The 56086-nt window shown below is 67.9% G+C and carries 57 protein-coding genes and 2 pseudogenes (2 of these 59 running past the window's edge); 21 read left to right on the top strand and 38 right to left on the bottom strand.

All coding sequences use genetic code 11. The features are described 5' to 3' along the window. Positions 1-71 carry the 3' end of a hypothetical protein gene (locus ACFQBT_RS19085; protein ID WP_377825182.1) on the top strand. 1039 nt of this gene lie to the left of the window's left edge, so the window shows 71 of its 1110 coding nt (coding positions 1040-1110); its start codon lies beyond the left edge, outside the window; its stop codon occupies positions 69-71. Between the two features lie 11 nt (positions 72-82). Here ACFQBT_RS19085 and ACFQBT_RS19080 read toward each other — a convergent pair whose 3' ends face one another. Genes ACFQBT_RS19080 through ACFQBT_RS19070 form a run of 3 tightly spaced genes read right to left on the bottom strand, consistent with a single transcriptional unit; the run spans position 83 to position 2894 of the window. After that, complete coding sequence (locus tag ACFQBT_RS19080) at positions 83-673, bottom strand: hypothetical protein (RefSeq protein ID WP_377825180.1); 591 nt, start codon at positions 671-673, stop codon at positions 83-85. Next, complete coding sequence (locus tag ACFQBT_RS19075) at positions 670-1266, bottom strand: hypothetical protein (RefSeq protein ID WP_377825178.1); 597 nt, start codon at positions 1264-1266, stop codon at positions 670-672. The genes ACFQBT_RS19080 and ACFQBT_RS19075 overlap by 4 nt, the downstream gene beginning before the upstream one ends. Positions 1267-1319: 53 nt before the next feature. Beyond that, positions 1320-2894 carry an alpha/beta hydrolase family protein gene (locus ACFQBT_RS19070; RefSeq protein WP_377825176.1) on the bottom strand — a complete coding sequence of 525 codons (1575 nt, stop codon included), beginning with the start codon at positions 2892-2894 and terminating at the stop codon, positions 1320-1322. Between the two features lie 199 nt (positions 2895-3093). On the opposite strand from ACFQBT_RS19070, the gene ACFQBT_RS19065 reads away from it, so the two are divergent. Further along, complete coding sequence (locus tag ACFQBT_RS19065; protein ID WP_377825174.1) at positions 3094-3870, top strand: hypothetical protein; 777 nt, start codon at positions 3094-3096, stop codon at positions 3868-3870. 93 nt (positions 3871-3963) lie between these two features. On the opposite strand, the gene ACFQBT_RS19060 is transcribed toward ACFQBT_RS19065, so the two are convergent. Both ACFQBT_RS19060 and ACFQBT_RS19055 read right to left on the bottom strand, forming a co-directional pair. Further along, positions 3964-4233, bottom strand: a complete 270-nt coding sequence (locus tag ACFQBT_RS19060; RefSeq protein ID WP_377825172.1) for a hypothetical protein — start codon at positions 4231-4233, stop codon at positions 3964-3966. Between the two features lie 389 nt (positions 4234-4622). Further along, positions 4623-5810 (bottom strand): ATP-binding protein, encoded by a 1188-nt coding sequence (locus tag ACFQBT_RS19055; protein WP_377825171.1) that lies wholly within the window; start codon positions 5808-5810, stop codon positions 4623-4625. Between the two features lie 111 nt (positions 5811-5921). Between ACFQBT_RS19055 and ACFQBT_RS19050 the strand changes: the two genes are divergently transcribed. Both ACFQBT_RS19050 and ACFQBT_RS19045 read left to right on the top strand, forming a co-directional pair. Next, a complete protein-coding gene (locus ACFQBT_RS19050) occupies positions 5922-6122 on the top strand; it encodes a DNA-binding protein (RefSeq protein ID WP_377825169.1) in 201 nt (66 codons plus the stop codon). 4 nt (positions 6123-6126) lie between these two features. Then, complete coding sequence (locus ACFQBT_RS19045) at positions 6127-6513, top strand: type II toxin-antitoxin system death-on-curing family toxin (protein WP_377825167.1); 387 nt, start codon at positions 6127-6129, stop codon at positions 6511-6513. A gap of 357 nt (positions 6514-6870) precedes the next feature. Here the strand turns inward: ACFQBT_RS19045 and ACFQBT_RS19040 are convergent, their stop codons facing one another. Next, complete coding sequence (locus ACFQBT_RS19040; RefSeq protein WP_377825165.1) at positions 6871-7236, bottom strand: hypothetical protein; 366 nt, start codon at positions 7234-7236, stop codon at positions 6871-6873. Between the two features lie 57 nt (positions 7237-7293). Between ACFQBT_RS19040 and ACFQBT_RS19035 the strand changes: the two genes are divergently transcribed. Together ACFQBT_RS19035 and ppk2 are read left to right on the top strand one after the other, a co-directional pair. Then, positions 7294-8043 carry a VC0807 family protein gene (locus ACFQBT_RS19035; protein ID WP_377825163.1) on the top strand — a complete coding sequence of 250 codons (750 nt, stop codon included), beginning with the start codon at positions 7294-7296 and terminating at the stop codon, positions 8041-8043. A gap of 130 nt (positions 8044-8173) precedes the next feature. Beyond that, positions 8174-9025 (top strand): polyphosphate kinase 2, encoded by an 852-nt coding sequence (gene ppk2 / locus ACFQBT_RS19030; RefSeq protein WP_377825562.1) that lies wholly within the window; start codon positions 8174-8176, stop codon positions 9023-9025. Between the two features lie 3 nt (positions 9026-9028). On the opposite strand, the gene pdxY is transcribed toward ppk2, so the two are convergent. Further along, positions 9029-9877, bottom strand: coding sequence for a pyridoxal kinase PdxY (pdxY, locus tag ACFQBT_RS19025; protein WP_377825161.1), 849 nt, complete (start codon positions 9875-9877; stop codon positions 9029-9031). Positions 9878-9974: 97 nt separating this feature from the next. Between pdxY and ACFQBT_RS19020 the strand changes: the two genes are divergently transcribed. Together ACFQBT_RS19020 and ACFQBT_RS19015 are read left to right on the top strand one after the other, a co-directional pair. Further along, a complete protein-coding gene (locus tag ACFQBT_RS19020) occupies positions 9975-10550 on the top strand; it encodes a TetR/AcrR family transcriptional regulator (protein WP_377825160.1) in 576 nt (191 codons plus the stop codon). Then, on the top strand, positions 10547-11929 hold the full coding sequence (locus tag ACFQBT_RS19015) for a CapA family protein (protein ID WP_377825159.1): 1383 nt from the start codon (positions 10547-10549) through the stop codon (positions 11927-11929). The genes ACFQBT_RS19020 and ACFQBT_RS19015 overlap by 4 nt, the downstream gene beginning before the upstream one ends. A 13-nt stretch (positions 11930-11942) precedes the next feature. Here ACFQBT_RS19015 and ACFQBT_RS19010 read toward each other — a convergent pair whose 3' ends face one another. Both ACFQBT_RS19010 and ACFQBT_RS19005 read right to left on the bottom strand, forming a co-directional pair. Further along, the gene (locus ACFQBT_RS19010) at positions 11943-12413 is read right to left on the bottom strand and encodes a YbaK/EbsC family protein (protein ID WP_377825158.1); all 471 of its coding nucleotides are present in this window, start codon (positions 12411-12413) and stop codon (positions 11943-11945) included. A 90-nt stretch (positions 12414-12503) separates the two neighbouring features. After that, complete coding sequence (locus tag ACFQBT_RS19005) at positions 12504-13103, bottom strand: DUF1269 domain-containing protein (RefSeq protein ID WP_377825156.1); 600 nt, start codon at positions 13101-13103, stop codon at positions 12504-12506. Positions 13104-13299: 196 nt separating this feature from the next. Between ACFQBT_RS19005 and ACFQBT_RS19000 the strand changes: the two genes are divergently transcribed. Beyond that, positions 13300-13608: a rhodanese-like domain-containing protein gene (locus ACFQBT_RS19000; protein WP_377825155.1), complete on the top strand. Its 309-nt coding sequence runs from the start codon at positions 13300-13302 to the stop codon at positions 13606-13608. A gap of 3 nt (positions 13609-13611) precedes the next feature. Then, a complete protein-coding gene (locus ACFQBT_RS18995; RefSeq protein WP_377825153.1) occupies positions 13612-14238 on the top strand; it encodes a DUF1345 domain-containing protein in 627 nt (208 codons plus the stop codon). On the opposite strand, the gene ACFQBT_RS18990 is transcribed toward ACFQBT_RS18995, so the two are convergent. Further along, positions 14216-15328: an MFS transporter gene (locus tag ACFQBT_RS18990; protein ID WP_377825151.1), complete on the bottom strand. Its 1113-nt coding sequence runs from the start codon at positions 15326-15328 to the stop codon at positions 14216-14218. The genes ACFQBT_RS18995 and ACFQBT_RS18990 overlap by 23 nt on opposite strands. Before the next feature lie 74 nt (positions 15329-15402). Then, a pseudogene (locus tag ACFQBT_RS18985) lies at positions 15403-16169 on the bottom strand (isocitrate lyase/PEP mutase family protein). A 36-nt stretch (positions 16170-16205) separates the two neighbouring features. On the opposite strand from ACFQBT_RS18985, the gene ACFQBT_RS18980 reads away from it, so the two are divergent. Then, positions 16206-17213, top strand: coding sequence for an LLM class flavin-dependent oxidoreductase (locus ACFQBT_RS18980; protein ID WP_377825149.1), 1008 nt, complete (start codon positions 16206-16208; stop codon positions 17211-17213). Here the strand turns inward: ACFQBT_RS18980 and ACFQBT_RS18975 are convergent. After that, positions 17206-18060, bottom strand: a complete 855-nt coding sequence (locus ACFQBT_RS18975) for an Fpg/Nei family DNA glycosylase (RefSeq protein WP_377825147.1) — start codon at positions 18058-18060, stop codon at positions 17206-17208. The genes ACFQBT_RS18980 and ACFQBT_RS18975 overlap by 8 nt on opposite strands. Next, on the bottom strand, positions 18053-19162 hold the full coding sequence (locus ACFQBT_RS18970) for an App1 family protein (protein ID WP_377825146.1): 1110 nt from the start codon (positions 19160-19162) through the stop codon (positions 18053-18055). The genes ACFQBT_RS18975 and ACFQBT_RS18970 overlap by 8 nt, the downstream gene beginning before the upstream one ends. Positions 19163-19213: 51 nt before the next feature. On the opposite strand from ACFQBT_RS18970, the gene ACFQBT_RS18965 reads away from it, so the two are divergent. Continuing rightward, the gene (locus ACFQBT_RS18965) at positions 19214-20494 is read left to right on the top strand and encodes a glycoside hydrolase family 15 protein (protein WP_377825145.1); all 1281 of its coding nucleotides are present in this window, start codon (positions 19214-19216) and stop codon (positions 20492-20494) included. Positions 20495-20496: 2 nt separating this feature from the next. Here ACFQBT_RS18965 and ACFQBT_RS18960 read toward each other — a convergent pair whose 3' ends face one another. The 6 genes from ACFQBT_RS18960 to ACFQBT_RS18935 all read right to left on the bottom strand — a co-directional run bounded on the left by ACFQBT_RS18960 (position 20497) and on the right by ACFQBT_RS18935 (position 26295). Further along, on the bottom strand, positions 20497-21747 hold the full coding sequence (locus ACFQBT_RS18960) for an MFS transporter (RefSeq protein WP_377825143.1): 1251 nt from the start codon (positions 21745-21747) through the stop codon (positions 20497-20499). 100 nt (positions 21748-21847) lie between these two features. Beyond that, complete coding sequence (locus ACFQBT_RS18955; RefSeq protein ID WP_377825141.1) at positions 21848-22309, bottom strand: MarR family winged helix-turn-helix transcriptional regulator; 462 nt, start codon at positions 22307-22309, stop codon at positions 21848-21850. Positions 22310-22418: 109 nt separating this feature from the next. Further along, positions 22419-23942, bottom strand: coding sequence for a long-chain-fatty-acid--CoA ligase (locus tag ACFQBT_RS18950; protein ID WP_377825139.1), 1524 nt, complete (start codon positions 23940-23942; stop codon positions 22419-22421). A 31-nt stretch (positions 23943-23973) separates the two neighbouring features. Next, the gene (locus ACFQBT_RS18945) at positions 23974-24396 is read right to left on the bottom strand and encodes a DUF2568 domain-containing protein (RefSeq protein WP_377825137.1); all 423 of its coding nucleotides are present in this window, start codon (positions 24394-24396) and stop codon (positions 23974-23976) included. 25 nt (positions 24397-24421) lie between these two features. Beyond that, a complete protein-coding gene (gene murQ / locus ACFQBT_RS18940; RefSeq protein WP_377825136.1) occupies positions 24422-25333 on the bottom strand; it encodes an N-acetylmuramic acid 6-phosphate etherase in 912 nt (303 codons plus the stop codon). Beyond that, on the bottom strand, positions 25330-26295 hold the full coding sequence (locus ACFQBT_RS18935; RefSeq protein WP_377825134.1) for a MurR/RpiR family transcriptional regulator: 966 nt from the start codon (positions 26293-26295) through the stop codon (positions 25330-25332). Before ACFQBT_RS18935 ends, murQ begins: the two co-directional genes overlap by 4 nt. 125 nt (positions 26296-26420) lie before the next feature. Between ACFQBT_RS18935 and ACFQBT_RS18930 the strand changes: the two genes are divergently transcribed. Then, positions 26421-27233 (top strand): hypothetical protein, encoded by an 813-nt coding sequence (locus ACFQBT_RS18930; protein ID WP_377825132.1) that lies wholly within the window; start codon positions 26421-26423, stop codon positions 27231-27233. 96 nt (positions 27234-27329) lie between these two features. Continuing rightward, the gene (locus tag ACFQBT_RS18925) at positions 27330-28487 is read left to right on the top strand and encodes an anhydro-N-acetylmuramic acid kinase (protein ID WP_377825130.1); all 1158 of its coding nucleotides are present in this window, start codon (positions 27330-27332) and stop codon (positions 28485-28487) included. A gap of 118 nt (positions 28488-28605) precedes the next feature. On the opposite strand, the gene ACFQBT_RS18920 is transcribed toward ACFQBT_RS18925, so the two are convergent. From ACFQBT_RS18920 to ACFQBT_RS18910, 3 genes are read right to left on the bottom strand one after another with little or no spacing between them, the layout of a single operon-like run. After that, on the bottom strand, positions 28606-30024 hold the full coding sequence (locus ACFQBT_RS18920) for a hypothetical protein (RefSeq protein ID WP_377825128.1): 1419 nt from the start codon (positions 30022-30024) through the stop codon (positions 28606-28608). After that, positions 30021-30788 carry an ABC transporter ATP-binding protein gene (locus tag ACFQBT_RS18915; protein WP_377825126.1) on the bottom strand — a complete coding sequence of 256 codons (768 nt, stop codon included), beginning with the start codon at positions 30786-30788 and terminating at the stop codon, positions 30021-30023. The genes ACFQBT_RS18920 and ACFQBT_RS18915 overlap by 4 nt, the downstream gene beginning before the upstream one ends. Further along, positions 30789-31616 carry a CPBP family intramembrane glutamic endopeptidase gene (locus ACFQBT_RS18910; protein WP_377825124.1) on the bottom strand — a complete coding sequence of 276 codons (828 nt, stop codon included), beginning with the start codon at positions 31614-31616 and terminating at the stop codon, positions 30789-30791. Positions 31617-31914: 298 nt separating this feature from the next. On the opposite strand from ACFQBT_RS18910, the gene ACFQBT_RS18905 reads away from it, so the two are divergent. After that, positions 31915-32346 (top strand): TA system VapC family ribonuclease toxin, encoded by a 432-nt coding sequence (locus tag ACFQBT_RS18905; protein ID WP_377825122.1) that lies wholly within the window; start codon positions 31915-31917, stop codon positions 32344-32346. Here the strand turns inward: ACFQBT_RS18905 and ACFQBT_RS18900 are convergent. Both ACFQBT_RS18900 and ACFQBT_RS18895 read right to left on the bottom strand, forming a co-directional pair. Then, positions 32327-33106, bottom strand: a complete 780-nt coding sequence (locus tag ACFQBT_RS18900) for an SDR family NAD(P)-dependent oxidoreductase (protein ID WP_377825120.1) — start codon at positions 33104-33106, stop codon at positions 32327-32329. The two genes, ACFQBT_RS18905 and ACFQBT_RS18900, sit on opposite strands and share 20 nt — an antisense overlap. Before the next feature lie 67 nt (positions 33107-33173). Next, positions 33174-33788 (bottom strand): TetR family transcriptional regulator, encoded by a 615-nt coding sequence (locus ACFQBT_RS18895; protein WP_377825118.1) that lies wholly within the window; start codon positions 33786-33788, stop codon positions 33174-33176. Positions 33789-33873: 85 nt separating this feature from the next. On the opposite strand from ACFQBT_RS18895, the gene ACFQBT_RS18890 reads away from it, so the two are divergent. Both ACFQBT_RS18890 and ACFQBT_RS18885 read left to right on the top strand, forming a co-directional pair. Continuing rightward, positions 33874-35454: an amidohydrolase gene (locus tag ACFQBT_RS18890; protein ID WP_377825116.1), complete on the top strand. Its 1581-nt coding sequence runs from the start codon at positions 33874-33876 to the stop codon at positions 35452-35454. A 9-nt stretch (positions 35455-35463) separates the two neighbouring features. Beyond that, entirely contained in the window at positions 35464-36333 is an 870-nt protein-coding gene (locus tag ACFQBT_RS18885; protein ID WP_377825114.1) for a polysaccharide deacetylase family protein, read from the top strand. Here ACFQBT_RS18885 and ACFQBT_RS18880 read toward each other — a convergent pair. After that, a complete protein-coding gene (locus ACFQBT_RS18880) occupies positions 36317-36883 on the bottom strand; it encodes an ArsR/SmtB family transcription factor (RefSeq protein ID WP_377825112.1) in 567 nt (188 codons plus the stop codon). The two genes, ACFQBT_RS18885 and ACFQBT_RS18880, sit on opposite strands and share 17 nt — an antisense overlap. Before the next feature lie 57 nt (positions 36884-36940). Between ACFQBT_RS18880 and ACFQBT_RS18875 the strand changes: the two genes are divergently transcribed. After that, positions 36941-38128, top strand: coding sequence for an MFS transporter (locus tag ACFQBT_RS18875; RefSeq protein WP_377825110.1), 1188 nt, complete (start codon positions 36941-36943; stop codon positions 38126-38128). Here ACFQBT_RS18875 and ACFQBT_RS18870 read toward each other — a convergent pair. From ACFQBT_RS18870 to ACFQBT_RS18845, 6 genes are all read right to left on the bottom strand, one after another. Next, positions 38125-39225: a DUF475 domain-containing protein gene (locus ACFQBT_RS18870; RefSeq protein WP_377825108.1), complete on the bottom strand. Its 1101-nt coding sequence runs from the start codon at positions 39223-39225 to the stop codon at positions 38125-38127. The genes ACFQBT_RS18875 and ACFQBT_RS18870 overlap by 4 nt on opposite strands. Further along, positions 39222-40097, bottom strand: coding sequence for a toxic anion resistance protein (locus tag ACFQBT_RS18865; protein ID WP_465252300.1), 876 nt, complete (start codon positions 40095-40097; stop codon positions 39222-39224). The genes ACFQBT_RS18870 and ACFQBT_RS18865 overlap by 4 nt, the downstream gene beginning before the upstream one ends. Next, the gene (locus tag ACFQBT_RS18860; RefSeq protein WP_377825615.1) at positions 40052-40576 is read right to left on the bottom strand and encodes a hypothetical protein; all 525 of its coding nucleotides are present in this window, start codon (positions 40574-40576) and stop codon (positions 40052-40054) included. Before ACFQBT_RS18860 ends, ACFQBT_RS18865 begins: the two co-directional genes overlap by 46 nt. A gap of 85 nt (positions 40577-40661) precedes the next feature. Then, complete coding sequence (locus tag ACFQBT_RS18855; protein WP_377825107.1) at positions 40662-41801, bottom strand: AI-2E family transporter; 1140 nt, start codon at positions 41799-41801, stop codon at positions 40662-40664. A 16-nt stretch (positions 41802-41817) separates the two neighbouring features. Then, positions 41818-43251, bottom strand: a complete 1434-nt coding sequence (locus ACFQBT_RS18850; RefSeq protein ID WP_377825105.1) for a dihydrolipoyl dehydrogenase family protein — start codon at positions 43249-43251, stop codon at positions 41818-41820. A gap of 27 nt (positions 43252-43278) precedes the next feature. Then, positions 43279-43446, bottom strand: a complete 168-nt coding sequence (locus ACFQBT_RS18845; RefSeq protein ID WP_377825103.1) for a hypothetical protein — start codon at positions 43444-43446, stop codon at positions 43279-43281. 81 nt (positions 43447-43527) lie between these two features. Here ACFQBT_RS18845 and ACFQBT_RS18840 point away from each other — a divergent pair, with 81 nt between their 5' ends. Continuing rightward, positions 43528-44415, top strand: a complete 888-nt coding sequence (locus ACFQBT_RS18840; protein ID WP_377825101.1) for a LysR family transcriptional regulator — start codon at positions 43528-43530, stop codon at positions 44413-44415. A 55-nt stretch (positions 44416-44470) separates the two neighbouring features. Here the strand turns inward: ACFQBT_RS18840 and ACFQBT_RS18835 are convergent, their stop codons facing one another. Genes ACFQBT_RS18835 through ACFQBT_RS18820 form a run of 4 tightly spaced genes read right to left on the bottom strand, consistent with a single transcriptional unit; the run spans position 44471 to position 49475 of the window. After that, positions 44471-45712 (bottom strand): CapA family protein, encoded by a 1242-nt coding sequence (locus ACFQBT_RS18835; RefSeq protein WP_377825099.1) that lies wholly within the window; start codon positions 45710-45712, stop codon positions 44471-44473. After that, positions 45709-46935 carry a CapA family protein gene (locus ACFQBT_RS18830; protein WP_377825097.1) on the bottom strand — a complete coding sequence of 409 codons (1227 nt, stop codon included), beginning with the start codon at positions 46933-46935 and terminating at the stop codon, positions 45709-45711. The genes ACFQBT_RS18835 and ACFQBT_RS18830 overlap by 4 nt, the downstream gene beginning before the upstream one ends. 35 nt (positions 46936-46970) lie before the next feature. Continuing rightward, entirely contained in the window at positions 46971-48164 is a 1194-nt protein-coding gene (locus tag ACFQBT_RS18825) for a fatty acid desaturase family protein (protein ID WP_377825096.1), read from the bottom strand. A gap of 48 nt (positions 48165-48212) precedes the next feature. Then, positions 48213-49475, bottom strand: coding sequence for a ferredoxin reductase (locus tag ACFQBT_RS18820; protein ID WP_377825094.1), 1263 nt, complete (start codon positions 49473-49475; stop codon positions 48213-48215). A 108-nt stretch (positions 49476-49583) separates the two neighbouring features. Here ACFQBT_RS18820 and ACFQBT_RS18815 point away from each other — a divergent pair, with 108 nt between their 5' ends. Next, positions 49584-50738: a PucR family transcriptional regulator gene (locus tag ACFQBT_RS18815; protein ID WP_377825092.1), complete on the top strand. Its 1155-nt coding sequence runs from the start codon at positions 49584-49586 to the stop codon at positions 50736-50738. A 154-nt stretch (positions 50739-50892) separates the two neighbouring features. Further along, positions 50893-52155, top strand: a complete 1263-nt coding sequence (locus ACFQBT_RS18810) for a flavin-containing monooxygenase (protein ID WP_377825090.1) — start codon at positions 50893-50895, stop codon at positions 52153-52155. A gap of 66 nt (positions 52156-52221) precedes the next feature. Here ACFQBT_RS18810 and ACFQBT_RS18805 read toward each other — a convergent pair whose 3' ends face one another. From ACFQBT_RS18805 to ACFQBT_RS18795, 3 genes and pseudogenes are all read right to left on the bottom strand, one after another. Continuing rightward, positions 52222-54333: an oxidoreductase gene (locus tag ACFQBT_RS18805; protein WP_377825088.1), complete on the bottom strand. Its 2112-nt coding sequence runs from the start codon at positions 54331-54333 to the stop codon at positions 52222-52224. Next, the gene (locus ACFQBT_RS18800; RefSeq protein WP_377825087.1) at positions 54330-55469 is read right to left on the bottom strand and encodes a M20 family metallopeptidase; all 1140 of its coding nucleotides are present in this window, start codon (positions 55467-55469) and stop codon (positions 54330-54332) included. Before ACFQBT_RS18800 ends, ACFQBT_RS18805 begins: the two co-directional genes overlap by 4 nt. Then, positions 55462-56086, bottom strand: a pseudogene (locus tag ACFQBT_RS18795) (DUF1028 domain-containing protein); it runs 85 nt beyond the window's last position. The gene ACFQBT_RS18800 and the pseudogene ACFQBT_RS18795 overlap by 8 nt, the downstream one beginning before the upstream one ends.

Genomic DNA, 56086 nt, shown 5'->3' with positions numbered 1-56086 from the left:
CGCTGCTGAGCCCGCCGGCGCGGGCGCTCGCCTTCGACGTGGCTCGACCTCTGGGGCACCAGAGCGAGTAACAGTGGCCCGCCTAGAGTCGCAGGTCACCGCCCTCGGACCACTGCGAGGTGTAGTGGCGCAACGCCTCGAGGCGGTCGGCGTGCTGCTCGTACTCGCTGAGCAGGATGCCGCTGAGCGCCCGCATCGCGTTGTCGATGGAGACTTCGGCGTTCTGCGCGGGGGTGAAGCCGTCGTCCCCGGTCTGTGTCCGAGCCTGCGGCGGCAACTGGCCCAACACCGCGTACGTGCCGCGGATCGCCTCCGCTGCCCGCTGGGCGCGCACCTGCAGTTCCGCCGGAAGGTGCCCCCAGCGGTCGGCCAACGACCGGACCAGCGCCGCGTCGTCGGCCCGGCCGCCCTCCTCCAGCGCACCGGCAGCCGCCGAGAACGCATCGGTGCGACCGGGCGTCACCTGGCGGCGGCTGCGGGCGGTCAGTTCGCCGCGCACCACCTGCACCGCGGCGTTGATGACGGCGATGACCCACTGCGGGTCGTACGCCGCGAAGTAACCGTCGGTGATCGGCTCGACGACGACGGCGCCCCGATAGGGGACCGCTCGGTGTACGTCGATGAGGGCCAGCGTGCGGGAGCCGATCGTCAGCCGGTGGTTGGTGAGGATCAACCGGCCCGGGACGAACTGGCCCCGGGGGCGAAGGAGTGCATCGAGATCGGCGCGTCCAGATGGCAGACCTCGCCCGCCGCGAGCGGCGCGTTGGTGGGCACCACGGGTAGGCGACCGCTCTGCAGGTCGAGGAACCACTGCGCGCGGATCAGCCGGTTCCGTTGCGTGGTAATGGTTTCCCGGGACACCGGCAGAATTGCGGCGGCGTCGTCGAACTGGGCGACGTCGGCGTCGTCGATCACACCGGTCGCGATGGCCAGATCGACGGAGCTGGCCAACCAGGCTGCCGCCGACGGGTTGTTGCCGCCGGCGACCTCACGCAGCCCGTAGCCCTGATCGCTCACCCACCGGTGCAGTTCCAACCAGTGCTGGACGCTCACCGCAGCGGCTGAACTCCGTTGCGCCGCAGCGCTCCGGTAGTCACGGCGGACCAGCTCGCGGTGGTCCGCGCATGCGGAGCACAGCGAGTCCGAGGGGTCCACCGCCGCACCGCAGCGGCGGCAGACCCCTGCGCGCATCCGCTGGCCGTCATCGACCAACTCGCGAGCACGACGGATCCCTTGGGGCGCCTCGTCCCGCTCGTCCAAGGGCACTCATCCTCCCGGGTTCAGAGCCCCCAGTTTGGCACGCGCCCCGCAACCCCGGCTCAGCGGCCGCCCGTGGTCGGCAGCTTGACCGAGACCTTCGAGAAGGTCACCGAGCCACCACTCGGGTGGGTGTTGATCTGGCTGCTGTCAGCGACCAGCTGCAGGGTGAAGCTCTGTCCGGGAGCTGCGCTGGCCGCGACGTACTCCATCGGGAGGCTCAATCGGTGGGTGCGTCCGTCCAGCGTGACCGGGAACGGCGTCAGCTGGCTGCCGAGTACGACGCCCGTCGAGTTGTCGACGATCTGGGCGAGGACCCGGTGGGTGGTGCCGGGCGCCGTACCGGAATAGGTCAGCGAGAGCCGGGGAGCGCCGAGAACCTTTGTCGCGCGGTTGAACTGAATCGGGACGTTGACCGCGTTCGGTGCCTTGGTCGCGATCAGCGCGGCGACCGGTCCCAACTGGTCGGCTCCGGGGCCGGTGTACGGGCCCGAGCCGCCTGCGGACACCAGCGACAAGGTGCCCTTCCCGTTGGCACTCACGCCGCCGCAGCCGACCTTGTTGGGCCGGTAGGTCGCCGAGGAGTGCCAGACGCCGGTTTGGTCCACCCATTCGAATCCGGCACCGGTGCTGACGTGCTGGCGCTTCACGTAGCGGTTCAGCCAGGCCAGGGTGTCGCGCTCGATCACACTGGTGTCGCCGGGGTTGGTCAGGCAGACCCCGTGACCGCCGCAGAACCACACCATCTTCACCGGCACCCGGTTGCGGCTGACCGATGCGTAGTTGGCCGCGGCTTCGTCGAGCGGGAAGAGGGTGTCGACGGTGCCCTGGAGGATGAGGGCGGGGGCGCTGTCCCAGGCGGCGAGGTTCGTGCGCTGCCAGGATCCGAGGAAGTCGACGCCCTGCCGCGATAACGTGATCGAGTTCGCCGCCTGCTGGAACGTCGTGTCGATGATCGGGTTGTTCCGCTGGCCGGCGGCGAGCGCACCTCCGTAGAGCGCCGTGGACCATCCCGACTTGGCGGTGGTGTTGGGGTAGAGGCTGGTTTTGAGGGAGTTCCACGAGATGTCCGGCGCGATCGCATCGATGCGGCGGTCCAGGGCCGCGGCCGCCCACTGGACCCCGCCGCCGTAGGAACCGCCGACCATACCCACGGCCGGGTCGCCGGGACGGTCCAGCTGGGCCCACGACTGACGTGACAGCCAGTTCAGGATCGCCGACACGTCCCGACCCTCGTAGAGCACGCTGTCGGCCTGGGCCTTGCCGGTCGACGTACGGAAACCCCTCGGGTTCCAGGTGACCACGTTGTAGCCGTTGGCCAGCAGCGGCGCCAGGCCGATGGTGCCGCCGGCGGTGTCCGTGGGTGCGCTCGGGTCGCTCTCGGCCGCTCCGCCCCAACCGGGCCCCTTCAGCACGGTCGGTGCGCGACGCCCGTCGCTGGCCGGTGAGCGGAAGTAGTTGCCCGTGATCGTCGTACCGTCAAAAGACCTGACGGAGAAGGCAATCGGACCGGTCGGTACGGCGGCCGGAGCTGCTTTGGCGATCGTCGCGGTGCCGAGGAAGCCACCCCCGGCGATTCCCGCGGCACAGATAGCGGCAAGACCACGGCTGCGTAGCCGGCTGGTGGTTGGGGTCATGTGGAGATCACTCCTTCAAGGTGCTGACTCTGGGCGCCGTGTGTTCCACGTCACAGCGACCGACGCTAGACCTGCGCGGGCCGGACGGCAACGCCCGGGTATGTATCTGCGGCCCGGCCGGGTGCTCCTTGCATACGCCGGGCGCTACGGGCCGCCGTCCGGCTATCGATCCAAGGCCCGGCGGAGAAAGGCAAGGCCTATGAATGGCGCGACGCGATTGATCGGCACGATGGCGGCTACCGGAGCACTGGCGATGACCGGTGGTGTGGCACTGGCCTGCGGGCCGGGCTCTGGGGGTAGCTACACCTGCACCGGAGGACTCGTCCCCTCCGGCACCTATTCCAACCTGAAGATCACCGGCCAGTGCGCCGTTGCGGACGGCGCGAAGATCACGGTCCGCGGAAGTGTCTGGGTTGCGGCCAACGCCGCATTCGATGCCCAGAGCGCGCCGGCCACGATCACCGTCGGCGGCAACGTCACTGCCGGCAAGGGGTCGCTGCTCGGCCTGGGGTGTCAACCAACCTCGTTGGTCGGCAACTCGGCGCATCCCTGCGAAACCAACCCCGAGGGCCACTCGACCATCCTGGTCAAGGGCAGCGTGACCGCGATCAAGGCCATGGCCGTGCTGGTCAACGGCATCGCCGTGCGCGGCGACGTGACGGCGCTGGGTGGCGGCTCACCGCAGATCCCGTGGTCGATCAAGAACAACACCGTCGGCCGCAACATCGTCGTCGCCGGTCAGAACACCGAGTGGATCGGCGTGATGTTCAACAAGGTCGGCCGCAACGTCCTGCTGTATGACATCGCGCTGAGCGATCCCGACCCCGGCGCACCCGGCGTCTTCATCGTGCAGAACAAGATCCAGCGCAACCTGGTCTGCTACCGGTTGACCCCCGGCGTCTCAGGTGGCTTCGTGCCCGGTGCGGTCAACACCGTGGGAGGAGTTGCCCTGGGGCAGTGTTCGTCCCTCGTGTGATCAACAGGCTCTGACCCGCGTCCGGCAATCTCTTCTTCTCCAGTCCTTTTCGGTCGAGATTGCCGGGCGCGGCCGTTATGCCCGCTGCCCGTTTCAGGGCTGATGCACCAGTATCGCCAGAATCGCCGGCAACAGGATGCACAGTGCCGCAGCCAGCCCCAGCACCAGGAGCACGGTGCGCGAACGGCGGTGGCCGGTCGGTGCCTCGTACAGGCCCAGATCGGCTTCTGCAGCAGCGGTTTTCGCGGCGGGCCTCCCGGCCGGCTTGCTCGAGGCGATGGCTCGCGGGTCGGGTGGTACCACGAGGCTCATGGTCGATCCGTCCGCCGCGATCGTCGGAACCGGGTCCGGCGGTGGGGTCATGCCGTCACCCCAGGCGGCACCTCGCATCGCCCGGCTCACACCACCGGTCCATCTGGACTCATCCACCATGGCGACCTCCTGCCGCTGGATCCTTCACTGCTCATGATGGACCGCGCGAGCTGCGGGTGCTAGTGGGGGACCGCGGTGACCGACACCGCGAAGCTGTTTCGAGAGCGACATCGAGCCACACCGGTTCCTTCACCAGCAGATCGGACGGTCGCACGATGGGCAGTGACCGTCCGTTCGGCGCCGTGGTCCCGATGTGCGGTTTCTTTCCGGGCGCACCGGACATCTCGGCGTCGCCGATGCGGTACCGGGTGCGGCGACAGTCGCACGACCCCCGTTCTGCTGTGACTTGAAGTCATGAAGTTCTCGGAAAGGGATCAGTATCAGCCCTGCGAGCGCAGGTACTGCCCGAAGTGCGGCACCGTGAACGCGATCCGCCCCCGCTCGCCCGAGTAGATCAAGCCCTTCTTCAGCAGCGCATCCCTTGCGGGAGAGAGGGATTGCGGTTTGCGCCCGAGAACTAGCGCCACCTCCGATGTGGGCACCGAGTCGGCGTCGTCCCCCTCTACGGCCGCCTCCGCCATGGCCCGCAGATACTCCCGCTCCCCCGGCGTCGCGCGCTCGAAGCGAGAACCGAAGAACCCCACGGCCAACTCCGCCTCCGCGATCGGAGCCGCCATCGCGACATCGTCCGCCGTGATCGGCGAGGCCGTCGCCGCGTCCCACACGACCTTGCCGTAGGCCTGGATGAAATACGGGTAGCCGCCCGTCACGGCGTACATCGCCTCCAACGCCTCCGGCTCGTACGCCGCGCCCTCCTCCTCCGCCGGCGTCACCAACGCGCGGTCGGCCTCCGCACGCGGCAGTCGATCGATGCGGGCGAACCGAAACAGCCTCTCGCTGTAGGACTTCGACGCCGACAGCACCGCCGGGACGTGTGGCAGTCCGGCCCCGACGACCAGCACGGGCAACCCCGACTGACTGATCTCGTGGCACGCCGCGCACAGCGCCGACACGTCCTCGGGATGCAGATCCTGCATCTCGTCGATGAAGATGGCCACTCCGCGTCCCACGTCCGAGGCGAATCCGCCCACGTCGGAGAGCAATTCGACCAAGTCGATCTCGATGTCACCTGAGTCGGCGCGCCCGGACGCTGCAGGTACGTCGATCCCCGGACTCCACTTGTCCCGCAACTTGGCGTTCGGCCCGGCCTCGCGTTGGGCGAAGGCCTTCACCACCCCCAGCACCTGATCGAAGACCGGCCCGGATGCGCCGAGCTCACGCAACCCCTGGTGCAGCGCGGACGACAACGGCCGCCGCAGTCGCTGTTCCGGACGGGCCTCGAGCTTGCCGGTCCCCCATCCGGCGCGCACCGCGGAGGATCGCAGCGCGTTCAGCAGCACCGTCTTGCCGACGCCGCGCAGCCCGATCAGCACCACCGACCGCTCCGGACGCCCGCGCGCGACACGCTCCAAGGTGATCGCGAAGGTCGACAGCTGCTCGTCGCGGCCGGCCAACTCGGGCGGTCGCTGGCCGGCGCCGGGAGCGTACGGGTTACGGATCGGGTCCACGATCGCACCGTATACGCCAATCTAGCGATCGTCCGATATATCCCTAGCGAGCCCGATCGTGTCGTCTCAAACGTGCTGGTACCACGTGACACCACTTAGTACCATCTGGCTATGGCGATGAACCTGCGACTCACCGACGAGCAGACCGAGGCATTGCGTACGACGGCCGAGCGCGAGGGCAGGTCCATGCAGGCGGTCGCCATCCAGGCCATCGAGGAGTACACGAGTCGCCGCGCTCAGCGCCGCGACGCGCTGCTTGCGCGGCTGACCTCGCAGAACCGCGAGGTCCTCGATCGCCTCGCTGACGCGTGACACCATGACCGACACCGAATTCCTCACGGTCGAGGACGTCCTCGTCGCGAGTGCAGCCGCGACGGGAATGCAGCCGGTCGTCCTCGATCCTGGCCTCCTCGAGTCCGCCGTATTCCGTCCTCGCGCAACGGTTTTCGGCGAACCCGCGTATCCAGACGTCCACCAGCAGGCCGCTGCGCTGCTGCAGTCACTTATCAAGAATCGCCCGTTCCAGGACGGCAACAAACGCACCGCGCTCATCTCCACACTGCTGTTCCTCGGGCTCAACGAATGGCACAGCATTGCCAGCCAGGACGACCTCTTCGACCTGGTCATCGCCATTGCTACCGACGACCTGCCCGACGCCACTTCCATTGCCGAGCGACTTCGAGAACTCACGACGCGGGACTGACGGAGGTTATCCACGACTCGGCTGCCGCGGGCCGCGCGGGCCAACCGTTCTTGCCTACGTTCAGCACATGCGTTCGATCAGGGGATCCTGGTCACCGTCATGGCGGGCGGCCTCACCGTCACCGCCTGCTCAACGGGCGGCCACGGCACACCGGCCAACTCGACCACCACTACGACATCGAAGACAGCTCGGGCGGCAGTACCAGCCTCTCCGCCTACCGGGTCGCGGGCTGACGCGAGTCCCCCATATCCGATGCGCACGAATTCTGAGGTGAACGACGTTGTTGAGGCGTAATGCGACCAGTTGCGACCTCACGAACGTCGAAGTCCTCAGAATCGGCACATGAGCGCCCGGGGCCTACACGCGCGGGATCTCGTGCCGCACCATCACGGCGTCGACGAACTCCTTCAGCAGCGGTTGCGCCTCGAGATTCGGGTATTTCACCGCCACATTCCCCTTACCGCCGGCTGCCCCGGGGATGCGCGCGCGGAAGTCGGACACGAGGTCGAAGTCGATCGCGTGCGTCGCGAAATGCGTCTTGGCCGCCGTGAACATCACGTAACCGTCCAGATAGGACGAGGCGAACTTGTACATCGGCACGCCGCGGAACATCACGGGAGGTACCGACGGGAAGTGGGTCTCGACGTACGTCCAGAACTCACGCAACCACGGCCGGCCCGCCTCTGGAGCGCTCGCCAGGTACTGCGCCACGGAGTCCGCCATACTGGCAGTATGGCCTAGGTCACATCGCCGATCCGGCCAGCCGAACGAGGAGCCTGCGTGCACCCCATCCGCACCATCAACGACATGATGGCCGACGGCGGTCGGTACGCCAGCACCATTGCGATGCGCGGCCTCGGCACGATGATGGCGCTGGACGTCGCGGTGCCGCTGGTCGCCTACTACCTGGCCCGACTGGTGCACATCGGGATGACGGCGTCGCTGTTCATCGCCACCATCGCCGCCGGCGTCCGGATGGTCTGGCTGATCCGCAAGAACGGCGAGCTCGACGGCTTCTCCGTCTTCATGCTGGTGGTCTTCGCCGGCGGTCTGGGCCTGTCCCTGGTCACCGGCGACCCCCGGTTCATGCTGGCCAAAGGAGCAGCAGCCACCATCGCCGGCGGCCTGGTCATGATCGGATCCGCCGTCGTCAAACACCCGATCACCTTCATGGTCGGCAAGCGCCTGGCCGGCAAGGACGCCCGGGCCCGCGGCGAACTCGAGCGCGGCTGGGCACAGTGCCGCAACTTCCGCATCGGGTTCTACGTGATGTCCTGCGTCTGGGGCGTCGGCCTGATCCTGGAGTCGATCCTGCGGCTGTGGCTGATCTACACCGTCAACCTCGATGTGGCCGTTGCCAGTACGACGGGTATCACCGTGGTGACGTTCCTGATCCTGGTCGCGTGGCAGATCTGGTTCGTCCAACGCTCACGGACTCTGGCCAGGCGCGCCGGGTACCTGACCAACGACAACGTCCTGCGGGTGGACGCCCCCGAGGCTGCGACTGCCGAGGCCGCCTTCCTGGAGTAGCGGCGCGTCGCAGCAGCCGGACGCGGTAGTTTCTCGACGTACCGCACATTCGTTTCATGCCGGAGGTTGCCCCGTGGTCAAGTCGAAGCCTTCCAAGAAGACGGACCTACTCCAACCCGAAGAGGGCACGATCCTGACCGCACTCGGCGGAGTTGACGAGACCGAGACCTGGAAGCACAACTATCCCTACGACACGAAGATGTCGCGGCGGGAGTACGAGCGGCTCAAGAAGGGGCTGCAGATCGAGTTGCTGAAGATGCAGGCGTGGGTCAAGGAGTCCGGCGAGAAGGTCGTCCTGGTCTTCGAAGGGCGCGACGCGGCCGGCAAGGGCGGTTCGATCAAGCGTTTCACCGAGCACCTCAACCCCCGTGGTGCACGGGTCGTCGCGCTGGAGAAGCCGACCGAGCGTGAGATGTCGCAGTGGTACTTCCAGCGTTACGTCTCGCACCTGCCGACCGCCGGGGAGATCGTCTTCTTCGACCGCTCCTGGTACAACCGCGCCGGCGTCGAGCGGGTCATGGGTTACTGCACCGATGCGCAGTATGACGAGTTCATGCGTTCGGCGCCCGGGTTCGAGCAGATGCTGGTCAACTCCGGCACCCGGCTGATGAAGTTCTGGTTCTCCGTGGGTCAGCAGGAGCAGGTGACGCGGTTCGAGAAGCGCCGTACCGACCCGCTGAAGCAGTGGAAGCTGTCCCCGACCGACCTGGCCAGCCTGGACAAGTGGGACGCCTACACCGAGGCGAAGGAAGCGATGTTCGCCGCCACCGACACCCCGTGGGCGCCCTGGACGGTCGTGAAATCCAACGACAAGAAGCGCGGCCGGATCGAGGCGATGCGCTTCGTGCTGTCCCGGCTGCCCTACCCGGCCAAGGACCCGACAGTCGTGGGCGCTCCTGACCCGCTGATCGTCGGCTCGGGCAAGCAGATCCTGGACGAGGGTGAGGCCGGCTTCCAGGGCGGCTACCGGGCCGGCCGGTAGGCCTCAGCGCAGCTTGATGGCGGTGAATCGCCCACTGGGGTGGGCGATTCCGTCCTGAGCCGCGATCAACGCAATCTCCCGCGACCCCGCCTCGTGGGTGGTCGCCATGATGGTGAAGACCGAGTCCGCGGTCTCCGCGAGCGCCGTGGCGGGATCCTGATCCAGGACGTGGGCCAGGAAAATCGCCGCCGTCGCGTCGCCCGCGCCCGAGACGTACATCGGCAGTAGCGGGGTGGTCACCAACCACGCACCCTCGTCGGTGGCCAGCACCATCTGCACCGAGTCCGCCGGCGTCTCGTCGGTCTGCACCGAGGTGACCAGGACCGTCTTCGGACCTCGTTCACGTACGTCGTTCACGGCCTCGAGCAGGTCGTCCACCGTTTCGATCGGCCCGCCGGTGAGGTACTCCAACTCGAACTGGTTCGGAGTCAGGATGTCGGCGACGGGCACGACCCGGTCACGCATGAACTGCGGTATGCCCTCACGCACGAAGAAGCCGCGTCCCACGTCGCCCATCACCGGATCGGCGCAGTAGACCGCTGCGGGATTGGCCGCCTTGACCCGGGCCACCGCATCGAGGATGACCTCGCCGATCTCGGCATCGCCCATGTAGCCCGATAGGACCGCGTCGCATTGCGGCAGCACACCGCGCTCCTCGATCCCCAGGACGACGTCGGCGACGGTTTCCGGGCTGAAGACCGGCCCGCGCCACTGGCCGTACCCGGTGTGGTTGGAGAAGTGCACGGTGTAGACCGGCCACACTTCGTGCCCGAGCCGCTGCAGCGGAAAGACCGCGGAGGAATTGCCGGCATGGCCGTAGGCGACGGAGCTCTGGATCGACAGGACCTTCACGACCGGTCAGCCTAACCGCGCACTTGCGCACAACCGGTCGACAGCGGTAATTCCGTTACGTAGTGTAACGAATGTGAAGACGCAGGGAGCCGTGACAATGGGGCGACCACAGGATGAGGATCTCACGCGGCGGATCCTCGCCGCGACAGTGGATCTGGTGCTTGAGGACGGATACACCGCTCTCAGCATGGAGGCCGTCGCACGGGTCGCGGGCTGCGGTCGGCCCGCGATCTACCGTCGGTTCTCCGGCAAGGATGAGTTGGTCGCCGCCGCCGCCACCACAGTGCTGCAACTCGGCCCGCTACCGGACCACGGCAATCTCGAGGACGACCTGGTCGACCATGTTCTCTTCAGCCGGGACTACCAGAACCAGCCGCGCCTGATCCGTGGCGGCATCGTCCGGGGGTTACCTGCGGTCTTCGAGCCCGGTGTCTTCGCCTTGTTGTGGGACAAAGTGCTCGTCAAGCGCCGCGATCAAGGGGTCGAGATCATCGAGCGCGGGATCGCTCGCGGAGAGATCGACCCGCTCGTCGATCCCGATGTCGTGCTCGACCTGCTCGCCGGGCTGACTCTCTACCGGCAGTCCATCAAGCGCATCGACGTACCGGAAGCGCAGTACCGCACCGCCATCCAGGCGCTCATCGCGCACCCGCCGCTGAAGGTCACGCCATGAGCGCCACAACGCCGAAGGTCCCGGTCGAATACACCGCTGCCTTCGTGGGTGACATCATCATCACGCAACCGATTCTGCAACTCCTGCAACGGGATTCGTGCGATCTCTTGCGGATCCTGCGCCAAGCGGATCTGGTGGTCGGCAATTTCGAAGGCAGCATCATCGACCTGAACACCTTCACCGGCCACCCGGCGGCACAGTCCGGTTTCGGCTGGCTCAACTCCCCACCCGAGGTCGCGGCCGACCTGGCCGGGCTGGGTTTCCACCTCCTTTCCCGGGCCAACAATCACAGCACCGACTGGGGCCACGAGGGGCTGCGCAGGACGGACGATCAGCTGCGCGCAGCGGGACTTGGTATCGCGGGGACCGGGAGCACGCTCAGCGCCGCCCGAGCCCCGGTCACCTTCGACGGCGCGGCCGCCCGGGCTGCACTCGTCTCGTGCACCACCACGTTCGAATCCGACACTCCCGCAGAGGACCCGCTCGGGCAGGTCGCCGGTCGACCCGGCGCTAGCACGATCGGCCTGAACCGGGTGGCCCTGGTGAGCCCCGAACAGCTCAACCAACTGCGCGCGATCCGCGATGCGCAGGTCCCTCATCTGCGTCCGGACATCCTGCTTCTGGTTGACCAAATGCTTGACGTCGTCACCCTCTTCGACCAGCAGTACGCCGCGCTGCCGGAGGGCGCTGAATCCTGTGTCGACGCGATCTATCGGATGGACGAACAGGACCTGGCGGGCGTGCTTCTCAATATCCGCCAAGCGCGGCAGACGGCGGACTACGTGGTAACCGCCGTGCACGCCCACGAGCCGAACAACTGGGCTACCCAAGCGCCCTCCTTCCTGCGAGAGCTGGCCAGGCTGGCGGTCGCCAACGGTGCGGACGTGGTGGTGGGCCACGGGCCGCATCAACTGCGCGGAATCGAGTGGATCGAGGGGCGACCGGCTTTCTATTCCCTAGGGAACTTCTGTTTCATGGACAACGCCCAACCGGTCGTCACCCGTGGCGAGTGGGAGCGCCGCATCTGGCGTTTGTCCCCCGCCTGGTCCGGGATGGATCCGCGCACCACGACACCGGCGGAGTTCCTGGAGTGGCAACGCGTGAACGGGGTCTTCGGCGAATCGGTGTGGTTCGAAAGCGTGATCCCGGTGGTGGGCTACCGTGCCGACGGTTCCGTCGATCGGATCCTGCTGCATCCGATCGAGCTGCGGTACGACGGTCGGGACGCCGAACGGGGCATCCCCCGCCTTGCGCCGCACGACACCGCTGTGCGGATCCTGAAGCGACTGGCCGAGTTGAGCGAGCCGCTGGGCACCCGGATCGAGATCGACGAGACGACCGGTCAAGGCATGATCGACGGGGTAACGGTCAGCGCGTAGGAGCTGTTTGACCTCACACCTTGCCGACCGTCACCCATCCGGCGGCGTGCGACAAATGCTCCAGGTCGGGCAACGAGAGCTCGACCGCGGAGTCGGGACTGCCGGCCGCCGGGAACACGGTGTCGAAGCGTTGCAGTGAGGTGTCCAACCAGACGGTGACCCCCGGTGGGTTGGCGAAGGGGCAGACACCGCCGACCCGGTGCCCGGTCAACTCAAGGACGACCTCAGGTTTGAGCATGCTCGCCTTGCGGCCGAACCGAGCTTTGAAGAGCGCGTTATCGGAGCGGGCGTCGCCGGCCATCACGATCAGCTCACAGGTGTCGTCGGTCTCACCTGTGTAGGCAAGGGTTTTGGCGATGCGAGCCGGTTCGACACCGAACGCTGCTGCGGCCTCGGCGACGGTGTGACTGGACCCGGGGGTGACGAGCAGTTCGTCCTCCCGGCCGAGGGTCGCGAAGTAGGCGCGGACGGTGTCGAGCGACATGCCGCCACGGTAGCCAGGTCGCGGCCACGGACGCGGCGTGGCCCACGAGATCCGCTCTCGTGGGCCACGCGGTGGTCGAATCGACCGGGGTCAGTTGTGGTGCAGCTTGGCCTTGAGGTTGGCGATCTTCTCGTCGCGCTTGGCCTTGCGCTCGGCCTTGTGCGCCTCGTGCAACTTCTCCTCAGCTGCAGCGGCGGCTGCGTCGGCGGCCTCGTCGGCATCCGCGATCTCGTCCAGCACGTCCTCCTCGGAGCGGCGCACCAACGTGGCGCCGTTCTGGCTGACGAAGTCGTCGAGGGTGTCGTTCGAGGTCTCCTCCACCTCGGCAACGATCGCGGTGCGGCCAGGCGGTATGGCGCGGCCGGCGGAGCCGACCACGCTGTCCGAAGCGTCTCCCCGGTCCACATCGGCCAGCGAGCCGATCAGGCCACCGGTGGCCCCACCCAGGAGTACGCCGAGCGGACCCCCGAGGATGCCGAGCAGCAGACCGATGGTGGTGCCACCGAGCGCACCGATCCCGATCACGTTGTCCTGGCCGTCAGTCACCTTCAGCTGACCGTCGGTGCCGCGCTCGACGACCGCGGAGCTGTCGATGCGGATCGCGCCCGCGTCGAGATCCTTGAATTTGCTGAACGCCTCATAGGCCTTGCTGGAATCGTCCCAGCTGATCAGCACGATGTTCTTGGTCATCACGAACTCCTTTGTCGCATAGGCAATTTGGCTGTCTGCAAAGCTGCCCCGAGCAGAGCCCGAGACGCTCCGACCACCTGCGACGCTACCGAGGGCGGCCGTGCCACCAGCCCCTCCCTAAGGGTGGGTAAACCGGGGTGTGGAACTGGTTGCGGCAGGTGACACACAGGGTGCGCCGACAGGGGAGAATGGCGCCATGACGGATATCACTGTGAGCCAGGTTCCCGACGACGCGGTCATCCTCGACGTTCGCGAGCAGGACGAATGGGACGCCGGCCACGCGCCGAACGCCGTACATATCCCGTTGTCCGAATTGCCCAGCCGGATCGATGAGCTGCCCGAGGTCGACGAACTGCCGGTGGTGTGCCGCCGGGGCGGTCGCTCCGCCCAGGCCGTCGCCTGGCTGGAGCAGCAGGGTTTCGACGTGGTCAATGTCGAAGGCGGGATGAGCGCCTGGGAGTCGGCCGGGAAGAAGCTCGACCGCGACGGCGCCACGATCATCTGACCCGTGCTCTCGAAGGAATCACCGTCTGCTGCCCATCTGGGAGTCGGTGCCGTCGTCGGCCTCATCGTCGGCACGATCTTCCTCGTGGTCAGCGGGCGGCCGATGCCCTCGGTGCTGGCCGGCTGGGCTGCCCTCGCGCTGACCTTCGTCATCTCGATGGTCTGGACACTCTGGCCGCTCGGCCCGGAGCAGACCGCCTCCCGCGCCCGGCGGGAGGAGCCGTCCCGGACCCTGACGCACACGGTCGCCCTGGTGGCCGCCGTGCTCAGCCTGGTGGGCGTGCTCATTGTGATCGCGTCGGGCAACCAGGAGGACCGGATCGCCGGCATCGTGGTGGCCGTGCTGGCCGCACTGTCCTCCTGGGCCATGATCCACGTGCTGTATGCGCTGCATTACGCACGCCTCTATTACGGCGACCCCAAGGGCGGCATCGATTACCACCAGCAGGAGGATCCGCAGTACTCCGACTTCTTCTACACCGGCTTCGCGGTGGGGATGAGCTACGCGATCTCCGACACCGACCTGGCCTCTTCCACGATGCGCCGCTCGGCGTTCGCCCACAGCCTGCTGGCCTACGTCTTCGGGGCGATGATCCTGGCGGCGCTGATCAACCTGATCGCCGGGCTCTGACCCGATCGGGGATCAGTACCAAAGGGATCGTGAGAGCGAGCAGCACCCCGCCGAAGAGCATCACCGCAGTGCCGGAGACGTGCTCCAGCGCCAGGGTGATGAGGTACGGAACGGCGAACCCGACGTACGTCAGGCTGTAGAAGATGGCATTCAGGGTGCCCAGATCGCCCGGTTGCGCGACCTGCTCCACCCCGGTCAGGCCTCCGACCAGGATCAGCCCGTACGCCGCGCCAAGCCCGATCGCGGCCGGCACCACGAGCCACCAGGCGCCCGTGATCGCCATGACGGCAGCGATCAGGAGCCCGGCGGTCCCGGCGAGAGCACCGGCCACCAGCATCTTGGGCGCGCTGCCTAGACGGCGGCCGAAGGGTTGCAGCAGTACGCCTGAGTACAGCGTCAGCGCGGCGAGGGCACCGCCGACCGCGATCGACGGCCCGGGGATGTGCGCGATCACGGGCAGGGTGGCGAAGCCGACGGATGCACAGCCGAAAACCCATGGCGCCGTAGGCAGTACCCGCCGGATGAAGGTCGGCTCCCGCAACGCGGCGAGGACCTCACTCTCCTGCTCCTGCTCGGTGACCACGGCACGGGCAGGCTCGGGAGTGTTCCAGGCGATCGCGGTGATGACCGCCGCGAGGACCAGGTGCGGCAGATAAGGCAGTACGGTCGGCCAGGGCGCCCATTGGGCGAGGATCCCGGCGACCAACGGTCCGCTGGCGAAGCCGGACGACAGGGCGATCGTGGCGCGCCGGGCGCCGGTGCCTGCTGCGCCGGTGGACAACTCCTTCACCCACGCCGTGCCGGGCGCGAAGGCCGCTCCGGAGGCGATCCCGGCCAGTAACCGGCCGAGCAGCAGCAACCACAGATGGCTTCCGCCGGCGATCAGTACGCAGGTCGCGACGAAGGACAACAGCAACACCGGCCGCAGCACCCGGCGCCGGCCGATCCGGTCCGAGATCGGCGAGACGATCAGGAGGGCGGGGATGATGCCGATGGCATAGGCACCGAAGAGGGCCGTGACGGCGGCGGACGACGCGTGATCGTGGGTCTTGTAGACCGGCAGCATCGCCGCGAACTGGTTGGCCCCCAACCGACCGCGAAGAGCGCCAGTGCGGCGCGCAACCAGGGGTCTTCACGCGCCACCACCCTACGGAGGCTGTGGGCTCAGTTCAGGGCGGGGGTGTCTACGGGGATGACTCCGCCGTCGTAGAGGGACTCCCCAGGTCGCGCAGCGCCCGCAGCGCGACCCGCTGGGTCAGCGGTCCGTAGGAAATGCGCGCCACGCCGAGCGCTTCGTACTCCTGGGCGGGCACCGCGCCGGGCAGTCCGATGATGGTCAGCCGGCCCGGACCGAGCCCTTCGACCAGTTGACGGACATCGGCGGCCCCGACGGCTCCGGGCACGAAGACCACCGGCGCACCGACGTCGATGAACGCCCGCCCCCGCCGGATCGCTTCTTCGATCCGGTCTTCCCGGGACAGCGTCTCGTCGCGCATTGCGTCGGTGCGGGCGTTCAACTGGAACTGCACTCCTTCGGCCAGGGCAGCCTTGGTGATGGCGGCGACCCTTGCGACGGCCTCGTCGAAAGGCCGGTTGCGATCCTCGACGTTCGCACCCACGATCCCCAGGCCGATCGCGCGGCGGATCGTCTCGCCCGGGTCGTCGTACCCGTCGTCCAGATCCGCCGAGACCGGCAGGTCGACGGCGTCCACCACGACCTTCGCCCCCGCCAGGGCGACGTCCAGCGGCATCCCGCCATCGGCGTACCCGAGGGAAGCCGCAATCGAATGGCCTGCTGTGGCAATAGCTTTCGTGCCCGGCAGATCAGCAATGGTCTTTGCGCTGATGGCGTCCCACACGTTGACGACTTGGAGGATCTCGGGGGCTTCGTGCAGCGCCTTGAGCGTGAGGGCGCGATCCGCGGTGCTCATATCACTGGACTGTAGGCACCCGTCTACGATCGCGCTATGACCCTACGGCGGCTGGGCTTTCTGACGATCGGCCTCTTCGACCCCGCTGACCCGGCACCCGGGCACGAGTCGCTGCTGCAGGTGATCGAGCTGGGCGAGCAACTCGGCTTCGATAGCGCCTGGCTGCGCCACCGGCACCTGCAACACGGCGTGTCCTCACCGGTCGCGATTCTTGCGGCAGCCTCGCAACGCACCTCACGGATCGAATTGGGCACGGCCGTCACGCCGTTGGGTTGGGAGAACCCGTTGCGCCTGGCCGAGGACCTCGCGACCGTCGACATCCTGACCGGTGGCCGTCTCAACCCCGGCGTGAGCGTCGGGCCGCCGATGAACTACGACTCCGTGCGTGATGCGCTGTATCCGGACACCGGCGACGTCGAGGACTTCAGCTACGAGCGCGTGCTGCGACTGGTGCGCTTCCTACGCGGTGAGCAGGCCTCCACGTTCGAAGGCACTCGGGGGATCGAGGTCTTCTCCTCGCGGGTGCAACCGCACTCACCGGGTCTGGCCGACCGAGTCTGGTACGGCGGGGCGAGCCTGCGTTCGGCCGTGTGGGCAGGCCGGGAGGGGCTGAACTTCCTGACCAGCAGCGTGCTCAAACCCGAGCCGGAGGACGGCCTGGACTTCGCGCGCATCCAGCAGCAGCAGATCCGCGCCTACCGTGCGGCACACCCGCTGGGTTCGGAAGCTCGGGTCTCGCAAGGGCTCGTGGTCATCCCGACGGACTCGGCGAGCGCCGAGCAGAAGGCCAAGTACTCGGCGTACGTCGAATCCCGACTGCCGCGCACGCGGGAACTCCAGGGGCCGGGCATGTTGTTCTCCCCGGATCTGATCGGCACGAGCGACCAACTGGCGCAGCAGCTTTCAGAGCACGCCGGTTATCAAGAGGTCGACGAGGTCGTCTTCGCCCTGCCGTTCAGCTTTGAGCACGAGGACTACGTGCAGATCCTGACCGACATGGCCCAGCACCTCGGCCCGGCCCTCGGCTGGTCGCCGGCTACTTGAGCAGCCGGGACATCCGCCGGTCGGCGAGGATCTTGCCGCCGGTCTGACAGGTTGGGCAGTACTGCATGGACCGGTCCGCGAACGACACCTCGCGCACGGTGTCACCGCACACCGGGCAGATCTCCCCGGCCCGGCCGTGCACCTGCATCCCGGCCCGTTTGGCGTCCTTGAGATCCTTGGCCGGCTTACCCTCCGAGGCCGCGATCGCCGTTTCGAGAGTGGCGCGCAACGCAAGGTAGAGCCGCGAAACCTCCTCTGCGGTCAGGGAACCCGCAACCGCGTAGGGCGACAGCTTGGCGGCGTGCAGCACCTCGTCGGAGTAGGCGTTCCCCACCCCGGCGATCACCGACTGATCGCGCAACAAGCCCTTGATCTGCGTACGCCGACCGGCCAGCAACGCGGCGAAGTCCGGTTCCGTCAAGGCCAAGGGCTCAGGTCCCAACGACGCGATCCCCGGGACCTCGGAAGGTGACCGCACGACGTACGCTGCGAGTCGTTTCTGGGTGCCCGCCTCGGTGAGGTCGAACCCCGATCCGTCGTCGAAGCGCATCCGCACGGCGATCGGCGACTTCCCCGGCCGCAGAACGGTATTCGACAGCGAGTCCGACCAGCGCAGCCACCCCGCCCGGGACAGATGGAAGATGAAGTGGATCCCGTCGGCGTCGATGTCGATGAACTTGCCGTGTCGCGCCACCGAGGTCACCAGCAGACCGGACAACGCCGTCACCGGCGGGTCGTAGGTTTTCAGCACACTGAACGAACCCAACTCGACCCCGGCCACCGCGTGGTCCACGATCCGGGTGGACAGGAAGTCGACCAGGCCCTGCACCTCCGGCAGTTCAGGCATCGCGATCCCCTGCCGAGGAGAGCGTCGTCGCATCGATTCGCGGCGTGACCTGCTCCCACTGCCGTCGGGTCGCGGCCCGTGCGAACTGGAACGCACCCCGCAGCTGCCTATGCAACGCGTAGCCGTCCGGGCCTTCGAAGACCATCACGCGCACCGGTCGGCCGGTCACGTCGTCGTGGGTCAGCGGGTGCCCGTGGGACAGCACCCGCTGCGTCGCGGTGAGTTTGCGGATCGCGATCCCGGCGACGTGATCGGGCTGCTCGAGGGTGAACTCCTCGTAGATCTTCGGGTCGTGCTGGCCGTCATCGCCCACGAGCAGCCAGGAGATCTGTGGGAATTCGCTGGCGAGCCGGCGCAGCGCCGTGCGCTTGTGGCCCTGCCCGCTGCGGAACCACAGCTCCTCCGTCGGGCCCCAGTCGGTCAGCAGCATGGGGCCCGCCGGGAAGCCGTGCCGGCGCAGGAAGCGCCGCAGGATGGGTTCGTTGTTCCAGGCTCCGGTCGACAGGTAGATGACGGGGGCGTCCGGTTCGCGAGCCCGAAGCGCGCGGTAGAGCGCCGCCATCCCGGGCACCGCGCGGCGGGCCGTCTCGACCAGCACGAAGGAGTTCCAGGCGGCGATCATCGGCCGCGGCAGCGAGGTCACCAGGCAGGTGTCGTCGATGTCGCTGACGATCCCGAACCGCACGTCGTCACCGATGATCTGCAGCTTCACCTCCTGCACGACTCCGTCGGTCTCGTACCTGGCCTGCTGCCAGCCGTCCGACAGGCCATGCCCCTCCAGGACCACGTCGAAGTAGCCACCGCGGTCCGTCTGCGCCCTCACCTGGGCATCGCCCACCGTGATGGTCACCTCGACCTCGGCCAGCGGCGCGGTGAAGTAGGCCCAGTACCCGCGCCGTCCGTCCGGGTGCTCCTGCTCCCACTCGTGGTTGGGGTCGCCCGGGCGGCTCAGCACCACCCGCCCGAAGACCCGCGCGAACCGCGGGCTGCCGTAGCCCACGTAACCCAGGATGCGCGTCGTCCAGCCCCGACCGGCCAGGCGCTCGGCCAACCAGTCGTTCAGCGCATCTTCGGCGCGGGCAGCGATGTGCCTGTCGGACATGGCCACAGCCTATGCGCCGACCTGTCCGGGCACATCTATCCTGACGCGGTGGTGAGCGACCCCCAACCTGGGCTGAGCCGGAGGGGACTTCTCGCCGGTGTCGCGGGGCTCGCCGGTGTCCTCGGCGGCACCCAGTGGTGGTTGACCGAGCATCCGGGTCCGATGCCGCTGCTGTCGCAGACGGTCGCCTGGGCGCGCCCCGGCCAGCGGGAGTTCGTGCAGGACCCGAGCGACGTCGTACCCTCCTCGCGCGTCCTGGCCGACGCCACGTCGCGCTCGCAGCTGCTGGCCGGTGAGCAGGCCTGGCGCGACGCCGCCCCCGCGTGGTCGCGCGAAGGCCCCTGGGCCTCGCTCGTCGACGGTGCGATGCTCGACGTCCGCGTCCTGACCCTCGGCCTGCCGGCGACCGTGGCCGGCTGGTCGCAGCGCTGGCGGTACGTCTGGCCGCGCGATGCGAGTACGGCGGCCGTAGCCCTGGCCACGATCGGCCAGCCCGCGGCGGCGCTGGCGAATCTGTCCTATTTGCAGACGGTTCAGAGCCCTGACGGGTGGTTCCAGGCGCGTTACGATCCGCTGACCGGCCGGGCGCCGGACGACCGTACGCGACAGCTGGACGGCGTCGGCTGGGCCTTGTGGGCGACCGACCAGGTACGCCGACTGCTCCCCTCGGGCGCGGACCCGGCGGTGACGTCGCTGGCCGACCTGGTGCGTCGGAGCACCGCCCTCATCCTTGACATCACCGATCACGGATATCAGCTGCCGCCTGCCGGTCCCGACTATTGGGAGGTCAGCGAGCGGGTCGTCACCCTGGGCACCGTCGCCATGCTCGCCGCCGGCCTCGAAGCGGCGACCCACCTGCTGCCGATCATCGGCGAGGAGGCCTCGACGGCAGCGCTGGCGTTGCGGCAGTTCGATGAACTGATCGCGGGTCGTTTCCCGGGTTTTCCCCGGCATGCGGACGGTGACGACCCGGACGTCTCGGTCGCCTTCACCATGCCGCCGTTCCGCGACCGGGCCGAGCCGGGGGCTGTTGCGGCGCTCGCCGCCCTCGAGCCGAGGATCACCCGGCCCGGCGGTGGTCTGGCCCCGGGGGTCGGATGGCGCGACGACGGGATCAGCTGGACCCCGGAGACCGCCCTCGTGGCCCTGGCCCACGCGGGATCGGCTCGGGAGGCGGACGCGGGATCGCTGCTCAACTGGCTGCGAGCACACCGGACGGCGGCCGGCTCCTTGCCCGAGAAGGTTCTCGCCTCGGGAGAGCCGGCCGCCGTTGCGCCGTTGTCGTGGACGGCCTCACTGGTACTGCTGGCCGTCGCGCGACTGTCGTCCTGACCTCACATCTCGTCGGCGGTGGTCAGCAACTCTGCTTCCTCGATGGAGTCACGCTCGAGGGCGCCGTGGTTGGGCTCCTCATCGATGTGCGCGAACAGCGGCCGCCACACGATCAGCACGCCCATGGCCAGCAGGACCATCACCGCGCCCAGCCAGAACGGAGCGTGCGGGTTGATCTGCTCACCCAACTTGCCCGCCAGGTACGGCGCGACGGAGCCGCCGAGGAACCGCACGAAGCTGTAGGCGGCAGAGGCAACGGGCCGCTCGACCGGCGCTGCCTTCATCACGGTCTCGGTCACCAGGGTGTTGTTGATGCCCAGGAAGATGCCGGCGATGACGACGCAGATGATGACGATCGGTTTGCTGGAGGTGGCCAGTGCCATGACCGCCAGGATCAGCGCGAAGCAGAACAACGCGCCCGTCACCGAGTTCATCGTGCCGAAGCGGGCCTGGAGCTTCGGGGCCACGAAGACCGAGCTGATCGCGAGCATGATGCCCCAGCCGAAGAAGATGAAACCGACCTGGATGGCGGTCATGTTCAGGGTGAACGGCGTCCACGCCAGCAGCGTGAAGAAGCCGAAGTTGTACAGCAGTGCGGTGATGCCGACGGTGCGCAGCGCGCCGTGCCGCAAAGCGCGCAGCGGCTCCAGCACGGAGGTGTGGTGGTCCGGCTTCGGAGTGCTGGGCAGTAGGAACCCGGTGACGAGCATCGCGATGACCATCAGCACGGAAACCCCGAAGAACGGTCCCCGCCAGGAGATCTCGCCCAGCAAGCCGCCGATCAGCGGACCGGCCGCGATACCCAGACCCAGCGCCGCTTCGTAGAGCAGGATCGCCTGGGCGACCGAACCCCGGGCGGCACCCACGATGGCCGCGAGGGCCGTCGCGACGAACAGCGCGTTACCCAAGCCCCAGACGGCCCGCCAACCGATGATCTGGTTGATCGTGCCGGACGACCCGGCCAGGGCCGAACCGACGACGATGATGCCCAAGCCCACGAGCAGCGTCTTCTTGGCCCCGATGCGGCTGGACACCGCGCCGGTGATGAGCATCGCGAACGCCATCACGACCAGATAACTGGTGAACAGCAGCGACACCTGCGACGGGCTGGCGTGCAGCTGTTCGGCGATCGGCGCCAGGATCGGGTCGACGAGGCCGATACCCATGAAGGCGATGACCGAGGCGAACGCCACGGCCCAGACCGCCTTGGGCTGCTTCCACATCGACACCTCTGACGAGGGTGCGTGTTCCATTTTGTTCCTTCGTGTATCTATATATGTGGACGGACTTCGCCGCCGCGAAATTTCCCTGGTTCCGATGGCGCCGACGGCCACCGGGGGCCGCCGCCGGCCGCTACTCCTCGTCGTCGACCGACGACACCATCCGGTCGATCGCGCCGATGGCGGTGTTGATGGCCGCGACCTCCTGCGGGGTCAGCGACGCCAGAGCCGGAGCGAGAGCGACCCGGCGGGCGCGGCGTACCTCCTCGAGGGCGGCGCTGCCCTCGGGGGTGATCTCGATCAGCGCAACCCGGGCATCGGAGGGGTCCGAGCGGCGCTGGACGAACCCCGCGGCCTCGAGCCGCTGCACCTGGATGGTCATGGTCGGCTGGCTGGAGTGGTCGGCGATCGCCAGTTCCCCGATCCGGGCCGGGCCGACCTCGCTGATCAGCGCGAGCAATCGGGCCTGGGCCGGTGGCGTGTCGAACTCAGCCTGCCGGGTCGCCCACCGGTTCAGGCGCGCGACGGAGGACAGCAGCCGGGAGCCGGTGTCGGCCACTTCAGGCTCGATGGCGACGGCTGCGGGGGCGTTCATGTCATTCATGATAGATAGCCACACTATGTTTCGTCAACACCGAGCGTCCCGGCCGCGATGTGCCGGGACGCTCGGTGCAGCACGTGGTGAAAACCTGGTGGGTAACGTTTTACACGCCCGCGCTCTGGTTCGCGTCCGCTTGCGGGGAATCGGCCAGCGTGCGCAGTTCGCGCTTCAGGATCTTGCCGGTGGCACCCTTGGGCAATTCGCCGATGAACTCGATTACCCGGGGGTACTTGTAGGCCGCGACCCGCTCCTTGATCCACTCGCGCAACGTGTCCACGGTGAGGTCGGCACCTTCGGTCGGCACGACGTACGCCGCCACCTCCTCGCCGTAGTGCTCGTGCGGGATGCCGATGACGGCCGCCTCGGCCACCTGCGGGTGCTCGTAGATGACCTCCTCGATCTCGCGCGGGTAGACGTTGTAGCCGCCCCGGATGATCATGTCCTTGGCCCGGTCGACGATGTAGTAGTAGCCGTCCTCGTCCTTGTTGGCCAGGTCGCCGCTGAAGAACCAGCCGTCGCGGATCGCCTCGGCGGTGGCGTCGGGACGGTGCCAGTAGCCCTTCATGATGTTGTGACCCTTGATCGCGATCTCCCCGATCTCGCCGGCCGGGGTGTCCGAGCCGTCACTCTGGGCCAGGCGCATCTCAACACCCTCGATGGGCGTGCCGATGGAGCCGGGCTTGCGCTCGGCGTTCGGGTGGTTGAACGAGGCCACCGGCGAGGTCTCGGACAGGCCGTAGCCCTCCAGGATCTTGGTGCCGAAGCGCTCCTCGAACTTGCGCATGACCTCCACCGGCATCGACGAACCGCCGGAGCAGCAGGTGCGTAGGGAGGACACGTCCACGTCCGGCATCGACGCACCGGCCATCAGCATCGCGTTGTACATGGTCGGGACGCCGGCGAAGATCGTCGCCCGGTCACGCTCGAGGATCTGCAATGCCTTGACCGGCTCGAAGCGCGGGATGAGGGTGAGCGTCGCACCCGTGGCGATGGCGGTGTTCATGGAGCAGGTGAGCCCGAAGACGTGGAAGAGCGGCAGGCAGCCGAAGACCACGTCGTCGGGGCCGATCTGGATCAGGGTGCGCGCGACGACTTCCTGGTTGGTGTTCAGGTTGGCGTGCGTCAGCTCGGCGCCCTTGGGCCGGCCGGTGGTCCCCGAGGTGTAAAGGATCACGGCCGTGTCGTCGTCGGCGCGCTCCACGACGTCGGCCTTCGGGTCGTACTTCGGCAGCAACGCCAGGAGGGAAGCGGGGTCGGTCTCCACGAACTTCACCCCGGCGTTCTGCGCACCGGTGGCGGCGTCCCCGGCCATTCCGAATACCAGCGAAACCCCGGCGTCCTGCAGGTAGTACTCGACCTCGCGCGGTTTGAACAGCGGATTCATCGGTACGACGATCGCCCCGGCCTGCAGCGCCCCGTAGAAGATCACCGGGAAGGTGGGCAGGTTCGGCTGGGACAGCGCGATCCGGTCACCGGGTTTAATTCCTTCGGACTCCAAATAGGTTGCCAGCCGTCCGGCGGCATCCTCGAGAGCGGCGTAGGTCAACTCGTAGTCGTCCAGCTTGATGGCGACGTTGTCCGGGTACGCGGCGGCGGAGGTGTGCAGATTCGCAGCGAGATTGGTCATACTCCACGGTAACCGGGAAGTGTTGCCCGCGTCACACGGGCTGGTACAACCGCCGGACTATCAGCGACACGACGGCCCCGGCCAGCGGGATCCCGACGCCTGGCAACCCTGCCACCAGCCAGCCGGCGACGCCGACGAACATCCAGCCGTACTCCAGGATCAGGCCGCCGCGGCTGGGCCAGCGATGCGCCGCGTGGTCGGCCGCCCACAGTCCCCACACGACGGCCATGCCCGCGAGCACACCCGCCGCCACGAGCAACCCCGGGAAGCTCAGGTCGCTCCATGCCCCGTTGACCAGTCGCAACGCGGCGACGCTCACTCCGCTGTAGACACCCATCTCGACCAGGAAATAGGCCACGTCCCAGCCCGAAACCGGCCGCGCTGACGCGGGTCGCAGCTGATCGGTACGGGCCTGGCGCAGAGCACGCCGCGTGGCCGGCACGTCGGTCGTCACAAGCAGAACTCCGCGGGTTGAAAAGTCAATCGATAGCGGCTGCGACGATACCTCCCGCAGCATCGAGCCGGCGCATCGCATCGTGGACGTTGAGGCCCCCTCGCAGCATCACGATCGCGACCTTCGCGCTACCCCCGGCGGCATCGATCGCCGCCCGGGCGGTCGCGGTGTCCACGCCGCTGACCTGCGCCACGATCCGCCCCGCCCGGTCGGCGAGTTTGGCGTTGCTCGCGCGCATGTCGACCATCAGATTGCGGTAGGTCTTGCCGATCTTGACCATCGCAACGGTCGACAGCATGTTGCAGACCATCTTCTGGGCGGTGCCCGCCTTGAGCCGGGTCGAACCGGTGAGCACCTCCGGTCCGGTGTCGACCTCGATGGCGACGTCGGCGAAGTGGCTGATCGCCGCCGACCGGTTGCAGGCCACCGACACCGTGGCGCTGCCGCGCTCCCTCGCTCTGCGTAGGGCTCCCAGCACGTACGGCGTGCGCCCGCTGGCCGCCAACCCCACCAGGACGTCGTGTTCGCCCAGGTCCTCCAGGTCCACGTCCCGTGCCCCGGCGGCCTCGTCGTCCTCCGCGCCCTCGACCGCTTGTTTGAACGCACCGGGGCCCCCGGCCAACAGCGCGACCACTTGCTCGGGATCGGTGTCGAAGGTCGGTGGGCATTCGACCGCGTCGAGCAGTCCGAGCCGGCCGCTGGTGCCCGCACCGGCGTAGACCAACCGGCCCCCGGAACCGAGGGCGGTCGCAACCCGGTCCGCCGCGCGGGCGACGTCGTCGAGGACCGCGTGCACTGCCCCCGCCACGGTGGCGTCCTCGGCGTTCATCAGGTCGACCATCTGCCGCGTGGTCATCGAGTCCAGTTGGGCGGAGGCGGGATTGGCTTGTTCCGTCCTCAGGCCGCCGAGGGCAATGTCCGCCGGTGGGCCGCTCACTGCAGCCCACTCGCCGATCGGGGTGCGCCGTCAGCCGATCGCGGCGTGCGGCGTTGTCCGCGCCGGTTCGCCGACCGCCGGGAGTCGACGGCGTCGAAGGTCCGGCTCAGCGCATCGGTGGTCTGCGTCAGTTGGGTGCGCGCGACGCCGACGAAGAGAATGTCGATGACGGCCAGTTGCGCTGTGCGACTAGCGGTCGCACCGGACCGGAAGACGGTCTCGCGCGCCACGGTCGTCAGCACGATGTCCGCCAGCGAGGCAACGGTGCTGCTGGGGAAGTTGGTGATGGCGATCGTGGTCGCTCCGCGTTCGCCGGCCAACCGCATCGGCTCGATCGTGTCGACCGTCTCCCCGGAGTGGGATATCCCGATGAAGACGCCGCCGGGTCCCGCCAGAGCCGCAGCGGTCGCGGCTGCGTGGAAGTCCTCCCAGCAGAAGGCGATCCGGCCGGAGCGGTGCAACTTGGCGGCGAAATCCCGGGCGACTCCACCGCTGGCACCCATTCCGATGACGTCGGTGCGCCGGGATGCGGCGACGACGTCGATCGCCGATTGCAACGCGGTCAGGTCCAGGTGCTCCGCAGTCTCCTGCAGGGCCCTCACCTCGTGATGAATGATCGTGTTGACCACGTCCGCGAGCGGTGAGTCCGCGTTGAGATCCTCGGGCGGTCGCCGGCTCGGTGCGCTCAGCGCCCGCTCCCGGGCGGCGCCGGCCGCCAGCGCGAGTCGCAACTGGGGGTAGCCGCCGAACCCGGTCGACCGGCTAAATCGTGCGACGGTGGCCACCGACGTGCCCGCCTGGTGGGCGAGCTCGGTGATCGAGAGCCCTGCGGCGCCCGCGGGATCATTCAGGACGACCTCGGCGACCCGGTGTTCGGCGGGTTGCAGGGAGGGCAGGGCCGAACGCAGCCGCACCAGGACATCGGAGGACGGATCCGACTGGGTGTCACTCTGAGTCGCCATCGCACTCCTTGCTGTTGCGCCGGGAAGACACGGTGGGTGGGACCCGGATGCGGCCACGATAGTGCACCGCGTGGCAAAAAATGGCGTTGCACGACAGCAGAAGAAAAAATTGCCATACTCGGTGGGTGACCGTGACCGACCATTCCGAGAATAGTGCTGGACTGCTGGTGGACCTGGGCAAGACCAAAACCGCTGCAGCTGCGCTCTTTGCGGACGGTTCGCGCCGTGACCTGGCCCGCGGCGCCGGTGCTCCCGGGTTGGGTTCGCCCGACGGAGTGGCGGCCGCGATCGCTGCGATCGCCGCAGTGACTCCGCAGCGGGCGGTGAGTGCGGTGTCGGTCGGAGCCGCCGGTGCGCTATCCGCACCGCAGGCCGCCGCCGAGCTCGCTGCGGCGCTGCCCTCCCTGACCGGTGCCGCGACAGCCGCGGTGACCAGTGACGCGATGACCGCGCACGCGGGCGCGTTGGGCGGTGCACCCGGGGTGGTCCTCATCGCCGGGACCGGCGCAGTAGCGGTCGCCGTGACCCGCGACAACGCAGTCCACATCTGCGATGGCGCCGGGCCCCAGGCCGGTGATCGCGGTAGCGGCGGATGGCTCGGGCGGTCCGCACTGCAGCTGATGTCCGACGGTCAGGCGCAGGCCGGCGTACGTGCGGCAGTGGAGGCCACGCTGGGTCCGGACTGGCCCGCTCTGGCGGCGCGCACGGACGCGGCGGCGGCGGCCGAGCGCGGCCGGTTGGTGCCCGGCCTGGCGCAGGCGTGGGCGCGGGGGACGCCCAGGCCCAGGAGCTGTTCGACCGGGCCGCGCAGGAGCTGGCGGCGACCGTGCGCGAGGCGATCGGGTACGACGATGCGGACCGGGTCGCGCTCATCGGCGGCCTCACGGGGCTTGGCCCGCGCTTCCTCGATCTGCTGGCCGCGAAGGTGCCCGGTGTGACCTGGATCAGCCCCCGGGGGACGCCCTCGACGGCGCGGCCCTGCTGCTCACCCGCCACGACCTGCCGCACGAATCGGTCGTGAGCAGGAGTGCCGCATGATCATCGCGGGCTGCATCTCCGGGACGTCGATGGACGGGATCGATGTCGCCGTCGCCGAACTCACCGGCATCGAGACCGGCACCGTCGCGCTGCGCCCGATCCATGCCACGACCCACGACTGGTCCGACGCGATCCGAGACCGACTCCTCGCGGCACTACCGCCCGGCCGCTGCGACGCGGGCGAGCTGTGCGAACTGGACGTGCTGTGCGGTCAGGAGATCGGCGCGGCGATCGCGGCCACCATCCGCGCCGCCGAAGTCGATGCGGAACTGATCGTCAGCCACGGGCAGACGATCTTCCACTGGGTCCGCCCGAACGCAGTGGCGATGGGCTGTATCCAACTGGGCCAGCCGGCGTACATCGTGCAGGCCACCGGACTGCCGGTCGTCTCCGACGTGCGCAACCGGGACATCGCCGCAGGCGGTCAGGGTGCCCCGCTGGCCGGCACCCTGGACGGCCTGCTGCTGCACTCGTTGCCTGCTGGCTCCGCGCTGCTGAATCTGGGCGGAATCGCCAACGTCACTGTCCTGCAGGATGATTCGGTCCTCGCGTTCGACACCGGTCCGGCCAACTGCCTGATCGACCTCGCGGTGCAGGAACGCACCGGGGAGACCTACGACCGCGACGGGTTCCTGGCGGCCACCGGCAAGGTGGACATCCTGGCGCTGACCGGGCTGCTCAACGATCCGTACTTCTCCCTGCAACCGCCCAAGTCGACCGGGCGGGAACACTTCGACCGCGAGTACGTCGCGGCGCACCTGGCCGGGTTGAGCCCCCTCAGCGACTCCGATCTGGTCACGACTCTGACGGAGTTCACGGCGGTCACGGTCGCGGATTCGTTGCAGCCCTATGGGATTCGTCAGGTGTACGCCTCCGGTGGGGGCGCCCGGAATCCGACGATGCTGGCCCGGATCGAGCATCACCTGGGCGCGCCGGTCGCGACGACGGCCGCGCTGGGACTCGACCCGGACAGTAAGGAGGGCTACCTCATGGCGCTGCTGGGGTACCTGACCTGGAACGGCGTACCCGGTGTGCTGCCGGGCATGACCGGCTCCGCGACCCCGCGGGTTCTGGGCCGGATCAGTCCGGGGGACAAGCCGTTACGGCTGCCCGAGCCGGCATCACCGCCGACGCGGCTGATCGTGCAACCGTAAGCGGCGCTGAGGGCGACCATTCGGCACCACTCAACGCGAAATGCTGGCCGCCACCTCGGCACAGCCGACCATTCGGCACCGCTCGACGCGAAATGCCCGCGGCCACCCCGGCTGACGGTTACTTAGCCTTCTTCGCTTTCTCGGCAGCGCGCTCCTGGGCTTGCGCCGCGGCCTGTTCGAAGATGGATTCCTTCAGGCGGGCGGGTGCGTAGCGACTGGATGCGCGCTGCCAGCCGATCAGGACCACGAAGGCACCGGCCGCCACCGCGATCGTCGGACCCAGGTGAGCGAGGAATGCCGAGATCACCACGACGATCGCGGGGTGCGCCATCCACAGCGCCGCACCACCGCCGCCGGCTCCGGTGGACATCCCCATCAGCGCCGAGGGCGGGCTGGCCTTGTGCGCCGACAGCAACTGGCCGCCGATTACCGTGAGCGTCAGGGCCAGGGCGTGGGAGACCGCGAGCGCTGGCGCCGCTCCCGTCAGTAAACCGGTGGCCAGGGTGACGATCAGGTCCAGCAGGAACAACGGCCCGAGGTGCAGGATCGTCTGCTCCTGCCAGGACAGGCCCAGGATCGAGGGCACACCCGCGCCGTCGGCCTGCGCCTGATGACCGCGGGTCAGGCCGGTGGCCGACAGGTGCGCGAGCAGGTAGAACACCGGCAGCACCAGCGGTGACGGGGCGTGCAGCACGACGGCGAGGCTGCCGGTGATGATCGCCGCGAGGTGCGCGACCAGCCAGGCGAGGCTCGCGGTGCCGGTGCGGCGCAGCCCGGCCAGGTCCGCGCGCAGGATCGTGGCCCGGGGCCCGGCGACCGAGATCCGCTCGGGCCGGTGGCTGAGCCGCAGTTGGAAGATCTGGGTGCGGGCGCGCCGGGAGTCACCCGCGGTGAGTGACATGGTCACGCTCTCGGACAGCAAGGACTGCTGCAACACCGCCTGCGCGGGCAATTCCTCCAGCAACTCCGACGTACGCCGGGTGCCCACCGGGCCGTGTCCGGCCACCTGACCGGCGAGCCAGGCCCGCAAGATCCCCACTGCGGCGATCGCACCGAGCACGATCCCCACCGGGATGACGGCCGGTGTGACGTTGGCCAGGGTCATGCCGATCGGCACGGCCGCGCCCAGACCGAGGCAGGTCGCGGCCACCACGATGACGCTGCCGCGCCAGGAGTTGCGCAGTGTCATCGATCGGGGCAGGTCGGTGCGCACGATGGTCTCGATGAATCCCGGCTCCGGCACCGCCGGCCCGCGGGTGCGACCGGCGCGCCACGCGACCAGGATCGCCAGCGCGATCACGACGATCGGGATCAGGGTGGCGATGACGGGGTTGTCGTGCACGAAGGTGAGCGTCTGCGGCCACTGCGTGAAGACGTAGTGCATCAGGACCGAGCCATAGATGACCCCGACGAGACCGAGCACGTAGGCCGCGAAGAGCGATCCCGACAACGGATTGCCTTCGCCCTTGAGCCGGAATTCGTAGGCGTCGGCCAGCCGGTGCTTGTCCTCGCGCAGTTCTTCGGCGCTCAGGGTCACTTCGCGCCGCCCTGGGGGAAGCGTTCGATCCGGGTGGCGACACTCTCGGCCATGACGGGGTCGTGGCACACCCACACGATCGAGGAGCCCTGTTTGCGGCGCTCGTCGAGCACTTCGGCCAGCATTGCGCGACGACCGGCGTCGAGGCGCTGCTCCGGCTCATCCAGGACCAGCAGCGCGCTCGGGCGCAACAGGGCCATCGCGAGTTCGGCCAGCTGCCGCTGACCCGAGGACACTTCGGACAGGTACCGGTTGGCCAACGACAGGATGTCCAGCCGATTGAGCACCGCCGCGATCCGGTCGCCGGCGCCGCCGCGGTCGCCGCCCCAGGTCTGGTCGACCAGGATCAGGTGGTCGGCGATCGTCATGTCGCGGAAGCCGGCGATCGGGCCGATCAGGCTGGAGATGATCCGCCGGGTGGCCGGGTCGCGTTCGTCGACCGGCTGGCCGTCCCGGGTGACGGTGCCGCCGCTGGGTTCGAGGTTGCCGCTGAGCACGCGCAGGAACGTGGTCTTACCGGCACCGTTCTCGCCCAGGATCGCGACGTTCTCCCCGGGGCGCACGCGCATGCTGGTCGGCGGCAGCATCACGTTGTCGCCGACCTTGCAGGTCACGTCCTTGGCGACGAACTCGGTGAAGGCAGGCGGGTGGGCGACGTTGGTGCCGCCGGGCAACGCGGGCGCCTTCTTCGTATCCGGGGCGGAGACGGGCGTGCCTGCCGCGTTCTTGGGCGGTGTTTGCGCCGGCCCCTTCTTGCGCGCCATCTAGAGCCACCCCACCGAGTTGTGCAGCAATGCGTATCCCACGAACGCCACGGTATCCAGGATTGTGTGCGCGACCACCATCGGCAGCACCCGGCGTACGCGCAGATAGACCAGCCCGAAGATCAGGCCCATGATCAGGTTGCCGACGAATCCGCCGAACCCTTGGTACAGGTGATAGCTGCCGCGGACCACCGCGGAGGTGATCAGCACGACCGGTAGCCGCCAGCCGGCCTGGGTCCAGCGGGTGAAGAGGTACCCGAGCATGATCACTTCTTCGACGACGGCGTTCTGCGCCGCAGAGGCAATCAGCACCGGCCACGACCACCAGGTGTCGCCCAGTCCGGAGGCGACGACGGTGGTGTTGAACCCCAGATCGCGGGCGACGACGTACAGCGCGAGGCCGGGGATCCCGACGCACGCGGCCAGCAACGCACCGAGCGACAGGTCGAATTTCGGGCGGGTCAGGTCGAAGCCCAGGTAGCGCGTCGCGCTGGTCATCTCCCGCCCCAGCAGGTGGATCACCAGGATGGCCGGCACCAGAGCCAGGGCGATGCCGACGACCTGGTAGATGAAGTCCAGCCACTGCTGTTGGGCCTGGGAGGTGTTCAGTGACGAACTCTGCTGGTCGAGGCTGGTGTTGGTCTGCGCGGCGACGACCAGCCGGCGGATGATCGACAGCAGGCTGTAGATGGCCGACGCGCCGAGGCTGAGCAGCAGCACCAGCACGGTCTCGGTGTTGAGCTGCCGTGTGGTGAGGGGCGTGGGGGGCACGCTCATCGGCGTACGCCATAGGTCCGCCACGTTCGTCAGTTGCGCGCGCACGCTCACGGGACCCAGCGTAGGTGCGGGGGTCCGACCGAGCTGGGACTAGATGTCGTCGAACGAGCCGCCGCGGCCCTTTCCACCGGCAACGCGCCCCGCACCGGTCAGGCCGGGCGGCGCGGGTGCGGGCGGCGCAGAGTGATGAGACCCTCAAAGAGTTGTTCACCCGCGCTCTGACACGCGAGCTTTCTGCCGCGCCCGCTCGGCGACGGGGTTCGTTGCCGCTGATCCGGACTCGTCGGACGGCGACCGTGCGCATCACACCAAGCGAATTGGCCGACGCGCTCGAGGATGACCCCGTCGCGTGATCCTGCTCGACGTCAGCACCTGCCTGGTGGGGTTTTGGCCGGCGCACGAGTTTCACGCGCCGATCCGCAGGTGGATCGAGGACGCGGCCGACGATTCCCTCGGCCTGTGCCGTGTCGTTCATCTCGGCTGGCTGCGGCACCTGACCAACCCCGCGGTCCTTGGTGAAGACGCACTGACCCGCGCGGCGGCGTGGGACTTCATCGCTACGGTGCTCGATGACGCCCGGTTCGGCTGGATCGACGAAAGCACCGGCGTCGACGATTGGTTCGCGTCGCTCGCCGCCCGCCGCGAGCGCAGCCACAAGCTGTGGACTGACGACTATCTCGCGGCGGTGGCGGTGGCCGGTGGCCACTCATTCGCCACGCTGGATGCGAGGGCTGCGCATCGCTACCCCGACCTCACCGTCATCAATCCGGCCCGTCCGTGACGGGCCTCACCGCACGGCCACCAACAGCCAGCACCAGACGCTTCGGGACCACACGAACGACACCGCGCGTGACCAGTTTGTTGTCCAGACCCTGCACCCATGACGGCTCAGAACCCCGGAGGGCGCGCAACGCACCAGCCACCAGTGACTCCACGGACCGAACTCTGCCGACTGCCGCGTTTTCGCCTGCCGTGTCGAAGAATTCGGTTCTCGTCGGGCCCGGACACACGGCAAGCACCCGCACGCCGTAAGGACGTAGTTCCGCCCACAGCGCTTCGGTGAAGGACAGCACGTACGCCTTCGTCGCGGCGTACACCGCCATGTGGGGCACTGGCTGGAAGCCGCCGATCGAGGCAAGGTTGATGATCGTGCCGGCTCCACGCCTCTTCATGTCGGCCGCCGCGTGCGTGGCGAGCGCAGTCAGAGTGCCACAGTTCAGCTGGACCTCACGCTCCAACCGCGACGGGTCGTCATCGGCCACGTCGCCCGAGGTGCCGAAGCCGGCGTTGTTGATCAGAGTGTCGATGGTGAGACCGCGAGCAGCGATGTCCGCCCACGGCTCGGACGCAGCACCCTCTCGGGCGAGGTCGGCCTGGATCGTGATGACCCCGACGCCGTGGTGCTCACGCAGCGCCGCTGCCAGCTCGTCCAACTTCTCCGAGCGCCGGGCGACCAGGATGAGATCGTCGCCCCGTGCCGCGAGTTGGCATGCGAATTCGGCGCCGATCCCTGAGGACGCTCCGGTGATCAAGGTAGCCATCGTATCTCCGTACCTACTGGTTGGTTTGTTTTGGTCACAGCCGTCCGCGCCATCGCGAGCCGGGCAACTAGCGCGTCGGTGCGGCCAGGCCGGCCAGCAACACCTCTCGCAGGAGGGTCACCTGCCGGCGGAACTGAGTCGTGGTCGGATCCAGCGATTGCTTGACGCCCTCGAAGGCCGCGATGAGCACGCTGGCCACGTCGTGCGGGGAACGCGATGCATCGAGATCCCCGGCGGCCTGGGCAGCCCGGACGATCTCGGCGAGGAAGTCCACCCACGGCTTCAGCATGGCCGCCGGCTCGGGCAGGGCGGCGCCATCTGCCGATGCGGCCAGCTCGTTGGTCAACCGCACCAGGTTGACGTCTTCGTCAGGGCTTGCGGCCAAGCGCGCCACCAGATCCGCGACCGCGGTCAGCTGATCGATCGCCCGCGGATGACTGGCGGCTTCCTGGGAGGCTGCCGCCAGCCAGCGGTCCTTGCCGTCCAGGATCACGGCGACCGCGAGGTCGGCCTTCGACGCGAAGTGGAAGTAGACCGCTCCCTTGGTCAGTCCGGTCGCTGCGACGATCTCATTCATCGATGCAGCCACGTAGCCGCGCCGACCGAAAACACCGGCGGCGGCCCGGATCACCGCGGCGCGGGTCGCAGCGCCTTTAGCGGTCTTGGCAACGGGAACGGTCATGCGACCAGTATTAAAACCGACCGGACGGTATGTCAAGGAGGCGTAGCCGACCGACCCGGCGGTCATCGGTCGTAGGCTCTTGGGGGTGCCCACGCTTTACCGCCACCCCCGCATCTGGACCGGTGACCCGAACCACCCCTGGGTGACCAGTCTGTTAGTGGACGGCGAACGCGTCGTGGCGACGGGCGATGTCGACGAAACCGTCGATCTTCCAGGCGAATTGGTGATCCCCGGCCTGCACGATGCGCATATCCACACCGGCTGGATGGCCCGGTCGATGGCAGACGTCGACCTACGGCCCACCCGGTCCCTTGACGAAGCACTGGTCCGGATCGAGGCACATGCGGCAGCTCGGCCGGCCGGTGAATGGCTGTTCGGCGGCTGGTGGGACATGAACCTGTGGAGCCCCAGCGTATGGCCGGACCGGTGGGCCCTGGATGCCGTCAGCGGGGACCACCCGATTGCGCTCTCCAGCCGCGACGGGCACTCCATGTGGGCCAATTCCGCTGCGCTGCAGGCAGTCGGCATCACCCGGGACACGGTCGACCCGGACGGCGGGGCCATCGACCGTACGCCGAGCGGTGACCCCACGGGGCTACTGCGGGAAGCCGCCGGGCGCGGCTTGGAGGCGTTGCAGACCACGGACCTCGGTGGCGACCTGTCGGTGCTGCTGCCGCGGCTGCAGGAGCACCTGCTGTCCCTCGGCGTCACCGCGGTCACCGATATCGACGGTGAGGATGTCCGCGCCGCCTACCTGGCGATGGCCGCCGCCGGGGCGCTCAACATCCGAGTGGTCAAGTGCCTACCGACGACCGCTCTGGAAGTCGCCATCGCCGACGGCCGCCGGACCGGTGACGGCGACGACTGGGTGCGCACCGGGCCGATGAAGATCTTCAGCGACGGCGCGCTGGGCTCGCACAGTTGCGACATGCACCGCGGCTTCCACGGCGACGAGGACAACCAGGGCATCGAGGTCACGGACTCAGATCTGTTGTGGCAGTTGGCTTCTCGGGCTACCGATCACGGTATTGCGCTGACTACCCATGCGATCGGCGACCGGGCCAACACCCGGGTGCTGGACGTGTACGAACGCCTGCGCGACGAGGGCGTCACCCTGCCGTTGCGGATCGAGCACGCGCAGCATCTGCGACCTGACGACGTACCCCGATTCGCTTCCCTGAACGTCATCGCCTCGGTCCAACCCACGCACGCCACGAGCGACATGGACCTGGCCGACGACCTACTCAGCGGGCACGACGTACTGCAATACCCCACCCGCACACTTCTCGACGCGGGAGCGCTGGTGGCCTTCGGCACCGATGCCCCGGTCGAACTACCCGATCCCATGGCCACCTTGTATGCAGCGGTCACCCGGCAACGCCCGGACGGTACCCCGCCCGGCGGTTGGCATCCCGAGGAACGCATCACGTTGGAGCAGGCGCTCAGCGCGCACACGACCGGATCCTGGCTCGCGGCAGGCGGATTCACCGCCGCCGGACGGCTCACCGAGGGTCAGCTCGCCGACTTCGTCGCACTGGACACCGACGTCTTCGCTGCGGACTCGCCGTCGGCGATCAGCCGGGCACGCGCCGTACGCACGGTCGTCGGCGGGGTCACCCGCTGGTCGGCAGCTGGCGATCAGGGAGCGTCCAGTTCGAAGTCCTAGCCTTCCGGCGTGCAGATCTCCCGGCGGTCAATGCTGATCGGCTCGGTGGCTTCGGCCACGAGTCTGACCGGTTGTTCGTCTACTTCTGCTGCCCGCCCATCCAGTCGCCCTTCTGCCTCACCGTCAACGATCCCTGCGACCCGTGCCGCAACCACCCACCTGGTCGAACTGCGTAGCCGCGAGGAGACGGTCGCGAAGTTCGACGCCATGAAGCCGACCTACTGGGGCTTTGATGCGCCCGGGGTCCTGACCAGGTTCCCGACCGACGGGGCGGGCAAGGATGCGGTGGCACTGACCTTCGACGCGTGCGGCGGACACGTCCTGCGCTACAACGCCGAGTTGATCGCGGCCCTGCGCAAACACGAGGCGAAGGCCACGCTGATGATCGCGATGCAGTGGGCCCAGCACAACCCCACGACCTTCAAAGAACTGCTGGCGGACCCCCTGTTCGAAATCGGCAACCACGGCACTCGGCACGTACCGTTATCGGTCAGCGGCCGATCGGCGTACGGCGAACCCGGCACGCGCAACGTCGGCGAGGTGTGGGACGAGCTCGCGGGCAACTTCGAGTACCAGGCCACCACGTGGGGCCACCGGCCGCGGTTCATGCGGTCCGGAACCGCCTTCACTGACGATGTCGCCTCTCGCGCAGCGGATTTCGCCGGTCAACAGCTGATCAGCTTTGGCACCGACGGTGACGCCGGCGCGACCTTCCCGGCCGAGATCGTCTACCAGCAGGTCAAGGTTGCGCCGGCCGGGTCAATCGTCATCGGCCACATGAATCGCCCGGCCAGCGGAACGGCGCCCGGTTACGATCGCGCCATCCCGGCACTGAAGGCGCGCGGGCTGACATTCGTCCAACTCAGCGAAGTGCTCTAGGCGTCCGTCTGCTCGTCGGGCTCCCGCGTCGCGATGTAGAAGAGCCGGTGCGACCGAGCCCCTCGGGCACTGCGGCACCCGCCTTGCGCCGGCGCTCGAACGGCTCGAAGAGCTTCTCGACCTGTTGTGACAGGTCACGTTCCTCGGCGTCGGTGAGCAACGCCGTACTCTCCGAGATCTGAACGTGGCCACCCGTCGCCGAGGACTGGCTCGTCGCCGCACTCACGCGATCGACGAACTGGGCGATGAAGGCGTTGCGGTCGGCCGGGCTGCCCTCGGTTCTGAAGGTAATCGTGCGGGCAGCCAGCCGCCACGGGTGTTCGCGACCGTCCCCTGACGGGGCTACGCGCTCGACGATGCCCCACTTCTCCAACGCGCGCAGGTGGTAACTCATCGCGGAGGGCGTGATGCCGACCTCTTGAGCTGCCTGCGTCGCGGTCAACTGCTCGACCGCCCCGAGTACGTCGAGCAACTGTCGCCGCACGCCGTGGGCCAGTACGCGATACGCCCTGGGGTCGGTGAGGACCAGTTCCTCGGATCGCTTCGTCACGAAAGAACTCTTTCACATCCCTTGCCCGCGCCGTTGTGAAGCAATACTTTCATAGTTATGAAACATCTGTTTCGCAATCGCGATACTGTCGCCATGCTGTCCGGGCGGACGATCAGCGTCTTCGGCGACGCCGTGCTGGACGTCGTCCTCCTGTTGCACGTGCACGACTCCGGGCGTGGCGGGTTCGCGATCGCGGCGCTCATGGCCTGCGAGGCACTGCCGCTGGTACTCCTGATGAGCGTTGCCGGCCGGATCGCCGACCGTTACGACTCGCGAGTCGTGCTGCTGTCGGCGACCCTCGCCCAAGGCGCCCTGTGCCTGAGCCTGCTCTGGGCAACGCAGCTGGCAGCGCTGCTGATCGTCGTACTCCTGATCCAGTCCGCCCACGCCATCGCCATGGCGACCTGGTCCGGACTCGGGCCGCGCCTGGTGCGCCCTGAGCAGTTGGGGCACCTGATCTCTACTGTGCAGGGCCTGGGGGTCGGTGCCCAACTCGCAGGTACGGCGATCGGCCCGGTCCTGCTCTCCCTCGCCGGCGTGCCGGGGACCGTGATCGTGGATGCGGCCACCTTCGTGGCGCTGAGCGGGTTCGTCCTGGCCATCCGCGCCCGCCGACGTGTAGGCCGGCCAGCAGCCAAGGCGCCGGGTCTGCGTGTGGACTTGCTGCGCCGGGACCCGCGCATCTGGGCCTTCGTGCTCACGATGCCGATCGTCGTGCTCTTCCTGGTCGGCTCCAACGTGCTCGATGTGTTCCTGGTCCGGGATGAATTGCACGTACCCGCAGCGTGGTTCGGGCTGTCGACGATGGCGTGGGGTGTCGGCGCACTCGTGGGTGCGGTGGTCGCGGCCCGGTTGCCGGACGACCGAGCGCGATTCGCAGTTCTACCAACCAGTCTGGCGGGTATCGGCCTCCTGTCGGTCGGGACCGGCGCAGCGCCGAGTTTCGCCGTCTACCTCCTATGCGGCGCAGGAATCGGCGTCTTCAACGCCGTGCTCAACGCCGCCTTCGGCACGGTGCTGATGTCGGGCACGCCGGACGAGGACCGCGGCAAGGTCTCCGCCGCAGTCAACGGGATCACCCAGACTGCGGCGCTGGCCGGGCTGCCACTGGGTCCGGCGCTCGGCAATCTCCTGGGAGTGCGTGGCGCGCTGGTCATGATGGGCGCGGTGACAGCGGCGCTCTCGGCGGTGCTGGCAGCCCGCTTGGCCTGGAGCAGCCGCGTCAGGGAGATGGCCGACCGCTAGATCGAGACGTGGGCATCCGACGCGGCGGCATCCTGAGCACGACGCCGCACGATCACCGAGTTGACGATGGCCGCCACGATGAACGAGATACCGACCGCGCCGATCACGAATTCGCCCAGATGCCAGTGGATCGACAGCAGCAGCATGATCGCGAGCGCGCCGATCGCCCAGTGCGCTCCGTGCTCGAGGTACTTGTACTCACCCAAGGTGCCGTTGTCGACCAGGAAGACCGTCATTGACCGCACGTAGAGCGCGCCGACGCCCAGGCCGAGCATGATGATCAGCGGATCGGGGGTCACCGCGAAGGCACCGATGACCCCGTCGAAGCTGAAGGTCGCGTCCAGAACCTCCAGGAACATGAACATCGAGAACGCGGCTTTGCCCGCCAACAGCACGGTGTGCCCGGCCGAGCGGTCAGCGGCTTCCAATTCCGCTGTCCGCGCGGCGTCCCGCTCCTGCAGCACCGAGGACAATCCGTTGACCAGCAGATAGACCACGATCCCGAGCAGTCCCGAGAAGAGCACCGTGGTGTCCTCGGAATCCGGCACGAGGAACTGCGAGACCAGCAGCAGCACGGTGCCGGCCACCGCGACGGACAAGGTCGAGAGCCGGCCCAGCTTCTGCAGCGGCCGCTCGATCCAGGACAGCCAGGTGATCTCCCGGGACCCGTCGAAGAGGAAGTCCAGGAACAGCAGCAACAGGAACATCCCGCCGAAGGCCGCGATCGAGGGATGCGCATCGTTCAGCAGGTCGGCGTAGCTACCCTCCTGATCCACCGAACCCTTCTGCAGCGCAAGGTGAACCGCCTCGACGGGAGTGACGCCACCGGACAGGCACACGATCACGAACGGGAAGATCAACCGCATGCCGAAGACCGCGATCAAGATGCCGACGGTCAGGAACATCCGCCGCCAGAAGTGATTCAGCCGCACAAGGTACTTCGCGTTGACCGCGGCGTTGTCGAAGGAGAAGACGATCTCCACCAGGATCAACACAGCGGTCAGGTAGACCCCGGCCCACGAGTCATAGAGGAAGGCGATGACCAGCACCGCGAGGGTGATGATCAGGTCGATGCGAAAGTGCTTGAGTGCCTTCACGACTCGATCTGCTGCGAGCCGCCGGTCGGCGGCAGCTGCTGACCGCTTTGCCGCAGCGAGCGCTCGACGTAGGGCTTGGAGCGCTCGATCTGGGTCTGCAGCGCGCCGATGGTCTGCTGCATGTTCTGCGCGGCCTGGATCCGGAAGGTGTCGATCTCGTCCATCGCCTGGAAGACGTTGTCGAAGGCCTTCTCCAACTTCTCGACCTCGATCGTGCTGCTGGCCGCCTGCTCCTGGATCTGCACGCCCTGGGTCTTCAGCTGCTCAGAGGTGGCCTCGATCATCGAGGAGGTCGTCGCGTTCAGCGACGAGATCTGATCGAGCACCAGCTTCTGCTGCGCCAGCGCCTGGGAGGTGATGACCGCCGTACGCAACGCCGACACCGTCGTCGTCTGCGCCCGGTCCACACCGCGGATGAGTTCCTGGTTGTTCTTGCGCACCAGATCCAGCGCGAGGTAGCCCTGCACGGAGACCGCCATCTGGGTCGCGATGTCCTGGCGGCGTTGGCGCACCGCGAAGAGCACATCGGACTGCAGGATGTTGGCGTCCTCGGTCTGTCCGGCAGCCTGCAACTCGGCCACCTTGCGTTGCACCTCGGCGTCGAGCGCCGTGGCGAGTTGGTTGTATTCACCCAGCTTCTGCATGGTGTTCCACATGTTGGTGCGCTCGACGTCGATCGACGCGTTGTCCTTGCGCAACTCGTCCTGACCTGAGGCCAGCGATCGGATGATGGCATCGAGATGGGACTGCGCGGACTGGTACTTGGCGAAGTAGTGGTCGACCTTGTTACCGCCGGGCAGCCACTTCAGCAGCTTCTTCACCCCGGTCAGGTCGGCGCGGTGCGGGTCCAGGTCCGTGACCGTGTTGCGCAGGTCGACCAGCGTCTTGGCGACCTTGCCCTGGGGGAGCTGTCGTCCATCTTCGCGGCCGGTCGCTGGAGCATCCGGTTGGAGACTTCGGAGGACCGTTTGATGTCCGAATCGCCCATCAGGATGATCGAGTTGACCTTCTCGGTGAAGGCCGGCGACTTCATGTCGATGCTGGTCAGATCCTCGACGAACGCCTTGGCGCGCGCGTCGATCTTGGCCTGCGCCTCGCTGGAGACCGGCACCGCCTGGACGGCCTGTTGGTCCTCGATGACCGCGACCGGAGCGGGCGGGTCCAGCACCAGAGCCGTGGAATTGACCGGCGCGACGTCGGGAACGGCCGGGGTGGGAGTGGGTTCGACGGTGGTCACCGGCGCGGCAGGTGCCGTGGCCGGCGCGGACGCCGCGGGCGCAGGTGCAGGTACGGCGGCCTGCGGCTGGGCGGGCTCCTCCGGTGTGGGGGCGTCCAGGTCGAGATCGGACATCTGATTCCTCCTCATGCGCCCTCAACGGCGCGGATCGACTGCACACCACTGTAGGGACGGCAGGCGTGACTGTCCGAACCAACGACTATGAAGCCGGTACAGGTTCCCCTGTGTCGTCGCCTTCTTCGCCCGCGACCAGCGACGCCACTTCTGCCTGCGTTTCCTCGGTGACCGGGTACTTCGTCTTGTAAATCTCGGTCAACGCCACGCAGGTCGCACCGATCGGCACCCCCAGCAACGCTCCGGCCACACCGAACAATTGCCCGCCGAGTACCGCGGCACCGAAGGAGACCGCCGGGTGCAGATCCACCGCCTTCGCCGAGATATTGGGCTCGATGGTGAGGTTCTCGATCTGCTGGTAGACCAACGCATAGATCAGCACCCACAGGCCGTTGATCCAGTGCCCCGAGGTCAGGCCGACGACCACCGGCAGGATGATCGAGATGTAGGTGCCGACGTTGGGCACGAACTGCGCAACGAGGCCGGTCCACAACGCCAGCGGCAGCCAGTAGGGCAGATCGATCAGGTAGAACGCGACGGCGCTGCACGCGGAGTTGATGGCGGCCAACACCACACGGGCGGCCATGTAGCCGCCGACCTTGATCTTCATGATGTCCCATGCGGCCAGGAAGGGCACTTGCCGGTGCGGCTTCATCCGCGACGCGCACCAGGTGCGCAAGTGGGGCATCGACGCCGAGATGTAGTAGGCGAAGAAACCGAGCACGAACAGGCCGAGGAAGCCCGACACGATCGAGGCGATCAATCCCAGGAGGCCGCCGGCCACGTTCTCGACGTACCCCGCCAGATCCGAACTGGACAGGTCCAGGTCCTTCAACAACGTGTCGCTGGACATCGAGGAACCGCTGACTCTGTTCCACCAGGACAACACGTCGTTCGTGATCGACGGCACCGCCTTGATCAACGAGACCAGCTGATCGATGAAGAGGTTGCCGAAGACCAGGATGAAGGCGACCACGCAGATGACCGCGATCACCATGACCACACCCGTGGCTACGCCGCGTCGCATCCGCTGGCTGAGCTTGGCGACCGCCGGCTCCATGGCCAGCGCCACGAACCAGGCGGTGACGACGTTGACGATCAGGTCGGCGCCGCGCCAGACGATCAGACCGACCAGCGTGCATAGCAACGCAATTCCGACGACCAACCAGGCCCGGCGCCAGAAGGGCCGGTCAGACTCGTCCGAGAGCACCTTGAGATCGGCCATGAACCCAACCTAGGGGTCAACTACGAGCGGTTTCCAACAATCTCAGCCACACTTCGCTGACCGTCGGATACGAAGGTACGGCGTGCCACAGCCGGGCCAGCGGCACCCGCCCGGCGATCGCGATCGTCGCAGCGTGCACCAACTCAGCCACCTGGGGGCCGGCGAAGGTCGCCCCGACGATGAGGTCACCGTCGATGACCAACCGCGCCTGCCCGGTGTAACCCTCTGCCTCCAACGACGCTCCCGCCACCTGCGCCAGGTCGTAGTCGACGACTCTCGCGTCCGGCGCCTGCGCTGAGGTGAGGCCGACCGCGGCGATCTGGGGCGTCGTGAAAACGACCTGCGGGACGATTCCGTCGTCGGCAAGATCGCGGAACTCATCGCCATCGAGTGGCTGTCCGCTCGCGCGCGCGGCGATGACCGCCCCGGCGATGCGGCCCTGGTATTTGCCCATGTGGGTCAACAACGCCTTGCCGTTGACGTCGCCCACCGCGTAGAGCCAGGGATGGCCGGGAACGGTGAGGTGTTCATCGACCCGCAGGTAGCCGTGATCCGTGCTGACACCGACACAGTCCAACGCCAGGTCGGCGGTGCCGGGCGCCCGCCCGGCGGCGACCAGGATCTCGTCCACCTCAGCCCGGCGATCGGCGTACGTGATGGTGAGCGGTCCGCCGTGCACGTGCCCGACCCCGGTCTCACGCGCATCCGGCCGGCTCACCGACTCGATCGAGGCGTTCAGCACTACCTCGACCCCCTTGTCCCGCAGACCGTTCAGCACCAGCTCGGAGGCAAAGGGTTCGACCCGTTCCAGCGGGCGGTCGCTGCGGCCGATCATCGTCACATCCGCGCCGAGTGCGGCCAGCCAGGTCGCCGCTTCGCAGGCGACGACGCCCAGGCCGAGGATTGCGATGCGACCCGGCACCTCGTGCAGGTTGGTCGCGTCCCGGGAGGTCCAGGGGTACGCCGCGCGCAGACCCGGGATGTCCGGCACCACCGCGGTCGTGCCGGTCGCCACGATCACCGCATGCCGGGCGCGCACGGTGCGCTGGTTGCCCTCTGCGTCGGTGATGGTCACCGCGCGCTCCCCGCTGAGCCGGGCGTGCCCGCGCAGAACATGGATGCCCTCGCCCTCGGCCCACTTCACCTGTCCGGAGTCGTCCAGGTGCGACGTGAAATCGTCGCGCCGCTGCAGGGTCTTGACCAGGTCGGGGTGGACGTCGCCGGTCAGCGGCAGGGCGTGCGCTGCGTCGGCCGCTTCGATCGGTCGCAGCAGCGCCTTGCTCGGCATACAGGCCCAGTAGGAGCACTCACCGCCGACGAGTTCACTCTCGATGAGGACGGCAGTGCGGTCGCTGCCCTGGATCGCGTACTGTGCGGCGTTCTCGCCCGCGGGGCCACCGCCGATCACGACGACGTCGTAGTCCTCATGCGGCGCAGGTTCGGAGCTCATACCTCCACGGTAGGTGTGCGGGCTGGATCACCGTCGCCTTTGGGACGACCGGCGAAGCAGGCGGTCGAGCAGACCCGGCGCGCGCTCGGCGTACTCGGGAGCGCCCAGCGCCCGCAGGTCGGCACTGACCCGCGCGCTGTCGCGGTCGGCACAGGCGAATTGGTCGTGGTGGCTGAAACTGTTCGATGTGGTCATGCATCCAGCGTGGCGGCTTTCATTCGTTAGTACCAGCGATTGTTTCTTCACCACTGTTTAGCTCTGCTGTACGGTTATCGGGTGATCGATGTTCACCGCTTGAGGGTCTTCCGTGCCGTGGTCGCCAGCGGCTCGGTGCAGGCCGCTGCGACCAACCTGGGCTACACACCCTCCGCCATCAGCCAGCACCTGAGCGCGCTGCAGAAGGAGACCGGGTTGGCGCTCTTCGCCAAGGACGGCCGCGGCATCTCCCCGACGCCGGCCGGGCGGGTCCTCGCGGAGCAGAGCGATGCGGTGATGGCGCAGCTGTCCCGGTTGAACGGGGTGGTCGACGACCTGCGGGAGGGCCGCACCGAAACCCTGACTATCGCCAGCTTCGCCTCCGCGGGCCAGGTGTGGATGCCGCAGGTGGCACGCGGATTGCGGGACGAGTTCCCCGATCTACAGCTGACGATCAATCTCAACGAGTTGCCGGCTTCGATCGGCCCCGACGGTGCCCAGTTGGACCTGCGCACCGAGGACCCTTCCGGACCGCCGAGCACCATGGCCGGTTACACCCGCACCGTGCTGTGCGAGGAGGAATACGTGGCCGCAGTGGCACTCGATCACCCTCTGGCTCAGGCAGATTCGATTCTCCTAGCAGCGCTGGCGACCGAGCGCTGGATCAGCGACACCAGCGGAGCCGACATCTGCGCCAAGATCCTGCGAGGGGCGACCCAGGCCGCCGGCTTCACGCCGCGGTTTGCCGCCGTGACCTCCGATCATCACTCGTCGTTGGCGTTCGCCGCCGCCGGCATCGGCGTCGCGGTCCTGCCGCGGCTCACGGTGACGCCACCACCGCCGGATGTCGCGATCCTGCCGATCAACGACGGGCCGCGGCGGCGGATCGTGGCGTTCGTGTTGGACGACGCCACGACCTCAGCGGCGGTGCAACGGGCCGTCGAATTGCTGCGCGTGGTCAGTTGCTGAGTGGCCCCCAGGCATCCGCGGAGCTTCGGCCCGCGGATGGAGATCCGGTGGAGCCTCAGCTGATCGGGCTCAGGTTGCAGCCGTTGCCACGACTGGTGATCAATTTCGACGTCCGCGCCCACGAGCCCGGGTCGACCGCCGAGGGCGCGCCCGATTGGGGTACGACGTACGCCCGGTAACCGTGTAACCGATCCACCCAGGTGGGCTGGTATCGCTCCTGCGTAGCGGTGATCGTGCCGTCCGCAGCCCGTTCGAACGTGACGATGACACCGATGCCGTCCTGGGTCTGCACCGGATAACCGAATTGCGTTCCCTGGTCGGACAATTCATTGCCCAGTCCGTAGTTGACGAACATCGCGCCGATCTTGTCGCAGCCCTGCACGACGTGCGGATGATTGCCGATGATCCAGTTCACGGCGCCGGACTGGCCGATCTGCTGAGCAAGCGCGATGTCGTCGGCGTCCGGGGTGAATTTGAACTGCGTACCCCAGTGCATCGAGACGACCACGATGTCGGCGCCGGCGGCCCGAGCAGCCTTGGCATCGGCGATGATCCCCTGCGCCCCGATCACACTGAACAGGTTCTTCTTCAGGAACGGTGCTGCTGCGGGCGTGCCCGTCTGGCTTCCTTCGGCGAAGTTGTCCAGCGTGTAGCTGTAGGACAACTGGGCGATCTTGAAACCGCCGGCTTGGTACCACGCGGGTTGTCCCGGCGTGCCGTCCGCACTGTCCTGCGGCCCGGCCAGCTGCAGACCGTTGGCGCTCATGATGGCGCGCGTTTGCACCATTCCGGTCAGCCCGTTGTCGAAGGTGTGGTTGTTGCTGAAGCTGCAGCCGTCGTATCCGGTCGCCCTGATCACCGGCGCCAACTGATGTGGACTGTTGTGCACGATGCCGTGGCCGAGATTCGTATTCGATTGGGTGAGAGGCGTTTCCAGCTGGCAGATGGCCACGTCGGCTTTGCTCACCAACGGCTTGAGCCCGATGAGTTGCGGCCTGAAGTCGTACCCGCCACCGCCCGCGTCGGCCTTGGCCCGGGCGATCAGGCCTTCGTTGGTGAAGATGTCACCTCCGGCCATGATCGTGACACTGCCCACCGGTTCGGCCGCGCTGGTGGACGTAGCCGGCGGTGTGGTCGCGGTGCTGCTACCCGGGGACGTGAGGGCCGACGAGGTGCCGGTCGAGGAGGAGGTGGGGCTCGGCGTACCCGATGAACCGCCGGAACACGCCCCCAGACCCAGGACCAGGCTCGTCAGGGCGATGAGAGGGGCTCGACGGGCGATCACCGAACGGCTCAACTCATCGCGGTCAGATCACAGCTGTTGCCAGCCTTGTGGATCTGAATTTCCGTGCGGCCGTAGGAGGTCGGGTCGATCGCGGCAGAAGCACCATTCTTGGGCACGAGGTAGACGCGGTAGCCGTGCGTGCGGTCCACCCACGTCGGCTGGTACTTCTCCGCGGACGGGGTGATCTTGCCGCTGGCGTCGCGGGTGAAGGTCACCTCGACGGCGATGCCGTCCTGGCTCTGCGGCGGGAAGCCCCACTGCGTGCCCATATCGGACAACTCGTTGCCCAAGGAGTAGTTGACGATCATGTTGTCGATGCGCTCGCACCCGTGCACGACGTGCGGATGGTTACCGACGATCCAGTTGACGGCCCCGGACTTGGCGATCTCCGCAGCCATCTGGGCGTTATCGTCATCGTTGGTCATCTTGTGCTCGGTGCCCCAGTGCATGGAGACGATGACCAGATCCGCACCCTCGGCGCGGACCGCTTTGGCGTCGTCGATGATGCCTTGGGCGCCACGGACCATGAAGAGATTCTGTTTGAAGAACGGTGCATCGCTGGGCGTGTGCGTCATATTGCCCAACTGCAGGTTGTCGGCGGAGTAGGTGTAGGACAGCTGCGCGACCTTGAAGCCCTTGGCCTGGTACCACGCCACTTGTCCGCCCGGGGAGTTCGCCGGTTCGTCGGCACTATCCAGGGGTCCGGCCAGTTGCAGCCCGTTCGCCGTCATGATCTCGCGGGTCTGCTTCATCCCGGACAGGCCGGCGTCGTAGGTGTGGTTGTTGGCGAAACTGCAGCCGTCGAAACCGACGTCCTTCAGCGCGGTCGCCAGCTGGTAGGGACTGTTGTGCCGCTTCTGGTAGCCGAGGTTGGTGTTGGTCTTCGTCAGCGGTGTCTCGAGCTGGCAGATGGCCAGATCGGCTTCGGACACCAGCGGTTTCAAACCGGCGAGCATCGGCACGAAGTCGTATCCGTTGCCGCCGGCGTCCTTCTTGGCCTGAGCCATTGGCAGCTCGTTGGTGAAGACGTCTCCGCCGGCCATGATCGTGATGCTGCCGGGCGCTTTGCTACCGCCCGCTGTGGCCCCCGCGGAGGTGCCGTGCGACGAGGACCCGCCGATCGCCGCACCCGCTGGAGGCGTCCCGGCCGGGCGCCCGTTGTCGTTGCTGCACGCGGCCAGGCCGAGGGCTGCAGTGGCGATCAAGGGCAATAACGCGGTACGGCGGGTGGGCACCCCCGATGGTAGGTGCCCGCCCGCCGTACTTCCTGTCAGGCAGCAGCCGTGTCGGTCTCGACAGCGCTCGGCTGGATGCGCGACGGCAGCGCGGTCGGCTCGACCCGCTTGCGTCGCGAGGGGAACTTCAGCTTCGCAGCCAGGTGGTTCGGCAGCGACAGGCGGATGACCTTCATCCAGGCCGAGCCGACCTGCTTGGGCAGCGGGCCGGTCAGGTACTGCAGGCCGTATCGGTTGCACACGTCCTCGACGGCCGGCGCGATCTCCTGGTAGCGGTTGCTCGGCAGGTCGGGGAAAAGGTGGTGCTCGATCTGGTAGCTCAAGTTGCCGGTCGCGATGTGCATCGCCCGGGAACCGGAGATGTTGGCCGAGCCGATCATCTGGCGCAGGTACCAGTCGCCGCGGGTCTCACCGACGATCGAGGTGCGGGTGAAGGTCTCGACACCCTCCGGGAAGTGCCCGCACATGATGACCGAGTGGCTCCACAGGTTGCGCGTCACGTTGGCGATGGCGTTGGCGGCCAGGGTGGACTTCCACGCGCCGAACGGGGCAGCCAGCAGCGGGTTCAGGACGTAATCCTTGGTCATCTGCTTGCGGATCTTGTTCAGGACCTTCTTGCCGTTGGTCTTGAAGACTTCCTTGTCGCCCTTACCGGCCATGACCTTGCCGATCTCCAGGTCGTAGGCGGCGATGCCGTACTCGAAGAAGCAGGCGTTGATGCCGTTCCACAGCGGCTGGAACAGGAAGAACGGGCTCCACTTCTGGTCCTCGTCGACCCGCATGATGCCGTACCCGAGGTCGTTGTCCTTGCCGAGCACGTTGGTGTAGGTGTGGTGCAGCTCGTTGTGCGAGTGCTTCCACAACTCGGCGGGGGCCGCGTTGTCCCACTCCCAGGTGGTCGAGTGGATCTTCGGGTCGCGCATCCAGTCCCACTGGCCGTGCATGACGTTGTGCCCGATCTCCATGTTCTCCAGGATCTTGGCGACGGCCAGGCCCGCGGTGCCGATGAAGAACGCCGGCTTCCACTTGCTGGCCAGCAGCACACCGCGGCTGCCCATTTCCAGCCAGCGCTGGGTCTTGATGACGGTGCGGATGTACTTCGCGTCGGCCTCGCCGCGGGTGTCGATGACCGACTGGCGGATGGCGTCGAGCTCTTTGCCGAGGGCTTCGATGTCCTCACGGGTGAGGTGGTCGATGGGGCTGGTTTCCTTGCGCTGCAGGGCAGTCATGGGGTGCCTTTCCTGGGTACGTCGAGCGGTCGGGTTGGTCTGTCGGTTCTAGAGGACGATTTCGCATTTCCCGGCGGCGGCCGAGATGCAGGTTTGGACGAGGACGTTGTCTCCATCCAGGGCTTGGGTGACTTCACCGGTGCGCAGGTCGCGGACCGCGCCTTCGCGCATCGGCAGGACGCAGCCGTAACAGATGCCCATGCGGCAACCGGACGGCATGAGGACGCCGGCTTCTTCGCCGATGTCGAGGATCGGTCGAGCGCCGTCGCACTCGAGTTCCTTGTCGATCTCGGTGAAGTGGACGGTGCCGCCCTCACCGGGCTCGACCAGCTTGGGCCGGAACTGCTCGACGATCAGCTGATCCCGGCGGCCTTCGCGTTCCCAGTGCGCTTCGAGCATCTCCAACATCCCAGCCGGGCCGCAGGCGAAGGTCTGCCGGTCGCGCCAGTCGGGGACGAGCTCGTCGAGCTCGGCCGGGTCGAGCATGCCGTGGGTGTCGGTGTGCCGCTCCAGCAGCGTGAGCTTGCCGTCGTCGGCGAGTTGCCGCAGTTCGGCGGCGAAGATGACGTCCTCCGGGCGCGGCGCGGAGTGCAGCATGACGACGTCGAGATCGCCCCGCCGATTCTGAGGAGATCGCGAATTCTGAGGGTCTGCTGCCTCGGAATCACCTCTCGAACGTCGATTTCCTCGAAATCCGTCGCCGCCCGTGGCCACGGTGTGCCGCAGGATGCCCATCGCGGGGGTGATGCCGCTGCCGCCGGTCAGCAGGAGCACCGGCTTGTCGAGGTTGTCGGGCAGGACGAAGTCACCCTCGGCCTGCTCCATCTGGACGATCTGCCCCTCGCGCAGGTGTTCGTGCAGGTAGGTGCTGACGGCGCCGCCGGTGAGGGCCTTGACCGTTACCGAGATCAGGCCGTCGGTGCGCGGGCCGGAGGTGATCGAGTAGGCGCGCCACAAGCGGATGCCGTCGATGTCGACGCCGATGCGGGTGTACTGCCCGGGCCGGTGACCGGCCCACGTGCGACCCGGCTGGATGACGACGGTGATGGCGTCGTCGGTCTCGCGGACGATCTGCTGCACCCGGCCGCGCAGGACCGTCGAGGTCTTCAGCGGGTCGACCAGGTCGATGAAGTCCTCGGGCAGCAGCGGGGTCGTGAACCCCTTGACGACGCTGAAGGCCCGCTGCTTCCAACGGCTGGGCTCCGCCGTCTGCTTGCGGAAGCGATCCCCGGAATTACGGACCGGTTTGCCCGAGGGTTGCCGGGCCAGAGCACCGGTCTCCGGGCTGGCATCGCCACCATCGGTTCGCATGAACATCACCACCCTGCCAGTGTGGTGGTGTTCAGGGCGTAAAATCTTGGCCAGACAACGTGAATCTCTGCCATAGAACTATCCAGCGCGAACAACTTCGGGAGGGTCATGGACGCCAAGGTCACGAGCCCGGCGCTCGGAGCGCGCCAGGTGGCCGCCGTCAGCCGCGAACTGCCGCGGATCGCGGTGCAGTGCGTGGACGCGATCGTGACCGAGGTGCCCGCCTACCGCGCGGCGCTGCGCGGGGACCTGCGCCTGGCCATCGAGCAAGCCGTGCAACTGGCGCTGGCCGGCTTCTTACGCCTGGCCGCCGGGCGGCGCGTGGGTGACCCGTCCACCCCCATCGAGCAGTCCCTCGCGGGCGCCTACGAGTTGGGGCGCGGGGAGGCCAAGAGCGGCCGGCGGATGGACTCGTTGCTGTCGGCCTACCGCGTCGGCGCACGTACGGCGTGGCGCGAGATGTCGTCGCTGCCCGCCGTGCAGAGGGCCTCGGCCTCCGACGTGGCGCACTTCGCCGAGCTGGTCTTTGCCTACATCGACGAACTGTCCGCCTCGTCGGTGACGGGACATGTGGATGAGCTGACCGACGAGACAAATTCCCGTGGTCGATTGGCGAATGCGCTTCTGGCCGAACGCGATCCGGCGACCATCGAGACTCTCGCGGCGGAGACGGGATGGGCGCTGCCGAACTGGCTGACCGTCGTACTGGTAGCTCCCACCCGGCTGTCCATGTTGCTCGGCCGGCTGCCCGACGGCTGGTTGCGCGCCACCGACGATCCCGGCCGGCACGGGCTGACCGTGTTCCTGGTGCCCGGCAGCCGGGGACGCCTGCTCACCGCGTTGGGCGACAGGCGCGCGTACGTCGGGTGCACCCGTCCGTGGGCGCAGGTCGCCACCTCCTACGGCCGGGCCGCCCGCGCGGCAGAGCTGGACGCCCTGGGCGCGTTCGCCGCGGTGGAAGGCCCGATCGACACCGACGCGCACCTGGCGACGCTGGTGCTGAACTCGGACGTCGGCGCGCTCGCTGACCTGAGGGCCAAGGTGTTGTCGCCGTTGTCCGAGGAGAACCAGTCCTCCCGCGAGCGACTGGCGGAGACGTTGCGGTCCTGGCTACTGCACCAGGGCCGGCGCGATGCGGTGGCCGAGGAATTGCACGTGCACCCGCAGACGGTGCGTTACCGGATGACCCGCATCCGGGAGCTTTTCGGCGAGTCATTGGACGATCCGATCGTGATCCGCAACCTGGTGATCGCCCTGGCGTGAGAGAACGAGTGTCGGGCGACCTACATCAGTTTCTTTGAAGCAGAAGGCCAATAACATCTGTTGGACAGGATGGCTGCCCTGCTCAAGACTCGACCCATCACCATCAGGCCGGCGCAACGTCGCGCAGCGCAGATGACGACCGGAAGAGCCCCCTATGTCTGAATCCATCGAACCGCTGCGAGACGTCGAGGTCGTCGTGATCGGCGCCGGTCAAGCCGGCGTCGCCGCGAGTGAACACCTCGGCCGGTACGGCATCGACTACGTCGTCCTGGAGCGGGACCGCATCGCCGAACGCTGGCGCACCGAGCGCTGGGACTCCCTTGTCGCCAACGGTCCCGCCTGGCATGACCGTTTCCCGGGCCTGGAATTCGACGACGTCGACCCGGACGGCTTTGCTGCCAAGGAGCAGGTGGCGCACTACTTCGAGAAGTACGCCGCCATGATCAACGCGCCCATCCGCTGCGGCGTCGACGTCACGAGCGTGCAGCGCGTCGACGGCGGTGCCGGGTTCCGGGTCGAGACCTCCGACGGGTCGTTCACGGCTCGCTACGTCGTCGTGGCAACCGGGCCGTTCCAGACGCCGGTCTTCCCGCCGATCGTCCCGCGTACTGATGGCATCACCCAGATCCACTCCTCGTCGTACTACAACCCGCAGCAACTGGCACCGGGCAACGTGCTGGTGGTCGGTGCCGGATCCTCCGGTGTGCAGATCGCCGAGGAGATCAACGCCGCAGGCCGCGAGGTCTACCTGTCCGTCGGCCCGCACGACCGGCCGCCAAGGTCCTACCGCGGTCGCGACTTCGTCTGGTGGCTGGGCGTTCTCGGCCTGTGGGACGCCGAGACACCGCCGCAGGGAGCCGAGCACGTCACCATCGCAGTGAGCGGGGCGAACGGCGGTCACACGGTCGACTTCCGGCGTCTCGCCGAAGCCGGCATCACGCTCGTCGGGCGCACGCAGGCCTACCGGGACGGTGCCCTCACGTTCGGCGACGACCTCGCCACCAACATCGCCCTGGGCGACGAGAACTACCTCGCCCTGCTCGATGCCGCCGACGCGTACGTCGAGCGCAACGGTCTGGATCTTCCGCCGGAGCCCGAGGCGCGGGTCATCGGCCCGGACCCGGCGTGCGTCACCGATCCGCTGCGCGAGCTCGACCTGGCCGAGGCCGGGATCACGACGATCATCTGGGCGACCGGCTTCACCCAGAACTACGACTGGCTGAAGGTCGATGCCTTCGACGAGTCCGGCCGACCTATCCAGCGCCGCGGCGTCAGCGCCGAGCCCGGGGTGTACTTCCTCGGCCTGCCGTGGCTGTCCCGCCGCGGCTCCAGCTTCATCTGGGGTGTCTGGCACGACGCGAAGTACGTCGCCGACCACATCCAGACCCAGCGCGGGTACCTCGCCTACTCCAGCTGAGTCCCACATACCCGAAGCCCCCGCGATCCGACCAGGATCGCGGGGGCTTTGCGGTGCCTCGAATCCCTACTGCTCGTAAGCGAGCGAGCGGTCGAACTCCCACGCCGGCGCGAGCTGCGTGACCTCACGACGGAATGGCACCACGTCGTTGGGCAGGACCGGAGCATCGAACTCCTCGGCGGCCTTGCGGCCGGACCACACCGCGGCGGCGATCGTGCCCGGTGCCCAGCAGTCGCCGACACCGCGCACCGTGGCCAGCCGGCCGTCAGCCGCCATCGGGGAGAGCTGGTTCAACAGCTCTTCTCGTGGCAACCGCGCCGTCACCATCACGACGGCGTCCGCGTCGAGCGATCGCACCGATCCGGTGTAGACGTCGGCCACCTGGACCGAACCGGCCTCGACCGACACCAGGGCGGTGTCGATGACCCGGGCGACTCCTTTCTCGATCAATCGAGCCTGGATCTTGCCGACCTCGAAGGTGTGCTGGGTCCACGGCGACACCTGGGAGGTCGTCGTCACGATGGACACGTCGTACCCCTCGCCGGCGAGCAACTCAGCCACGACTCCGCCCAGGTAGTAGTAGTCGTCGTCCCACACCACGACCTTCTTGCCCGAGGGGCGCGAACCTGTGAAGAGGTCGTTCGGGGTGAGCACCGAGGCTCCTTCGGCCACCGGCACGGGTGTGGTGTGCCAGCGCCCGACCCCGTCTGCGCGCCACGTCGAACCGGTCGCCACGATGACGTGTTCGAAGCCGAAATCCTCGATATCGCCTGCGGTCATGGGACTTTCGCGGTAGACCTCAACGTTCGACAGGTCCTCCAGCGCCAGCTCGCGGTAGTCCCGCACCCGACCCCATGCGCTGAGCCCGGGCAGCTTCGACTCGTCCGTGACCCGGCCGCCGAGGTTGCGCGACCCCTCGACGAGCGTCACTTCATACTCGCGTACGCCGAGTGCCCGGGCCGCCTCCAACCCCGCCGGTCCGGCGCCCACCACGAGCACCTTGGACTTGGACTCGCGGACCCGGATCTTCTCCGGATGCCAGCCGCGGCGGAACTCCTCACCCATGCTCGGATTCTGCGTGCAGCGGATCACCGACATGGTCTGATCACCGGTGACGCACACGTTGCAGCCGATGCACTCCCGGATCTTGTCGAGGCGACCTGAGCGAATCTTGTTGGGCAGGAACGGATCTGCGATAGAGGGCCGGGCGGCACCGATCAGGTCCAGGATCCCCTTGCGCACCTGGCGCACCATTTCGTCCGGAGACGTGAACCGGCCCACACCCACCACAGGCTTGCTGGTCAGCGATTTCAGCCCCGCGACGTACTGCTCCTGACTACCTTCGGCCCCGAATCGGGAGGTCAGGGAGCACTCCTCCCACGAGCCCATCGCGAAGTCCCACAGGTCCGGCACCTCACCGACCGCTTCCAGCACGGCCGAAATGTCCTCCCGTCCGACACCGCCGACGCCGAACTCCCCGTCCACGGCGATCCGGCAGGCGACCGCGGCACGACCGGCGACCTCCTCCTGGGTGTCCTCGAGGATCTCCCGCAGCAGGCGCATCCGGTTCTCCACCGAGCCGCCGTACTCGTCCGTGCGCTGGTTGTAGCGCGGCGAGAGGAAGTGGTGCAGCCCGCTGTACCCGTGCGCGGCGTACACGTAGATCACGTCGTAGCCGAGGTCGACGGATTTGCGTACGGCGGTGCGGTGCCACCGGCGCAGATCGGCAATGTCGGCTTTGGTCATGGCTCGCGCCTGCACGGGCGCGATGGTGTCGGGCGCCACCGGCAGATGCGCGGGCCCTAAAGGGGTTTCGCGACTGTAGAGGTTCGGAGCGTTCATCCCGTTGTGCGCCAGCTCGATCCCCGCGAGGGCGCCGCCTTCGTGGATGGCGTCGGCGATCCGGGCCAGGACGGGCAGGTCCTGGTCGTCCCAGATCCGCAGCTCGATGAAGGGGGCGATGTCGGAGGTCGCGTGGATCTCGACCTGCTCGGTGCACACCACACCCCAACCGCCTTCAGCCTTCACCCGCCGCATCGCGGCCTGCGCGCTGGGGTCGCGGTATCCCATGCCGTTGCAGTGGGGCACCTGGTAGAAGCGGTTCTTGGTCGTGCGCGGCCCGATCTGGACCGGCTCGAAGAGAATGTCGTACGGCGAGGGGCTGGCGTGGTCGGTCACGATACGTCCTTGGTGGGTGCGAAATAGTCGATGCCGGTCCACGCCAGGGCGACGGCCCCGTCGAAGAGCGCCTGCTCGGCGACCGGACCGACACAGTGGTCGGCGAATTCCTTCTGATGGTTGACGGCCGGCAGACTGCCCACGCCGATGTACGGGTGGATCGCCGGCACCGTCAGGGAGACATTGCCGAAGTCGGTCGAGGCCCGGTTCATCCGGCCGCCAAGCTCCGCGTCGGCGAACGACCGGCCGAGCGCCAGAGCGTTGGCCTTGTAAAGGTCGAGAACATCCTGCGCCGTGCGGAATTCGCTGTACGGCGCAGACTCCGGCTCGATGGTCAACTCACATCCGGTCGCCAGTGCGCCCGCCTCGAAGCAGCGGCGCACCTTCTCCTCGACCAGGGTCAGCTCGGCCAACGTCTCGGCGCGCACGTACCACCGGCCCTCCGTACGATCCGGAATGACGTTGGGTGCGTCGCCGCCCTTGGTGACGATGCCGTGCACCCGCACCGAAGCCGGAAACTGTTGGCGCAGTAGTGCAATCGCCAGTTGAGCGACCGTGAAGGCGTCGGCTGCGTTGACGCCCTGCTCCGGGTACGCCGCTGCGTGCGCGGCCTTACCGGTGTAGGTGATGTGCGAGTGCGACACCGCGAACGGTTGCGCCTCGGCGACGTCCACCGGCGCCGGGTGGGCCATCATGGCCAGGTCCAGCCCAGCGAAGGCACCGCGTTCGAGCAGTTCGATCTTGCCGCCACCGCCTTCTTCCGCCGGCGTGCCGTACACCTCAACGGTCAGGTCCAGGTCGGCGGCTACCGCGGCCAAGGCGCGGCCGGCTCCGACGGCGATCGCGGAGATGAGGTTGTGCCCGCAGGCGTGCCCCAGACCCGGCAACGCGTCGTACTCCGCCATGATGCCGACGCGCCGTGCACCCGAACCGGCCACGGCGCGGAAGGCGGTCGGCAACCCCAGGTAGGGCTGTTCGACGGTGAAGCCAGGCCCGAGCGCTGCTGCCACGGCTGCGCTGGAGCGCTCCTCGTGCCACGCCGTCTCAGAATCGGCGTGCAACTGCTCCGACAAATCGATGAGCCCAGCCCGGTCGGCAGCTACCGTCTGACGGGCCACCTCCTTCAGGTCACTCATCACCCGGAACCCCGTACGCGGGAGCGGTGCTCGGATCCAAGCCGCGGGTTACGTAGTCCGCCTCCTGCGGAGCCCACAACTCCCACAGCTGCTGCAGGTCCGCCAGCGGAGAATCCGACCAGTCGACCCGCAGGTCGGTCACCGGCCAGGACACCCGGTCCACGATCAGCATCCCTGCCGAGTGCACCGGCCCGGCCTCACCCCCGCGTCGGCCCCGGCGCGCAGGGCCGCCATGAGACGGTCACCGAGCACCAACCCGGCGGTCCGTTCGAACTCGGCCAGCATCGCGGCCGGTACCCCGTCGTCGGCCAGCAGATTGCCGGCGGCCACGGCACCGTCGCCGACGGCGCTGCCGTGCACACCGAGCGTGCGTGGCCCCGAGTGCGCCGCGGCACCGCCACGGCCGTCGACGATGGTCAACTGGCGGTATTCGCTGAACGGTCCGGCGTCGACGACCCGATCCAGCGCCTCCTGGGCGGTGTGACCCGCCTCGACCGCATCCAGCAGGGCGACGCCCAACGACGGATCGGTGATGTTCTGGCTGGCCGCCACACCGACGCCCGCCCGTGCGTGGGCGCAGCGCGCGGCGACCGCCGGGCTGGACGACGACACGATGA

The sequence above is a fragment of the Branchiibius cervicis genome (assembly GCF_042661605.1).
GTDB lineage: Bacteria > Actinomycetota > Actinomycetes > Actinomycetales > Dermatophilaceae > Branchiibius > Branchiibius cervicis.
This window is presented reverse-complemented; position numbering and strand designations above follow the sequence as displayed.

Excerpts from the sequence above, each read along its gene's own strand:
- ACFQBT_RS19070 (WP_377825176.1), bottom strand. The coding sequence starts at position 2,894 with ATGACCCCAACCACCAGCCGGCTACGCAGCCGTGGTCTTGCCGCTATC.
- ACFQBT_RS19065 (WP_377825174.1), top strand. The coding sequence starts at position 3,094 with ATGAATGGCGCGACGCGATTGATCGGCACGATGGCGGCTACCGGAGCA.
- ACFQBT_RS19060 (WP_377825172.1), bottom strand. The coding sequence starts at position 4,233 with ATGACCCCACCGCCGGACCCGGTTCCGACGATCGCGGCGGACGGATCG.
- ACFQBT_RS19050 (WP_377825169.1), top strand. The coding sequence starts at position 5,922 with ATGGCGATGAACCTGCGACTCACCGACGAGCAGACCGAGGCATTGCGT.
- ACFQBT_RS19045 (WP_377825167.1), top strand. The coding sequence starts at position 6,127 with ATGACCGACACCGAATTCCTCACGGTCGAGGACGTCCTCGTCGCGAGT.
- ACFQBT_RS19040 (WP_377825165.1), bottom strand. The coding sequence starts at position 7,236 with ATGGCGGACTCCGTGGCGCAGTACCTGGCGAGCGCTCCAGAGGCGGGC.
- ACFQBT_RS19020 (WP_377825160.1), top strand. The coding sequence starts at position 9,975 with ATGGGGCGACCACAGGATGAGGATCTCACGCGGCGGATCCTCGCCGCG.
- ACFQBT_RS19015 (WP_377825159.1), top strand. The coding sequence starts at position 10,547 with ATGAGCGCCACAACGCCGAAGGTCCCGGTCGAATACACCGCTGCCTTC.
- ACFQBT_RS19010 (WP_377825158.1), bottom strand. The coding sequence starts at position 12,413 with ATGTCGCTCGACACCGTCCGCGCCTACTTCGCGACCCTCGGCCGGGAG.
- ACFQBT_RS19005 (WP_377825156.1), bottom strand. The coding sequence starts at position 13,103 with ATGACCAAGAACATCGTGCTGATCAGCTGGGACGATTCCAGCAAGGCC.
- ACFQBT_RS19000 (WP_377825155.1), top strand. The coding sequence starts at position 13,300 with ATGACGGATATCACTGTGAGCCAGGTTCCCGACGACGCGGTCATCCTC.
- ACFQBT_RS18980 (WP_377825149.1), top strand. The coding sequence starts at position 16,206 with ATGACCCTACGGCGGCTGGGCTTTCTGACGATCGGCCTCTTCGACCCC.
- ACFQBT_RS18975 (WP_377825147.1), bottom strand. The coding sequence starts at position 18,060 with ATGCCTGAACTGCCGGAGGTGCAGGGCCTGGTCGACTTCCTGTCCACC.
- ACFQBT_RS18970 (WP_377825146.1), bottom strand. The coding sequence starts at position 19,162 with ATGTCCGACAGGCACATCGCTGCCCGCGCCGAAGATGCGCTGAACGAC.
- ACFQBT_RS18960 (WP_377825143.1), bottom strand. The coding sequence starts at position 21,747 with ATGGAACACGCACCCTCGTCAGAGGTGTCGATGTGGAAGCAGCCCAAG.
- ACFQBT_RS18955 (WP_377825141.1), bottom strand. The coding sequence starts at position 22,309 with ATGAACGCCCCCGCAGCCGTCGCCATCGAGCCTGAAGTGGCCGACACC.
- ACFQBT_RS18950 (WP_377825139.1), bottom strand. The coding sequence starts at position 23,942 with ATGACCAATCTCGCTGCGAATCTGCACACCTCCGCCGCCGCGTACCCG.
- ACFQBT_RS18935 (WP_377825134.1), bottom strand. The coding sequence starts at position 26,295 with ATGGCGACTCAGAGTGACACCCAGTCGGATCCGTCCTCCGATGTCCTG.
- ACFQBT_RS18925 (WP_377825130.1), top strand. The coding sequence starts at position 27,330 with ATGATCATCGCGGGCTGCATCTCCGGGACGTCGATGGACGGGATCGAT.
- ACFQBT_RS18915 (WP_377825126.1), bottom strand. The coding sequence starts at position 30,788 with ATGGCGCGCAAGAAGGGGCCGGCGCAAACACCGCCCAAGAACGCGGCA.
- ACFQBT_RS18900 (WP_377825120.1), bottom strand. The coding sequence starts at position 33,106 with ATGGCTACCTTGATCACCGGAGCGTCCTCAGGGATCGGCGCCGAATTC.
- ACFQBT_RS18895 (WP_377825118.1), bottom strand. The coding sequence starts at position 33,788 with ATGACCGTTCCCGTTGCCAAGACCGCTAAAGGCGCTGCGACCCGCGCC.
- ACFQBT_RS18875 (WP_377825110.1), top strand. The coding sequence starts at position 36,941 with ATGAAACATCTGTTTCGCAATCGCGATACTGTCGCCATGCTGTCCGGG.
- ACFQBT_RS18860 (WP_377825615.1), bottom strand. The coding sequence starts at position 40,576 with ATGTCCGATCTCGACCTGGACGCCCCCACACCGGAGGAGCCCGCCCAG.
- ACFQBT_RS18855 (WP_377825107.1), bottom strand. The coding sequence starts at position 41,801 with ATGGCCGATCTCAAGGTGCTCTCGGACGAGTCTGACCGGCCCTTCTGG.
- ACFQBT_RS18850 (WP_377825105.1), bottom strand. The coding sequence starts at position 43,251 with ATGAGCTCCGAACCTGCGCCGCATGAGGACTACGACGTCGTCGTGATC.
- ACFQBT_RS18845 (WP_377825103.1), bottom strand. The coding sequence starts at position 43,446 with ATGACCACATCGAACAGTTTCAGCCACCACGACCAATTCGCCTGTGCC.
- ACFQBT_RS18825 (WP_377825096.1), bottom strand. The coding sequence starts at position 48,164 with ATGACTGCCCTGCAGCGCAAGGAAACCAGCCCCATCGACCACCTCACC.
- ACFQBT_RS18820 (WP_377825094.1), bottom strand. The coding sequence starts at position 49,475 with ATGCGAACCGATGGTGGCGATGCCAGCCCGGAGACCGGTGCTCTGGCC.
- ACFQBT_RS18815 (WP_377825092.1), top strand. The coding sequence starts at position 49,584 with ATGGACGCCAAGGTCACGAGCCCGGCGCTCGGAGCGCGCCAGGTGGCC.
- ACFQBT_RS18810 (WP_377825090.1), top strand. The coding sequence starts at position 50,893 with ATGTCTGAATCCATCGAACCGCTGCGAGACGTCGAGGTCGTCGTGATC.
- ACFQBT_RS18800 (WP_377825087.1), bottom strand. The coding sequence starts at position 55,469 with ATGAGTGACCTGAAGGAGGTGGCCCGTCAGACGGTAGCTGCCGACCGG.